52 protein-coding genes (2 of these 52 running past the window's edge) are annotated in these 57,671 nt (G+C 33.6%); 26 read left to right on the top strand and 26 right to left on the bottom strand.

Features of this window, described 5'->3' with window-relative positions; genetic code table 11:
* Nucleotides 1-2,605, bottom strand: partial view of an aminomethyl-transferring glycine dehydrogenase gene (gcvP, locus tag AC3ITQ_RS02445; RefSeq protein WP_489236671.1) — the 5' portion only. 245 nt of this gene lie to the left of the window's left edge; only the first 2,605 of its 2,850 coding nucleotides appear in the window; it begins with the start codon at nucleotides 2,603-2,605; its stop codon lies beyond the left edge, outside the window.
* Between the two features lie 217 nt (nucleotides 2,606-2,822).
* Between gcvP and AC3ITQ_RS02440 the strand changes: the two genes are divergently transcribed.
* From AC3ITQ_RS02440 to AC3ITQ_RS02430, 3 genes are all read left to right on the top strand, one after another.
* A complete protein-coding gene (locus AC3ITQ_RS02440; RefSeq protein ID WP_489236670.1) occupies nucleotides 2,823-3,629 on the top strand; it encodes a UbiA prenyltransferase family protein in 807 nt (268 codons plus the stop codon).
* Between the two features lie 182 nt (nucleotides 3,630-3,811).
* Nucleotides 3,812-4,477, top strand: a complete 666-nt coding sequence (locus AC3ITQ_RS02435; protein WP_489236669.1) for a PEGA domain-containing protein — start codon at nucleotides 3,812-3,814, stop codon at nucleotides 4,475-4,477.
* A gap of 212 nt (nucleotides 4,478-4,689) precedes the next feature.
* Nucleotides 4,690-5,112: a hypothetical protein gene (locus tag AC3ITQ_RS02430; RefSeq protein WP_489236668.1), complete on the top strand. Its 423-nt coding sequence runs from the start codon at nucleotides 4,690-4,692 to the stop codon at nucleotides 5,110-5,112.
* A gap of 10 nt (nucleotides 5,113-5,122) precedes the next feature.
* Here the strand turns inward: AC3ITQ_RS02430 and AC3ITQ_RS02425 are convergent, their stop codons facing one another.
* From AC3ITQ_RS02425 to AC3ITQ_RS02385, 9 genes are all read right to left on the bottom strand, one after another.
* Nucleotides 5,123-5,581: an SRPBCC family protein gene (locus AC3ITQ_RS02425; RefSeq protein WP_489236667.1), complete on the bottom strand. Its 459-nt coding sequence runs from the start codon at nucleotides 5,579-5,581 to the stop codon at nucleotides 5,123-5,125.
* Nucleotides 5,582-5,781: 200 nt separating this feature from the next.
* Entirely contained in the window at nucleotides 5,782-6,192 is a 411-nt protein-coding gene (locus AC3ITQ_RS02420) for a hypothetical protein (protein ID WP_489236666.1), read from the bottom strand.
* A complete protein-coding gene (locus AC3ITQ_RS02415) occupies nucleotides 6,189-7,100 on the bottom strand; it encodes a TIGR01777 family oxidoreductase (protein ID WP_489236665.1) in 912 nt (303 codons plus the stop codon). The genes AC3ITQ_RS02420 and AC3ITQ_RS02415 overlap by 4 nt, the downstream gene beginning before the upstream one ends.
* A gap of 72 nt (nucleotides 7,101-7,172) precedes the next feature.
* On the bottom strand, nucleotides 7,173-7,559 hold the full coding sequence (locus AC3ITQ_RS02410) for a hypothetical protein (protein ID WP_489236664.1): 387 nt from the start codon (nucleotides 7,557-7,559) through the stop codon (nucleotides 7,173-7,175).
* 19 nt (nucleotides 7,560-7,578) lie between these two features.
* Nucleotides 7,579-7,926 (bottom strand): hypothetical protein, encoded by a 348-nt coding sequence (locus tag AC3ITQ_RS02405; RefSeq protein WP_489236663.1) that lies wholly within the window; start codon nucleotides 7,924-7,926, stop codon nucleotides 7,579-7,581.
* A gap of 34 nt (nucleotides 7,927-7,960) precedes the next feature.
* On the bottom strand, nucleotides 7,961-8,698 hold the full coding sequence (locus AC3ITQ_RS02400) for a YqjF family protein (RefSeq protein ID WP_489236662.1): 738 nt from the start codon (nucleotides 8,696-8,698) through the stop codon (nucleotides 7,961-7,963).
* Between the two features lie 390 nt (nucleotides 8,699-9,088).
* On the bottom strand, nucleotides 9,089-9,592 hold the full coding sequence (locus tag AC3ITQ_RS02395; RefSeq protein WP_072974859.1) for a GbsR/MarR family transcriptional regulator: 504 nt from the start codon (nucleotides 9,590-9,592) through the stop codon (nucleotides 9,089-9,091).
* Nucleotides 9,593-9,686: 94 nt separating this feature from the next.
* Nucleotides 9,687-10,346 (bottom strand): SanA/YdcF family protein, encoded by a 660-nt coding sequence (locus tag AC3ITQ_RS02390; RefSeq protein WP_489236661.1) that lies wholly within the window; start codon nucleotides 10,344-10,346, stop codon nucleotides 9,687-9,689.
* Nucleotides 10,347-10,479: 133 nt separating this feature from the next.
* Nucleotides 10,480-12,507, bottom strand: a complete 2,028-nt coding sequence (locus AC3ITQ_RS02385; protein ID WP_489236660.1) for a M3 family metallopeptidase — start codon at nucleotides 12,505-12,507, stop codon at nucleotides 10,480-10,482.
* A 221-nt stretch (nucleotides 12,508-12,728) separates the two neighbouring features.
* On the opposite strand from AC3ITQ_RS02385, the gene AC3ITQ_RS02380 reads away from it, so the two are divergent.
* Nucleotides 12,729-13,397, top strand: a complete 669-nt coding sequence (locus AC3ITQ_RS02380; protein ID WP_489236659.1) for a hypothetical protein — start codon at nucleotides 12,729-12,731, stop codon at nucleotides 13,395-13,397.
* Between the two features lie 136 nt (nucleotides 13,398-13,533).
* Here AC3ITQ_RS02380 and purE read toward each other — a convergent pair whose 3' ends face one another.
* From purE to AC3ITQ_RS02355, 5 genes are all read right to left on the bottom strand, one after another.
* Nucleotides 13,534-14,019: a 5-(carboxyamino)imidazole ribonucleotide mutase gene (purE, locus tag AC3ITQ_RS02375; protein ID WP_039117314.1), complete on the bottom strand. Its 486-nt coding sequence runs from the start codon at nucleotides 14,017-14,019 to the stop codon at nucleotides 13,534-13,536.
* Nucleotides 14,020-14,170: 151 nt separating this feature from the next.
* On the bottom strand, nucleotides 14,171-15,322 hold the full coding sequence (locus tag AC3ITQ_RS02370) for a 5-(carboxyamino)imidazole ribonucleotide synthase (protein ID WP_489236658.1): 1,152 nt from the start codon (nucleotides 15,320-15,322) through the stop codon (nucleotides 14,171-14,173).
* Between the two features lie 186 nt (nucleotides 15,323-15,508).
* Nucleotides 15,509-16,060 (bottom strand): hypothetical protein, encoded by a 552-nt coding sequence (locus AC3ITQ_RS02365; protein ID WP_489236657.1) that lies wholly within the window; start codon nucleotides 16,058-16,060, stop codon nucleotides 15,509-15,511.
* 22 nt (nucleotides 16,061-16,082) lie between these two features.
* The gene (locus tag AC3ITQ_RS02360; protein WP_489236656.1) at nucleotides 16,083-18,179 is read right to left on the bottom strand and encodes a TonB-dependent receptor; all 2,097 of its coding nucleotides are present in this window, start codon (nucleotides 18,177-18,179) and stop codon (nucleotides 16,083-16,085) included.
* Nucleotides 18,180-18,417: 238 nt separating this feature from the next.
* The gene (locus AC3ITQ_RS02355) at nucleotides 18,418-19,692 is read right to left on the bottom strand and encodes a PQQ-dependent sugar dehydrogenase (RefSeq protein ID WP_489236655.1); all 1,275 of its coding nucleotides are present in this window, start codon (nucleotides 19,690-19,692) and stop codon (nucleotides 18,418-18,420) included.
* Nucleotides 19,693-19,877: 185 nt separating this feature from the next.
* Here AC3ITQ_RS02355 and hpt point away from each other — a divergent pair, with 185 nt between their 5' ends.
* From hpt to AC3ITQ_RS02330, 5 genes are all read left to right on the top strand, one after another.
* The gene (hpt, locus tag AC3ITQ_RS02350; RefSeq protein WP_489236654.1) at nucleotides 19,878-20,408 is read left to right on the top strand and encodes a hypoxanthine phosphoribosyltransferase; all 531 of its coding nucleotides are present in this window, start codon (nucleotides 19,878-19,880) and stop codon (nucleotides 20,406-20,408) included.
* A 75-nt stretch (nucleotides 20,409-20,483) separates the two neighbouring features.
* Nucleotides 20,484-21,056: an adenylate kinase gene (locus AC3ITQ_RS02345; RefSeq protein ID WP_026982979.1), complete on the top strand. Its 573-nt coding sequence runs from the start codon at nucleotides 20,484-20,486 to the stop codon at nucleotides 21,054-21,056.
* 199 nt (nucleotides 21,057-21,255) lie between these two features.
* Entirely contained in the window at nucleotides 21,256-22,530 is a 1,275-nt protein-coding gene (locus AC3ITQ_RS02340) for a hemolysin family protein (protein ID WP_489236653.1), read from the top strand.
* 107 nt (nucleotides 22,531-22,637) lie between these two features.
* Nucleotides 22,638-23,639, top strand: a complete 1,002-nt coding sequence (gene obgE / locus AC3ITQ_RS02335) for a GTPase ObgE (RefSeq protein WP_489236652.1) — start codon at nucleotides 22,638-22,640, stop codon at nucleotides 23,637-23,639.
* 174 nt (nucleotides 23,640-23,813) lie between these two features.
* Nucleotides 23,814-25,958: a S46 family peptidase gene (locus tag AC3ITQ_RS02330; RefSeq protein WP_489236651.1), complete on the top strand. Its 2,145-nt coding sequence runs from the start codon at nucleotides 23,814-23,816 to the stop codon at nucleotides 25,956-25,958.
* A 116-nt stretch (nucleotides 25,959-26,074) separates the two neighbouring features.
* Here AC3ITQ_RS02330 and AC3ITQ_RS02325 read toward each other — a convergent pair whose 3' ends face one another.
* From AC3ITQ_RS02325 to AC3ITQ_RS02310, 4 genes are all read right to left on the bottom strand, one after another.
* Nucleotides 26,075-26,620, bottom strand: coding sequence for a PIN domain-containing protein (locus AC3ITQ_RS02325; protein ID WP_072974841.1), 546 nt, complete (start codon nucleotides 26,618-26,620; stop codon nucleotides 26,075-26,077).
* On the bottom strand, nucleotides 26,607-26,954 hold the full coding sequence (locus tag AC3ITQ_RS02320; RefSeq protein ID WP_159433479.1) for an STAS-like domain-containing protein: 348 nt from the start codon (nucleotides 26,952-26,954) through the stop codon (nucleotides 26,607-26,609). Before AC3ITQ_RS02320 ends, AC3ITQ_RS02325 begins: the two co-directional genes overlap by 14 nt.
* Before the next feature lie 29 nt (nucleotides 26,955-26,983).
* A complete protein-coding gene (locus AC3ITQ_RS02315) occupies nucleotides 26,984-27,862 on the bottom strand; it encodes an ATP-binding protein (protein WP_072974838.1) in 879 nt (292 codons plus the stop codon).
* A gap of 117 nt (nucleotides 27,863-27,979) precedes the next feature.
* Nucleotides 27,980-34,363, bottom strand: a complete 6,384-nt coding sequence (locus AC3ITQ_RS02310; RefSeq protein ID WP_489236650.1) for an alpha-2-macroglobulin family protein — start codon at nucleotides 34,361-34,363, stop codon at nucleotides 27,980-27,982.
* Nucleotides 34,364-34,492: 129 nt separating this feature from the next.
* Here AC3ITQ_RS02310 and AC3ITQ_RS02305 point away from each other — a divergent pair, with 129 nt between their 5' ends.
* Nucleotides 34,493-35,179, top strand: coding sequence for a tetratricopeptide repeat protein (locus AC3ITQ_RS02305; RefSeq protein WP_489236649.1), 687 nt, complete (start codon nucleotides 34,493-34,495; stop codon nucleotides 35,177-35,179).
* 24 nt (nucleotides 35,180-35,203) lie between these two features.
* Complete coding sequence (locus AC3ITQ_RS02300; RefSeq protein WP_489236648.1) at nucleotides 35,204-36,559, top strand: UDP-N-acetylmuramate--L-alanine ligase; 1,356 nt, start codon at nucleotides 35,204-35,206, stop codon at nucleotides 36,557-36,559.
* 90 nt (nucleotides 36,560-36,649) lie between these two features.
* Here AC3ITQ_RS02300 and AC3ITQ_RS02295 read toward each other — a convergent pair whose 3' ends face one another.
* A complete protein-coding gene (locus AC3ITQ_RS02295; RefSeq protein WP_489236647.1) occupies nucleotides 36,650-37,276 on the bottom strand; it encodes a DUF1287 domain-containing protein in 627 nt (208 codons plus the stop codon).
* Between the two features lie 117 nt (nucleotides 37,277-37,393).
* Here AC3ITQ_RS02295 and AC3ITQ_RS02290 point away from each other — a divergent pair, with 117 nt between their 5' ends.
* From AC3ITQ_RS02290 to AC3ITQ_RS02275, 4 genes are read left to right on the top strand one after another with little or no spacing between them, the layout of a single operon-like run.
* Complete coding sequence (locus AC3ITQ_RS02290) at nucleotides 37,394-37,855, top strand: GNAT family N-acetyltransferase (RefSeq protein ID WP_489236646.1); 462 nt, start codon at nucleotides 37,394-37,396, stop codon at nucleotides 37,853-37,855.
* A 10-nt stretch (nucleotides 37,856-37,865) separates the two neighbouring features.
* Nucleotides 37,866-38,555 (top strand): RadC family protein, encoded by a 690-nt coding sequence (radC, locus tag AC3ITQ_RS02285; protein ID WP_489236645.1) that lies wholly within the window; start codon nucleotides 37,866-37,868, stop codon nucleotides 38,553-38,555.
* Between the two features lie 3 nt (nucleotides 38,556-38,558).
* On the top strand, nucleotides 38,559-39,245 hold the full coding sequence (locus AC3ITQ_RS02280; protein ID WP_489236644.1) for a YjjG family noncanonical pyrimidine nucleotidase: 687 nt from the start codon (nucleotides 38,559-38,561) through the stop codon (nucleotides 39,243-39,245).
* 1 nt (nucleotide 39,246) lies between these two features.
* On the top strand, nucleotides 39,247-40,017 hold the full coding sequence (locus AC3ITQ_RS02275; RefSeq protein ID WP_489236643.1) for a hypothetical protein: 771 nt from the start codon (nucleotides 39,247-39,249) through the stop codon (nucleotides 40,015-40,017).
* Nucleotides 40,018-40,030: 13 nt separating this feature from the next.
* On the opposite strand, the gene AC3ITQ_RS02270 is transcribed toward AC3ITQ_RS02275, so the two are convergent.
* A complete protein-coding gene (locus AC3ITQ_RS02270) occupies nucleotides 40,031-41,308 on the bottom strand; it encodes a replication-associated recombination protein A (RefSeq protein WP_489236642.1) in 1,278 nt (425 codons plus the stop codon).
* A 156-nt stretch (nucleotides 41,309-41,464) separates the two neighbouring features.
* Here AC3ITQ_RS02270 and AC3ITQ_RS02265 point away from each other — a divergent pair, with 156 nt between their 5' ends.
* Both AC3ITQ_RS02265 and AC3ITQ_RS02260 read left to right on the top strand, forming a co-directional pair.
* Entirely contained in the window at nucleotides 41,465-42,229 is a 765-nt protein-coding gene (locus AC3ITQ_RS02265) for a rhomboid family intramembrane serine protease (RefSeq protein ID WP_489236641.1), read from the top strand.
* Between the two features lie 70 nt (nucleotides 42,230-42,299).
* Entirely contained in the window at nucleotides 42,300-42,809 is a 510-nt protein-coding gene (locus AC3ITQ_RS02260; RefSeq protein WP_489236640.1) for a hypothetical protein, read from the top strand.
* 4 nt (nucleotides 42,810-42,813) lie between these two features.
* Here AC3ITQ_RS02260 and AC3ITQ_RS02255 read toward each other — a convergent pair whose 3' ends face one another.
* The 5 genes from AC3ITQ_RS02255 to AC3ITQ_RS02235 all read right to left on the bottom strand — a co-directional run bounded on the left by AC3ITQ_RS02255 (nucleotide 42,814) and on the right by AC3ITQ_RS02235 (nucleotide 50,587).
* Nucleotides 42,814-43,617, bottom strand: a complete 804-nt coding sequence (locus AC3ITQ_RS02255; protein ID WP_489236639.1) for a DUF2490 domain-containing protein — start codon at nucleotides 43,615-43,617, stop codon at nucleotides 42,814-42,816.
* A 51-nt stretch (nucleotides 43,618-43,668) separates the two neighbouring features.
* Nucleotides 43,669-44,403: a 23S rRNA (guanosine(2251)-2'-O)-methyltransferase RlmB gene (rlmB, locus tag AC3ITQ_RS02250; RefSeq protein WP_489236638.1), complete on the bottom strand. Its 735-nt coding sequence runs from the start codon at nucleotides 44,401-44,403 to the stop codon at nucleotides 43,669-43,671.
* Nucleotides 44,404-44,489: 86 nt separating this feature from the next.
* On the bottom strand, nucleotides 44,490-46,061 hold the full coding sequence (locus tag AC3ITQ_RS02245; RefSeq protein ID WP_489236637.1) for a SusD/RagB family nutrient-binding outer membrane lipoprotein: 1,572 nt from the start codon (nucleotides 46,059-46,061) through the stop codon (nucleotides 44,490-44,492).
* A 13-nt stretch (nucleotides 46,062-46,074) separates the two neighbouring features.
* Nucleotides 46,075-49,200 (bottom strand): SusC/RagA family TonB-linked outer membrane protein, encoded by a 3,126-nt coding sequence (locus AC3ITQ_RS02240; RefSeq protein WP_489236636.1) that lies wholly within the window; start codon nucleotides 49,198-49,200, stop codon nucleotides 46,075-46,077.
* 79 nt (nucleotides 49,201-49,279) lie between these two features.
* Nucleotides 49,280-50,587: a BamA/TamA family outer membrane protein gene (locus tag AC3ITQ_RS02235; protein WP_489236635.1), complete on the bottom strand. Its 1,308-nt coding sequence runs from the start codon at nucleotides 50,585-50,587 to the stop codon at nucleotides 49,280-49,282.
* Between the two features lie 576 nt (nucleotides 50,588-51,163).
* On the opposite strand from AC3ITQ_RS02235, the gene rpsL reads away from it, so the two are divergent.
* The 9 genes from rpsL to rpsS form a co-directional block, all read left to right on the top strand.
* On the top strand, nucleotides 51,164-51,547 hold the full coding sequence (rpsL, locus tag AC3ITQ_RS02230; protein WP_007136570.1) for a 30S ribosomal protein S12: 384 nt from the start codon (nucleotides 51,164-51,166) through the stop codon (nucleotides 51,545-51,547).
* A 114-nt stretch (nucleotides 51,548-51,661) separates the two neighbouring features.
* Nucleotides 51,662-52,138: a 30S ribosomal protein S7 gene (rpsG, locus tag AC3ITQ_RS02225; RefSeq protein WP_007803600.1), complete on the top strand. Its 477-nt coding sequence runs from the start codon at nucleotides 51,662-51,664 to the stop codon at nucleotides 52,136-52,138.
* Between the two features lie 10 nt (nucleotides 52,139-52,148).
* Entirely contained in the window at nucleotides 52,149-54,305 is a 2,157-nt protein-coding gene (gene fusA, locus AC3ITQ_RS02220) for an elongation factor G (protein WP_026982959.1), read from the top strand.
* 11 nt (nucleotides 54,306-54,316) lie between these two features.
* Nucleotides 54,317-54,622, top strand: coding sequence for a 30S ribosomal protein S10 (gene rpsJ, locus AC3ITQ_RS02215; RefSeq protein WP_007803605.1), 306 nt, complete (start codon nucleotides 54,317-54,319; stop codon nucleotides 54,620-54,622).
* A gap of 403 nt (nucleotides 54,623-55,025) precedes the next feature.
* Entirely contained in the window at nucleotides 55,026-55,643 is a 618-nt protein-coding gene (gene rplC, locus AC3ITQ_RS02210) for a 50S ribosomal protein L3 (protein ID WP_007803612.1), read from the top strand.
* Nucleotides 55,643-56,272 carry a 50S ribosomal protein L4 gene (gene rplD / locus AC3ITQ_RS02205; RefSeq protein WP_026982957.1) on the top strand — a complete coding sequence of 210 codons (630 nt, stop codon included), beginning with the start codon at nucleotides 55,643-55,645 and terminating at the stop codon, nucleotides 56,270-56,272. Before rplC ends, rplD begins: the two co-directional genes overlap by 1 nt.
* A 7-nt stretch (nucleotides 56,273-56,279) precedes the next feature.
* Nucleotides 56,280-56,570, top strand: coding sequence for a 50S ribosomal protein L23 (gene rplW, locus AC3ITQ_RS02200; protein ID WP_017495018.1), 291 nt, complete (start codon nucleotides 56,280-56,282; stop codon nucleotides 56,568-56,570).
* 9 nt (nucleotides 56,571-56,579) lie between these two features.
* A complete protein-coding gene (rplB, locus tag AC3ITQ_RS02195; RefSeq protein ID WP_007803623.1) occupies nucleotides 56,580-57,404 on the top strand; it encodes a 50S ribosomal protein L2 in 825 nt (274 codons plus the stop codon).
* A 6-nt stretch (nucleotides 57,405-57,410) separates the two neighbouring features.
* Nucleotides 57,411-57,671 carry the 5' portion of a 30S ribosomal protein S19 gene (gene rpsS, locus AC3ITQ_RS02190; RefSeq protein WP_012022488.1) on the top strand. The gene runs 18 nt beyond the window's last position, so the window shows 261 of its 279 coding nt (coding positions 1-261); its start codon is at nucleotides 57,411-57,413; its stop codon lies beyond the right edge, outside the window.

Here is a 57,671-nt window from a genome sequence, read left to right as displayed (position 1 = left end):
TGATTGAGATAAGAGCATCACAAAAACGATCTAATTCTGCTAAATCTTCAGATTCTGTAGGTTCAATCATTAAAGTTCCTGCTACCGGGAAAGAAACCGTAGGAGCGTGAAAACCGTAATCCATTAAACGTTTTGCGATATCACCAACTTCAATTCCGTTTTCTTTAAACGAACGACAATCTAAAATCATTTCGTGAGCAGCTCTTCCGCATTCTCCTGTATAAAGAATTGGGTAGTGTCCTTCGAAACGGGCTTTCATGTAGTTAGCATTTAAGATAGCATGCTCTGTAGCACTTTTTAATCCTTCGGCTCCCATCATTGTGATGTAACCATAAGAGATTAAACAAACTAAAGCTGATCCGTAAGGTGCAGATGAAATAGCAGTAATCGCTTGCTCACCACCAACTTTTAAGATTGGGTTTGTTGGTAAAAATGGAACCAGTTTTTCGTTCACACAAATTGGTCCAACTCCAGGCCCACCACCACCGTGAGGAATAGCGAATGTTTTGTGTAAGTTTAAGTGACAAACGTCAGCACCAATTGTAGCAGGATTTGTTAATCCAACTTGCGCGTTCATATTAGCACCGTCCATATATACTAATCCGCCATTGTCGTGGATTAATTTTGTGATTTCAATAATTGAAGATTCGAAAACTCCGTGAGTAGAAGGATAGGTTACCATTAAGCAAGATAAGTCATCTTTATGTTCAATCGCTTTTTCTCTTAAATCTTCTACATCAATGTTTCCTTCAGGAGTCGTTTTAGTAACGATGATTTTCATTCCGGCCATCGCTGCAGAAGCAGGATTTGTTCCGTGAGCTGAAGAAGGAATTAAACATACATTACGGTGACTATCGCCTCTTGATAAGTGGTAAGCACGAATCGCCATTAAACCAGCATATTCTCCCTGAGCTCCAGAGTTAGGCTGTAATGTTGTTCCGGCAAAACCAGTAATTACATTTAATTGCTCCTCTAACTTTTTAAGCATCGTGATATAACCTTCCGCTTGTTCTACTGGTGCAAACGGGTGAATGCTGTTCCAGTTTGGCATTGATAAAGGCAACATTTCTGAAGCTGCATTTAATTTCATCGTACAAGAACCTAATGAAATCATTGAATGATTCAATGATAAATCTTTACGTTCTAATTTTTTGATGTAACGCATTAACTGACTTTCTGAATGATGATTGTTGAATACATCATGTGTTAAGAAAGAAGACGTTCTTTCTAATGAAGCTGGTAATTGACTTGCAGTAGTTAATTCAGAAACGGTAAAAGTTTCTTTTCCTAAAGCTTCAGCAAAAATTGATATAATTTGGTTGATGTCAGCGATTGAAGTTGTTTCGTTGAATGAGATCGAAATGGTATCAGCATCAACATAGAAGAAGTTTACTTCGTTTTTCTCCGCTACAGCTTTTACTTTTTGAGCATCTGCTTTTACTAAAATAGTATCAAAGTAAGCTGTGTTGGTTTGGTAAACGCCTAATTTATTTAAAGCTTCAGCAGTAGTAACCGCCGATGCGTGAACTTTACCAGCAATGTATTGCAATCCTTTTGGTCCGTGGTAAACGGCATACATTCCGGCCATAACCGCAAGTAAAACCTGAGCTGTACAAATGTTTGAAGTTGCTTTTTCACGTTTGATGTGCTGCTCACGAGTTCCTAAAGCCATACGTAAAGCGCGGTTTCCATTTACATCAATAGAAACTCCGATAATACGACCTGGCATGGATCTTTTGTATTCCTCTTTAGTTGCGAAAAAAGCAGCGTGAGGACCACCATAACCCATTGGAACACCAAAACGCTGAGTAGTTCCAACCACTACAGCTGCACCCATTTCTCCCGGAGAAGTTAAAGTCGCTAATGATAAAATATCAGCAGCAAAGGCAACTTTGATTTCATTTTCTTTTGCTTTAGCAACAAAAGCAGTATAATCATTTACCTGACCATATTTTCCCGGATATTGTACAATGGCTCCGAAGAACTCATTAGAAAAATCAAAGGTTTCGTGATTACCAACAACTAATTCAATTCCAACTGGAGTTGAACGTGTTTGTAATATTGATAAAGTTTGTGGTAAAATTTCTTCAGAAACGAAGAATTTGTTTGTATTGTTTTTCTTTTGATCACGAGTACGAACATCAAAAAGCAAAGCCATAGCTTCTGCTGCAGCTGTACCTTCGTCTAATAAAGATGCATTTGCGATTTCCATTCCTGATAATTCAATAACAGTAGTCTGGAAATTTAAAATAGCTTCAAGACGACCTTGAGCAATTTCTGCCTGATAAGGTGTGTAAGCGGTATACCATCCTGGATTTTCGAAGATGTTTCTTTGAATTGGGGCCGGAACGATAGTTGGGTGATAACCCAAACCAATGTATGATTTGAATACTTTATTTTTCTTTCCTAGTTCCTGAATATGATTTGCGAATTCGTATTCTGTCATTGCAGGATCTAAATTCAAAGGCGCTTTTAAACGAATATCGTCTGGAAGGGTTTCATAAACAAGTTGTTCAATCGATTCCACTCCAATGGTTTTTAACATGTGTGGAAGATCTGTTTCTCTTGGGCCAATGTGTCTTAAAGCAAAAGCATCTGTTCTCATTTGTAGCTATCTAGTTTTTTAAAGGCAATGTAATTAGCAAAGTAAAATTCCAATTAAGCAAGATTTACAAGGGTTTATTACATTTTATAGTAAATGTGTTGTTTTTTGTGGCGCAAAATTAAGTATTATTAATAATTTAATGGGTATTTTTAACTTCAATTTTTATGAAATTTATAACCAAAGAGTTGATTTGTTACCAATTGATTAGATTTAAGACATGAAATTTTTAAAACAGATATTAGATTTTTACCTGAATAGCAGTATTCATGTGGCTTTATCGTGTTATGCTCTGGTCAGGGTCACGTTTCATGTGTTTCATATTCAGTATGATGAAGCGATGGCCTTGTTTGTTTTTTTTGGAACAATCGTAGGATATAATTTTGTTAAATATGATGCATTAGTCCGGGTTAAAAAAAATCCGATCGGAATTCAGCTGAAAATTATCGCCGTTTTGAGTTTCATTTCACTCGTTTTAGTGGGCTATTATTTTTTCCATTTAAAGCGAATTACGCAAATTGTTTCGGTTGGAATATTTTTAATAACCGCACTTTATACCTTGCCGTTTTTTCCAAACAGAAAAAATGCGAGAAACTGGGCAGGCGTAAAAATTTATATTGTAGCACTTTGCTGGGTAGGAGCGACGCTGGTTTTACCTTTGATAAATGCAGAAATTCCGTTTACAGCAAACTTCTTCATCAAATGCATTCAGCGTTTTGTATTGGTTTTTGTATTGATTTTGGTTTTTGAAATTTTAGATCTGGCGAATGATGATCCGCATTTACAAACCGTTCCGCAAACTATTGGCGTGAAAAAAACTAAGATTTTGGGGTTTTCGCTTTTAGTTCCGTTTTGGGTTGTGGGGATATTATCGTTTGATTTTCATGATTTGATTATCAATCTGATAATGGTCGTAATGTTGATGTTGTTTATTCTGTTTGCAAACCCAAATCGATCTAAATATTATACTTCTTTCTGGGTTGAAAGTGTTCCGATTTTTTGGTGGATAATGATTGCATGTTTTTAAAAACGCTCTAAATTCCTGATTTAATTTTAACTTTTTTTTAAGAAAACAATTGTTTTACTAGTGATTTCGTAAAAATGTAACTAATCATTTGGTTTTTAGTGTTTTATTTGGTTTAATATTTAACTTTGGTTTAAACAAATGTTAAAACTAATATTTAAACCAAAAACCAAAAACAATTGCTTATGAAATCAAAATTATTTACTCTAATTATTTTATTTTTAGGAAGTTTGCTTAATGCGCAAACTGTCAAAATTAGTGCTTCTGAACCAGATGCTAATATTATCGTTAATGGACAAAATGTCGGAACTGGAACTTACAAACTTAGTTTAGACAAAAAAGACTGTTATAAGATTAAAGTGGAAAAGGCTGGTTTTTTAAAGTACGAATCTACAGTTTGTGGGAAAAAAGCAGGACCTGAACCACCATCAAGTTTGTATTTTGAAATGAAAAAAGATGATGCTGAAGAAGCGTCAATTAAGACAGATCAGGCAAATGTTGATTTTCAGGTTGAAGTAAATCCAGATTTGAATATTACAGAAGCCTGGAAACTTACTACGCAAATTGTTACTGATTATTTTGATGCTATCGAAGTAAGTGACAAAGAAACATCGTATTTAAGAACAGCCTGGAGCGTTCAGTCTTTCCAACAAAATACGATCAGAACTCGTTTAATTATTAAATTATCTAAATCTGATCCTCTTACATTTAAAGTAAAATTAAACAGTGAGTATTCGGGTGTTTCAGGTACTAGCGTTAAAGCTGATGAACAATTTAGAGATTGGGATAGAATTCTTAGAAAATACAAAAATGTGATTTCAGATTTTTCTAACCGATTAATGAAGAAATAATAACAAAGAAAAGCCGATGTATTTACATCGGTTTTTTTTTATATAAAATATTATTTTGTTTTTTGTTCATCGAGGGTCCTACTCAAATCGGCTTTAACTACGGTAAATATCTTTCTTTTCTAGACCTTGATTTTGATTATTCTTGAATTGTGCTAAAATTTGAATTCATAATAATTCTATATTTGAAAACAAATACCACTATATGCAAAAGGATGTCTCTTTTTTTTGGAATGAAGTTTACACAACTGCAATTTATTTTGTTTTTCTTCGGATGGATGTTTTTCCTGGCTTTTATCTGGCCATTTATTATCGGCTCTTATCTTGGGATGTCAGTTTTGGTATGCGGACTTTCTATTCTTTTTGTTGGTTTACTCAATCGTTTATTTGGGTTATTGCTTCTTGTGTTTTATTTTTTGAGTCATTCACTTATTCGATTCTATCAGAATTTTATGATGGTACTTACGTCTATTTTTGCGACTTTGCTTTACAGTCTTTTTGTTCCGATGAATTTCTATACCTATATGGCGCATCTTTTGGTCAATACTTTTTCAATCTTTTTAATTTATGAGGTTGGCTTCAGAAAAGGCAGTAATAATATCGATGATGAGATTATTAGTTTAGATGATGATAATTAAGGGTAAAAATTTATGATATAGATTTTTCAGAAACTTCTTTTAAGGTTTTGTTTCGTTCTGTAAGAAATTGAGTTAGGTGTTTTTCCAAAAATAAAACATCAAATAATTCTCCGAAAATTCCAAACGGCGTTTCATATTGTAATTTATCTTTCATAATTGTGATGCCATTTTCTTCTTCAAAAAAATGCTCGTGTTTGAAGGTTTTGAATTTTCCGCGTTCCATTTCATCTACAAAATAATCATGAAAAGCCATTTTTGTAATTCGGCTTTTATGGGTGAGATAAAAACCGAAATGTTTCCCGCGCCAGGTTACGGTTTCATTTAAATTGATTAGTCCGGATGTTACGCCTGCAATTGCTTTTTCATTTGATTTGCTTGCAGATTGTTGATGAATATCTATGTTTCTTGAAGCGTCAAAGACTATTTGTTTAGATGCTTTTATTTTGGTTGTTAGGTTTATGGTTGTCATGATTGATCAGCGTATTTCAAGTCCCAGCGGGACGTCATATTTATAGATTTATAGTTGCTATTGGAATAAAGCCCCATTAGGGGCGAAATGTTTCAGAAGTAATCAGAAAGCAAAGATGTCGCTCCGCTGGAGCTTAAATGAACGACGCATTTTTTATCTTTTCTATAAACATTATACTCCGCTGGAGCTTTAATAGAATCTTATTTTACATTTTCTTCCTCACTTTTAAAATTTAATTTAAAAAATAATCCGGTAAGAATCGATGAAATGGAATAAGATAAAGCAATGTCAAACCACATGAATCCTCTCATGAGTGAGGAAGTTATAAAAATGCCGGTTACTGCTATTAAGATCAAAATGCATTTCGTGAATAAAAGTGGCAAGTCTTTTTTAGAGAAATAATAATAAACGAAAGCATAAATTACATATGTTGGGATTGAAAAAAACAAACTAAAAATTAATGCTATAGGAAATACTTCTACTAAGCCTACAATTTTATTTGGATGTAAAACGGTAATATACATTAATAGTTGAGAAATAATTGGCCCTAATAGCAAAGTGAAAAACCAATGTTTAAACAAAAAAATCCAATCTGTATTTTGTGTTTTCATTTGTTTACTAAATTTTTAAATGCATTATCAATATCTCCAAACTTAAATTGAAACCCATTCTCTAAAAGTCGTTTAGGTATCACATTTCTACTTTTAAAAACCAATTCGGTTTCGGTGCGTATGAAGAAAGATCCAATTTCTAATAAGAATGCGCTCATTGGAATTCCAAAAGGAAATCCAACTGCTTTTCTAAGTTTCTGCATAAAATCAGCATTGCGAATCGGTTCCGGAGAAACAACATTTATCACTCCGGTCATTTCTTTTTGAAGAATAAAATCAACTGCATTTGCAAAATCTTCTTCGTGAATCCAGCTTATAAACTGATTTCCTTTTCCTTGTCTTCCTCCAAAACCAATTTTTGCCAAAGTCTTTAACGGAATAAAAGCGCCTCCTTCTTTTCCTAGAACAATTGAAGTTCGCAATGCGGTTTTTAAAGTAGTGGGAGTTTCAGTTTTAAAGAATGCTTTTTCCCAGGAAAGTGCGACATTGATAGAAAAGTCATTTCCGATTTCTCCGTCAATTTCATCCATTTGTTTGTCCAGAGAAAAACGATAAATAGTTGAAGTTGATGAATTCAGCCACTGTTTTGGTGGATTTTGACAGTTTAAAACCGCCTTGTTCAAAATCTTTGTGCTTTCAATTCGAGATAACAGAATCTCTTTTTTATTTTCTTTGGTATAACGGCAATCCACAGATTTTCCGGCAAGATTAATTAAAACAGTTGCGTTTTCTAATTCTTTTTCCCAACCAGAAAAAGTTCTGGCATTCCAATTTACATATTTGATTCCGTCAATTGTCTGCGATTTTCCACGGGTTAGAATTACAATCTCCTCAAATTTATCTTTGAAATGATGGATTAAAACTTGTCCTAAAAATCCTGTTCCGGCTGCTATGATGAGTTTTTTCATTTGATTTTTTATGTCGCTTTAATATTTAAACCAGACAGGTTTTTTAAAATCTGTCTGGTTTCTGAATGAAAATTATGCTTTAAAAACTAATCTTTCTTCTTGTTGTGCTTCTTTGGCTTTTCTTTTTCCTCTAAAGAAGAAATATAAATTGAAGAATAACATTACGCCAAGATAGATAGAAAATCCTCCAATTTTGTAGCTCAATCTTTCGATTAATTCCTGATAACTGTCTTGATATAAATTAAGTTCTAAAATCATTAAAGCAAAGCCAATATTTAAGAGATAAAATCCAGTTTCAAAAAGTTTGTTTGTTGCCTGCGCTATGTCTTCTCTTCCTTTGAAAATATCCAGCATAAATATTTTTCCGTTTTTGAAAAGCGTTTTAGAAACGTAATAAGTAAGGAACAAAGCAATTGGTAAATAAATGGCGTAACCGATTAAGATTTTTGTAGTTTCCATGATATTTGACTTTAAAGTGTTATTTAATTAATTTATGAATGTACTTGGTTAGAATAATGATGTTGAGATAATGCAAAATTGAAATGATGAAAATGATGATTGCGGTTTTTATCCCTATTGTTTCTATAAGATTGGGGAGAGTTGAGATTTTTTCCCAGGAAATCAATGTCATGGCACAATAGCCAATGTTTAAAAGATAATAGGCCAAAAGCAAAACCTGATTTATTTTTTGACAGATATCTGCGTGATTGGGAATCAGTTCAGCGACGTAAACATTTCCGTTTTTGTAGCATATTTTTCCAACTTTCAAAATGATGAAAATCGTAATGCTGAGATAAATAAAGTATCCAATGATGTTGAGGTTCATAGCTATTATTGTTGGATTAATCAATTGTAATTTTTTAGTACATTTCTTCCAGAACTTGAACTATCTGTAATTTCCTTTTGTTTTTAACTTTAATGTCAGATCCTTTTGCCAGGAAAACTGAAGTTGGATTTGCATTTTGTAAAAACTCGAAATCCCTTCCGTAAGTTTTTCTAAAATCGATAGCAACATTATAATTTAAAACCTCAAATTGTTCCCATCTGGGATGTTGCACTTCATATTCAAAAGTGGTTTCGGGATCAATTTTGGTGTAACCGAAATAATGTTCTGTAATAAATTCAGCTTCAGAATCGATTTCAATTTCTGTTGGATTCTTTTCAGTCTCTAATTGAATTGTATTCCATTCGTTATTGTTCTTCCATTGATAAACAAAAGTATTAGTGTTTAAGTTTTCAATAATTTCATGTCTCATTTTTTGAGTTTCATAATGTTCCTGATATAAATTATTCGCAATAAAAGTGATCGCTTTTTTAGGAACAATTTCTTTGATGAAAACAACCCCGCGTTTCCATTCACCATTTTCAAAACGTTTTACATAAAATCTCAAATTGACTTCTTCAAAATCAACATAAAACGGAACTTTTAAACCTAATACTTTGGTGTTTTTAAACATAAAACCTACCAAACTCACATAACATTTGTTATTCCATAAATCTATTTCGGTATCACTTGGAATATATTTTTCTAAGATTTCAGCATCAACTTCATAATTGAAAAGTGCTAAGTTTTTCCATTCTGCTTTTAAGAAGTTCATTGATACGCTTTTTTATAAGTTATGATAGAAAAATAGATGGCCAGAATTATCGGTATTATAAATAACAGAAAGTAAATAAATTCAAAATGCATTATAAAAGCATTAACAGGCCACAACAGGAAAAAGAAAATAACTCCGTAAACATAAGCCTGAAGATTTTTGTCATCAGGTTCATCGATTAGCATTTTTATTCCAAAAATTAATTGAAATAAACCTGTAAGTATTGTGAATAAAAGACCAAAACATGCTAGTTCAGAACTAGTAAACAGCCCTATTGTAATTAGTATGATGGGTGCAGTAATAAAAAAGTAGTTGAGATAGTTTATAGCTTTCATAGTTATTGATTGTTTTAAACTTTCAGAAAAAAATGAAAGTTTTAATTAAATTTTTTTACTTCATGATTTTTAGAACCAAACGCCCTAACCAGTTTTCATTGAATTCTGTCATTTTATCTAACATATTATCCGCTTTTAAAACAAAGTCATATAATTTAGAAGTCTGATCCACAAAGTGCTTTTCTTCTGCCGAATTGCTGGCGTCAATTGTCGAAACTTCTTTTAAGATTTTAAGCGCAGGTTTGATTTCTCTTTTGCTTCTTTCTCTTGCGATTTTTACCGCTAATTCATCTAAATCTTTTTCGGCTGTAAAAAACTCTCTTCTTTCTCCGGCTTTGTATTCTTTATAGACAATTCCCCAATCCATTAACGCTCTTAGATTCATACTGGCATTTCCACGCGAAATCTGCAATTCGTCCATAATGTCTTCCATCGAAACGGCTTCGTTCGAGACCATTAATAAAGCATGGATTTGCGCCATAGTTTTATTAATTCCCCATTGAGAACCTAATGCTCCCCAGGTTTGTACGAACTTATTTTTTGCTTCTTTGAATTCCATAGATCAAATGTAAGTAAAAGTTTTTAAACTTTCAAAAATAAATGAAAGTTAATTTTAAAGAAAAAGCCGAAAGTGTCGTTTCGGCCTTATTTTATCAACGTTTATCCTCTTTAGAATAATTAGAAGCTCCATTTATATCAATAGGATTTCCTAAAAAATGAGGTTCCCGATTTCTAAAAACATCCCAAAAAGATTTAAAAATCGAACCATATTCTCTGAAACAAACATATTTGTATCCTGAATATTCTCCTTTATTAGCCGTATATCCTACCGATTTTATGCCGAGTTTTTGACCGATATAAATTGCTCGGTTCAAATGATATTCCTGAGAGATTAAAGTCGCTTTTTTGATATTGAAAATATGTTTTGCACGATACATAGTAGAGTAAGTATCGAAACCGGCATAATCAATAAAGATTTTAGTTGTATCAACTCCATAAGTGTAACAGTACTTTTTCATTACCGTTAATTCATCATATTCTTCGCGGCCATTATCTCCGGAAAGTAAAATTTTATTGATGCGTTTCGATTTGTACAATAAGATTCCCGCATCGAGCCTATCTTTTAAATATTTACTCGGCTGATCTCCTCTAATTCCCGCACCAAAAATAATTCCGACATCATTTTTTGGAAATCTTTTTAAGGAGTGATGAATATTCTTTTTAGTCGAAGATTTTACATAGTAATTTACAGAAACAATAGTAATCAATCCAATGATTGCAAGGTAAAGGGCGATTTTAAAATATTTTTTCAATTTATTTTTTGTAAGATTAAGTTTAAAAATAAGGCGAAGATAATTAATTTTATTGTCAGACAAAATCAAATTAAAAATCCGAAGTATTTCTACTCCGGATATAATCTAAAATCTGATATCTAAAATTTGAAATTTACAATAGTCCTGCACGTTTCAACAAAGCTTCCGGTTTTGGTTCCTGACCTCTGAAACGTTTGTACAAAGTCATTGGGTGTTCTGTTCCTCCTTTTGAAAGTACATTGTCTTTGAATTTTGTTGCTACTTCTTTATTGAAAATGCCTGTTTCCTGGAAATATTCAAAAGCATCTGCATCCAGAACTTCCGCCCATTTGTAACTGTAATATCCGGAAGAATATCCGCCTTGAAAAATATGTGAAAAAGCGGTACTCATAGCGTTTTCTTTTACATCAGGATATAATTGTGTGTTGGCAAATTGTTCGGTTTCGAAAGCTTTTAGATCCGTAATGTTTGTTGGATCTTGTCCGTGCCATGCCATATCTAAAAGTCCAAAACTCAATTGACGCAAAGTCGCCAATCCTTCCTGGAAACTCGCACTTTCTTTAATTTTCTGAACGTATTCAATCGGAATAATTTCTCCGGTTTCGTAATGATTTGCAAACAAAGCCAAAGCTTCTGGTTCGTAACACCAGTTTTCCATAATCTGACTTGGTAATTCTACAAAATCCCAAAAAACAGAAGTTCCGGATAAACTTGGGTAAGTTGTGTTGGCTAACATTCCGTGTAAGCCGTGTCCAAATTCATGGAATAAGGTCGTAACTTCATTAAAAGTCAGTAATGAAGGTTTTGTTTCTGTTGGTTTTGTAAAGTTGCAAACGTTTGAAATATGTGGTCTTTCGTTTACACCGTCTTTTATAGATTGTGATTTGAATGAAGTCATCCAGGCACCATTTCGTTTTCCTTTTCTTGGGAAGAAATCAGCATAGAAAATCGACACTAAATTGTTTTCAGTATCTCTCACTTCATAAGTAGTAACTTCTTCATGGTATTTATCGATGTCAAAAACTTCGGTAAAGGTCAATCCGTATAATTTTTGGGCAACCGTAAAGGCTCCGTCTAAAACTTTTTCTAATTGAAAATAAGGTTTCAGTTTTTCATCATCTAAATTAAAAAGCTGTTGTTTTAATTTTTCAGAATAATAAGCACCGTCCCATTTTTCCAATTGGTCGATTCCGTCTAGGGCTGTAGCGAAAGCAGTCAATTCTGCAAATTCTTTTTGAGCTGCAGGTTTAGCTTTTGCCAATAAATCATTTAAGAAAGAGAAAACTTTCTCCGGACTTTCGGCCATCCTTTCTTCCAATACAAAGTGAGCGTGTGTCTTATAACCTAATAAATTGGCTCTTTCAAAACGTAGTTTAGCAATTTTTAAAACATTTTGCTGATTGTCGAACTCGTTATTCTGAAACGCTTTTGCACCAAAAGCAATTGCCATTTTTTTACGCAATTCACGATTATCTGCATAAGTCAAAAACGGAACGTAACTTGGATGATCTAAAGTGAAAATCCAGCCTTCTTTTTCTCTTTCTTTTGCTAATAATCCTGCAGCTTCGATTGTTCCTTCCGGTAATCCTGCCAAATCATTTTCATCTGTTAAATGCAATTCGAAAGCATTGGTTTCTGCTAAAACATTTTCTCCAAACTGTAAACTCAACATCGATAATTCTTTGTCGATTTCGCGTAATTGATCTTTTTTATCTTCTGGCAGATTAGCTCCGTTTCTGGAAAAACTTTTATATTTTTTATCTAAAAGCGTAGTTTGTTCCGGACTTAAATTCAGCTTTTCTTTTTGCTCGTAAACCGCTTTTATTTTGGCAAATAAAGCAGCGTTCAACGTAATATCATTTCCGAATTCTGAAAGTAAAGGCGAAACTTCCTGAGCGATTTTTTGCATTTCATCGTTGGTTTCAGCCGAATTCAGATTAAAGAAAATGCTGGAGAGACGATCTAAAATATCTCCGGCAAAATCCATGGCAACAACGGTGTTTTCAAATGTTGGTGGTTCGGGATTGTTTACAATGGTATCAATTTCGGCTTTAGCTAAAGCAATTCCTTCCTGAAAAGCAGGAACGTAATCTTCGATTTTAATTTGCGAAAAAGGCGCTGTATTATGTTTGGTATTGAATTTTGAAAGTAAAACACTCATTATGATATACTATTTTTTATTAATTGAAGTCAAATTTTTTGAATTCCAAAGATAACACTTTATAAAAATTTATTGGGCTATTTGAAGTTGATTCCAGGCATAAAATCCTCTTAAATTGTGTTATAGATTTGTTATTTATTGCTGTAGCAGATATTAAAAGCGTAAATTGAAAAAATAGATTAGAATTATAAAATACTAATTGTAATTATAAAAATTAAAAGATGAATTATCAAGTTGTAATCAAGAATATAGATACCGTAAATGAAGTTGAAGGATATTGGTCAGATGAGGATTTGGTTGTGTTATTGCAAAAATTCAATTATCCGGACGGAGCTACAGCCGAGAAAAGCAGTTTGCCGGAATTATTAGAAATGGCCATTTCGGATTATGAACCTAACGAAGCTGCACAGATTGTGTTAGAATATAAATTGGGAGATGAATTAAGTGCTGGACAAATTGAGCAGATATCAAACAATATGTTGATAGATAAGGTATGTGAGGAATATCCGGAGATACACATGCAAGGCAGATTATTTCATGTTAATCAATTGCTTTTTAAAGCGTATAATGGGAAATTTCCAAATGCAAAAGCGTCTGTTGTTCATTTTTCTATGACACCAACTAATGGAGAAGTACAAAAACTGACGGCGGAAAATATATTGAAGTTATTGAATAATGGTTTATCTGACAGAAATCTTATCAAAAGATTATTTGAAAATCAAATGTCTCAAAATATTCCATTTCCTGAAGCAGAAAGTATTATCTGGGAATTGACAACAGAAGATAATGTCAATTATAATTTGGTTACTTCAGAGAATTGGATAAATAAGGATGATGTAACAGCGTCTGAATTTGAATCTGTTTTGGAGGAAGTTGAAGATGAAGCTTAATTTATAAATTTTTTGTTTCACAGAGACTCGCTAAAAAAAGCACAGAGATTCACAAAGTTTTTTCTTTAATAATAAAATTAAAAAAATCTTCGTGAATCTCTGCGTTTTATCTTTGTGTATCTCTGGGGAATAAATCTTATTTTTTCAAACCTTCAGCCGCTTTATTAACCGCTGCTTTCAATTCTTCTTTATAAGCAATAATAGTATCAAGAACTTTTTTATCATGGCTTCCGATAATTTGTGCAGCCAAGATTCCCGCATTTTTTGCTCCGTTCAAAGCAACCGTTGCAACAGGAACGCCGCCTGGCATTTGTAAAATTGATAAAACCGAATCCCAGCCATCAATTGAATTGCTTGACTTTACCGGAACTCCAATTACAGGAAGCGGCGACATCGAAGCAACCATTCCTGGTAAATGCGCAGCACCTCCAGCTCCGGCAATAATTACCGAAATTCCACGAGTGTGCGCATTTTTACTGAAATCAAATAATTTTTCCGGCGTTCTGTGTGCCGAAACGATATCTACTTCAACTTCAATATTAAATTGTTTTAATATATCGATGGCATCCTGCATGACTGGCATATCAGAAATACTTCCCATTATGATGGCTACTTTGCTCATAGTTTTTTTGTTTGTTTTGTTTCAGGTTTCAGGTTTCAGGTTTTTGCTGTGACTGAAAACTATGACTGAATATTGTTTATTTTGTTCCTTCCCCAATTTGGCTAAAGCCTCGTGTCAGGCTGTAAACTGATCACTAATTACTGACCACTGATTACTGACCACTGATCACTCTAATAGTATTTTTAACTTCTTCTGCAATTCTTCTCGCTTCTTGCATATCTTCATTTACAATCGTAACATGACCCATTTTTCTGAAAGGTCTTGTTTGTTTTTTACCGTAAATATGTGGCGTAACGCCATTCCATCCTAAAATGGTTTCGATATTTTCATACACTACATCTCCAGAAAAACCTTCTGCACCGACTAAATTTACCATAATACCGGCAACTTTGCTGTCTGTGTTTCCTAGCGGAAGATCGAGAATAGCGCGTAAATGATTTTCGAATTGTGAAGTATAACTTGCTTCAATAGAATAATGTCCAGAATTGTGTGGGCGAGGAGCAACTTCGTTTACCAAAATCTCATCTTCATTGGTTTGGAACATTTCAACTGCCAATAAACCAACGTGATTGAATTTCTCCGAAACATTCAAAGCAATTGCTCTGGCTTTTTCGGCAACTTTTTCGTCGATTCTTGCCGGACAAATTACGTATTCTACCTGGTTGGCTTCTGGGTGGAATTCCATTTCAACAACCGGATAGGTTTTTATTTCGCCTGATGGATTTCTGCAAACAATAACGGCCAATTCATTTTTAAACGGAATCATTGTTTCTGCGATACATTCAACATTGGGTAAACTATCTAAATCAGCAACCTGACGAATTACTTTGACGCCATTTCCGTCGTAACCAAATTCGGCGCATTTCCACACGAAAGGCAATTTTAAATCATTGATTTTAGCTTTTAGAAGATCTAAATTTTCAAATCTTTCAAAAGGTGCAGTTGGGATATTATTATCTGCGTAAAATTGTTTTTGGATTCCTTTATTCTGAATTCCTTTTAAGGTTTTTGGAGAAGGATAAATTTTTAGGCCTTCGTTTTCTAATTGTGTTAAAGCTTCAAGATTAACCAATTCAATTTCGAAAGTCAAAACATCAACTTGTTTTCCAAAATTGTAAACCGTTTCATAATCCATTAAATCACCCTGAAAGAATTTGTTGCAGGCAATTTTGCTCGGAGCTTCATCACTCGGATCTAAAACATAAGTTTGTATGTCAAATTTTCGCGTGTCAAACAAAAGCATTTTGCCTAATTGTCCACCGCCTAATATTCCTAATTTAAAATCAGAAGAAAAATAATTCATTGTGGTTGTGTTTTTGCAAAGATACCTTTTAATCTTTTTTAGCCAAAATTTAGTTTTTTAGCCACGAATTACACAAATTTCTACAAATTTTTTACGTTCCAATTTTAGAAAAAAAGTATAATTCGTGAAAATTCGTGTAATTCGTGGCAAAAAAAATCATTTTAATCTTTTAATCTGTGGCAAAAACTATTTTATCTTCTTCAAAACTTCGCGCGCAACCGCTTTGTATGCAGCCGAATGATCGCCATAATCTTTGTCGAGAATGATTTTTAGTTCAGGATGAATCCAGTCGTAATAATTTCCTAAAACATATAAAGTTCTAATCGAATAGGCTTTTGTGGCCACTTTTACATCATTTATCAGCCAGTCAAAAGACGCTTCGATGCAATCCTGAAGATTAGTTTCAGAAAGAACAATGCAGTTTTCATCTTTTTTATAATGCGATTTCACCAAAAGCTGAGTCACTTTTGCAATCGGGCGAATGGCACTTTCATCTTTTAAATTCTTCAAATTAGAGAAGAAAAAATCAAGATGAGGCTGAAGCCAAATCAACTCTTCGTAGGATACAAATTCTAAAATCCAACAGGCTTTATGATTGTTTTTATCAGATGGAGAAAAACAAATCGAAACTAATTCATCAAATAAACGCGGATTTTCTAAAATTTCCTGCGCTACTTTCAGACGATTTTCTCTGTAAGCACTAACGTAATCCAATTTCTTTTGTAATTCAGATATCATCTTAATCGATTTAATTCTGCGACTAAAATAAGTAATTTAATGAGATATTTCCGTAGTAATTTACAGGAAGGCCTGGATAATAATATCTTGGGGAGGAAGTTCCGGCAGGAAGTGCATTTGGGAGAATTAAAGAAGCGTACTTTTCGTTGGTCACATTATTAATTCCAAAAGCTAAATTGCTGTTTAGATTATGTAGAATTTCAAAACGATAACCGGTTTTTAAATTGATAATAGTATAGGAATCGGAGAAAGCTGAATTAGCATCGTTCATCGGAATTTCATCTACAAATTGGTAATCGGCATTCAAATAAATTCCAAAACGGGTATTCAAAATTAATCCCGCATTGACTTTATTGGCCGGAACTCCGGTTAATTTATTTCCTGAATAATCATTTCCGCTATCCACAAATTCCTGAAACTCATATTTTCCGATGGAAGTTCCAACATAAGAGTTCAGATTGAAAAGTCGATTAATTTGCCAATTGTGTTTCAATGTAATTTCAATTCCTTCATGCAATGTTTTGCCGGCATTTACGCCTTCATACTGATCATCGCCGATTCTTTTGGCAACTAATAAATCTTTAATTTCCATTCGATAAACCGCAATTTCGGAATAAAGATTTTTGTTGAACAAGTAGAATTTTCCACCCAATTCAAAATTATAACCGTTTTCAGGTTTGATGTCCGGATTGATAGTTCCATTGCTGGTCAAAGTTTCTTCCGTTGCTGGTAATGAAAAGCCACGGCTTGCTGAAAAGTAGATTGTTTGTTGTTGATTTGGTTTGAATAATAAAGAAAGTTGAGGCGAAAAAATGCCGTCGTAACTGTATTTTTCAGTTGTCGTTTTTTGCGGAAGAAAGTTTGTCAGTTCAAAATGTGTTTCATTATAATTCAGACCAAATTGAAGTTCAAGTTTTTCAGAAAGCAACGATCTGATTTGCGAAAAAATATTGTAAAAATGTCTTTTCTGATCGCTTTCCGTTAATTGGTTTCCTTGCAAACTGCCTTGTCCGTTGTTTTGTTTGTATAGATTTTCGAATGTATTTCCGTTGTAATTGTCGGTAAAATATTCCATTCCGAAAATGAATTGATTTTTCAGTTTTCCAATTTCGAAATTCCCTGAAAATTGAGTTCTTGCTCCGGTTGCAAAAGTATATTGACGCAAAATATCAAAAGGTCGCGGTTCGTTGCTGTCTTTGTAATTGATAAAAACAGAAGTTGAATTATTGAAATTATCACTAATCTTAAAATCATAAGCCAAACCTGCCAAAGTCGATTTGTATTCTTTAAACCCTTTTGATGCTACCCAAGTCGCCGCACCCAATTGCGGATTCGAATCGTAAACTTCCTTACTAATCGAACTCGGAATAAAAGCTTTTAAATAAGTGTAATTGGTGAAGTAAGTCAGTTTGCTGTTTTGTCTTCTGAATAATTCTCCAGCAAGCGTAATTCCTTCTCGTTTATAAGAACTGTTTTCGCGCCAGCCATCTGATTTTAAATTGTGATAACTTAAATTTAAACTTGAACTTTTCTCATTTAAACTATAACTCAAAGTGTTTTTCAATAATCCAAAAGAGCCAAAAGTGGAATTTATTCCGGCAGTCTGTCCTTTAGTTTTAGAAAGTTGAGGTGAAATCAAAATCGCTCCGCCCAAACCAGCACCGTAAATACTCGAAAGCGGACCTTTAATAATTTCAATTTGGTTGAGGTTTTCCAGATCAATATCATCAATAACCGTTTCGCTATTTCCGGAAGTAAGGGGAATACTGCCGTAAAAAGCTCTTATTTTATTGGTTCCATAAGGCGTTCGCGCGCCAATACCGCGAATCGAAATTCGGGTTGTGGTAAAATTGGAGGATTGCATAAAAACGCCAGGAATTGTATTTACAACATTCGTGATATCTGTAGCATTATTTTGCGTCAGTTCTTTTTTGGATAAAATTCCAATCGAAGCCGGCGCATTCTGCAAACTGTCATTAATATGAAAGGAACTGATAATAACTTCTTCCAGTTTTTCTGTTTTCACAGTATCAATAGATTTGCTTTTTTCTTCCTGCGCAAAAGTGTTTTGGAAAACAATTGTGAGAAGAAGGAGAAAACAATATTTTTTTAAAAGCATAAAAAGACAGTTTAGTTTTTGAGCTTAATTTTTAAACACATAGAAACATAGCTTTTGTTTGTGTGTAAAAGGCGTTTCACTTGTTTTAAAACACATAGCTATGTGTCTTTTTGCAAGTGAAACGCCTTTTTTTAAGTTCCCATGAATACTATGTTTCTATGTGTTTAAATTATTGCCAAAGAGTTGGAATTTGGACTCGAGCGATAGCGAACTGGCGAAGCAATTCAAAAATTGGAATTTATTTATTAGCCGTAACTTTCCAAATTGTATTCGCACTATCATCATTGACCAAAAGCGATCCATCATTCATAACCGTAACAGCAACCGGACGTCCATAAACTTCAGCTTTGTCATTATCAGAAATAAAACCAGTCAAAAAATCTTCTGGTTTTCCTGAAGGTTTTCCGTCTTTAAATGGAACGAATAAAACTTTATAACCTGAGATTTTAGAACGGTTCCACGAACCATGCTGACCTACGAAAGCGCCATTTTTATATTTTGCCGGAAATTTGTCTTTAGTATAAAAAGCCAATCCCAGCGAAGCCGTGTGAGCACCAACGGGAACATCAGGAACAATTGCTTTTTCGACCAAATCTTTGCGTTCGCCTTTCATTCTTGGGTCAGGAATATTTCCGAAATAAGAATACGGCCATCCATAAAAACCATCTCTTTTTACACTCGTAATATAATCCGGAACTAGATCGTCGCCCAATTCATCACGCTCGTTAACGGCGGTCCAAAGTTCTTTATTTATGGGATTCCAATCCATTCCAACCGGATTTCTAAGTCCGGACGCGTATATTTTTTCGCCCGTTCCATCGGGATTTATTTCTAGAATATCTGCACGGCGAACTTCTTTATCGATTCCATGTTCAGCCACATTACTTCCAGAACCTACAGAAACATAAATTTTTGATCCATCAGGGTTCGAAATTATATTTCTTGTCCAGTGATTGTTGTAACCTCCTGCCGGCAGTTCAAGGATTTTTACACCTTTCGTTTCTAATTTTAACGGATTATTTTTATATGGATATTTGTATAAACCATCAGTGTTGGCAATGTAAAAAAAGTCTTTTAGGACAAGCATTCCAAAAGGTTTGTTTAGGTTTTTTATAAAAATTTCACGAGTTTCAAATTTTCCATCTTTGTCTTTATCTCGAAGTATGGTAATTTGATTTTTACTGGTTCTCGTTCCACTTTCTACAACAAAAATATCATTGTTTGGTGCGATATAGGTCCAACGCGGGTTTTCAAATCCATCGGCAAATTTTGTAACCGTGAAACCTTCCGGAGCTGTTGGTGTTTTGCCTTCGGGCCAGCCTATCACTTTGCTGTTGTTTGATTTAGATTCGGTTGCAAAAGGCGGAGGTAAAGTAATGTCGCCAATTGCAGTTTTTACAACATTGGGCGGTTGTTTTGCAAGGGCTTCTTTTTCCTCTTTTTTTACTTGTCCTTGACAGGCTGTGATAATGGTTAATAGTGATAGTGATAATAATTGTATCTTAGTTTTCATTGTGTTCGCCAGTTAAAAATTTAATAGCCAACAATTTAGTGAAATTGGAAATAAACTTAACAAAAGATTTGTAAATATTAAGTGATATTTAACATTCATAAAAAAGTCGGTTTCACAATACGATTTGATACCAACAATTTGGTTCTAATTCTGTATCTTTGCGCATTATTTTAAAATCAAAAATAATGATACAACTTCACGATAAACAATTTGTTCCGTTTATTTCGGCTAAGGAAATTGATTTTGCTTTAACCAAAATAGTTGCACAGGTAGAAGATGATTTTGGAGATGATACTCCAATTTTTATTGGCGTTTTGAATGGTGCATTTATGGTTGTTAGCGATTTCCTGAAAAAATACAAAAAACCATGCGAGGTTTCATTTATCAAAATGGCATCTTATGAAGGAACAGAAAGTACAAATACTGTTAAAGAATTAATCGGAATCAATCAGGATCTTTCGGGTAGAAGCGTGGTTATAATTGAAGATATTATTGACACCGGCAATACAATCGAAGAATTAAAACATTTGTTTAAACAACGAAACGTAAAGCATTTTAAAATTGCGACTTTGTTTTTTAAACCTGAAGCGTATAAAAAAGACATTAAAATTGATTACATCGGAATCAGGATTCCAAATAAATTCATTGTTGGTTATGGTTTAGACTATGATGGTTTAGGAAGAAATTTGAACGAAGTCTATAAATTGGCTGAATAATATTAAACAAAACACAACTATATATTCATTTTAAACTTCTTACATGAAAATAAGAAGTCAAGTAACACTCACATTATGATTAACATCGTTTTATTTGGAAAGCCAGGAGCAGGAAAAGGAACTCAGGCAGAATTTTTAAAAGAGAAATACAAATTAACACATCTTTCTACAGGAGATATTTTTCGTTTTAATTTAAAAAATGATACAGATTTAGGTAAAAGAGCAAGAGTTTTTATGGACAATGGAGAATTGGTTCCTTGCGAAGTTACAACAGCAATGTTAATTGATGAAGTGAACAAACATTTAGATTCAAACGGATTTTTGTTCGACGGTTACCCGAGAACTTTAGATCAGGCTGAGGCTTTAGATAAATTTTTACCAACAATTGGATCAAGTGTTACGGCAACTATTGCATTAGAAGCTGATGATGAAATTTTGGTAGCGCGTTTGCTTGAGAGAGGAAAAACAAGCGGAAGAGTGGATGATCAGGACGAAGAAAAAATCCGTGTTAGATACCAGGAGTACAACGAAAAAACAGCTCCATTAATTGGATATTATAAAGCACAAAATAAGTTTCATGCCGTAAATGGTATTGGAACTATCGAAGAAATTACAGAGAGATTAACGTCAGTTATAGATAATTTGTAGAAGCTATTCCAGCTGTACGTTTCAAGTCCTCGCTAAAAAAACTATTTTTCTAACCATAAAACGAGCTTCCTCCGGTCGCTGTTTTCTGGCAAGAAAAATTAGTTTTTTTAGCTCCGGGCTTTACTCTTCCATCTGGGCTAAAAGGCATCATGATTACAATTATTTTTAACGACCAAATAAATAACGAACAAGCCACAAATTGGAAATACTAATAATATTTTTTCTAATACTATTAAACGGAGTTTTCTCGATGTCAGAAATCGCATTGATTTCGGCTAGAAAAAACAGACTCGAAACCGCCGCGAAAAAAGGAAATAAAAGTGCCAAAACAGCACTCGATTTAGCCAATTCTCCGAACAAGTTTTTATCTACAGTACAAATCGGAATAACCTTAATCGGAATTTTGACCGGTATTTACAGCGGGGATAAAATCACAATGGACGTTGAGGTTTTTGTTGCCGGTTTTACCGTTTTAAAACCTTATGCACATTCGGTTGCAGTTGGAATTGTGGTTGTTGTTCTAACCTTTTTCTCTTTAGTTTTAGGAGAATTATTGCCAAAAAGAATTGGTTTAAATTATCCGGAATCGATTGCTAAAATGGTAGCAATGCCAATGAAGGTAGTTTCGATTATTACAGCGCCATTTATTTGGTTGCTTACATCGTCGACTGAATTTTTGTTGAAAGTTTTGCAGATAAAACCAACAGCTGACGGAAAAGTTACCGAAGAAGAAATAAAAGCAATCATCAAAGAAGGAACCGAAGTTGGAGAAGTTCAGGAAATTGAACAGGATATTGTGGAGCGCGTGTTTCATATTGGCGATCGAAAAGTAAATTCGTTAATGACACACCGTAAATCGGTTGACATGTTGCCATTAAATGCTCCTAAAGACAAAATCAAAACATTGGTTTTAGAAGATTTGCATACGGTTTATCCGGTATACAATGACAACTACGATGATATTGTCGGAATTGTAACGCTTAAAAATATATTCGCCAACATCGAAAGCGAGCATTTTGATTTGTCAGCAATTATGACAGATCCTCCGTATTTAATGGAGCAGACAACAGCTTACAAAGCGTTGGAAAATTTCAAAAAAACAGGAGTACACTATGCTTTAGTTTCTGATGAATACGGCGTTTTTCAGGGTATAATTACCTTGAATGATATTTTAGAAGCCTTAGTTGGAGATGCATCTGATTTTTATAAAGATGAATTCCAATTAATAGAAAGAGAAGATGGTTCATGGCTGGTTGACGGACATTATTCATTACACGATTTTCTAACTTATTTTGAGTTAGACGAATTGACAAACGATTACGAAGTAAACACTGTAAGCGGAATGATTATGACGGAGCTTTCGCATATTCCAAAAGAAGGCGAAAAATTATATTGGCAAAAATTTGTGCTTGAAGTGCTGGACATGGATGGTGTAAAAATTGATAAAGTATTAGTAAAAGCTCTAAAAGAGTAGAGGAAAATTTGTTTCAGGTTTTTTATGTTTCAGGTTTCAAGTTAAGTGCATTGCGCTAACCTGAAACCTGAAACTTGAAACCTGAAACTATATATAAACAAGGAAAAATGACAGAAGGAAATTTTGTAGATTACGTTAAGATATATGTTTCATCCGGAAAAGGAGGAAAGGGATCTACGCATTTACATAGAGAGAAATTTATTGAAAAAGGAGGCCCGGACGGTGGTGATGGTGGTCGCGGTGGACACGTATATTTAGTGGGGAATAAAGGTTTGTGGACATTATTTCACTTAAAATTTGCGCGTCACATTAAAGCCGGTCACGGTGGAGATGGAGGAGGAGACCGTAGCACTGGTGCTGATGGAGATGATAAATTTATTGAAGTACCTTTAGGAACTGTCGTAAAAGATAAAGAAACCGGAGAAACTTTATTCGAAATCACCGAAGACGGAGAAAAAAGAATCCTTTCTAAAGGTGGAAAAGGTGGTTTAGGAAACTGGCACTTTAGAAGTTCAACGAATCAAACGCCACGTTATGCACAGCCAGGTTTACCGGGTGTAGAAATGGACGTAATTCTGGAACTTAAAGTTTTGGCTGATGTTGGATTGGTAGGTTTTCCAAATGCTGGAAAATCAACTTTATTGTCTGTATTGACTTCTGCAAAACCAAAAATTGCCGATTATCCGTTTACAACTTTAAAACCAAACTTAGGAATTGTAGCTTACAGAGATTATCAATCTTTTGTAATTGCTGATATTCCCGGAATTATTGAAGGTGCGGCTGAAGGAAAAGGTTTAGGCCATTATTTCCTTCGTCATATTGAACGTAACTCCACTTTACTATTTTTAGTTCCGGTTGATACTCCAGATATTAAAGCAGAATATGATATTTTGGTTAATGAATTGACGAAGTACAATCCTGAAATGTTAGACAAAGAACGTCTTTTAGTGATTTCAAAATGTGACATGCTGGATGATGAATTGAAAGCTGAATTGAAAACAGAATTAGATGTCGCTTTCAAAGATATTCCATACATGTTTATTTCATCAGTTGCTCAACAAGGTTTGACAGATTTGAAAGACAAGCTTTGGAAAATGCTTAACGAATAAAAGTCTTAAAATATTTTTAAAAGGCGTCCGCTGCTGCGGACGCCTTTTTTATTTTGGGTAATGTTAAATTCGTAAAAAAAAGATAAAAACGTACCGGTATATTTTATTTTAAGAGTTCAGGGGATGTAATAATTGCGAAAATGAATTATATTCGCATCACTTAAACAAAATAACATGAAAAAAATAGTTTTATTCCTGACCATGTGCCTTATGGCTTTTCCTGCAAGAGCTGATGAGGGAATGTGGTTTTTGATGTTTATCGAAAGATTGAACCATAGAGATATGGAAAAAATGGGCTTGCAATTAACAGCCGAAGAAATTTACAGTATCAATCATCATAGTTTAAAAGATGCGATTGTGCAGTTTAATGGAGGTTGTACAGCTGAAATCGTTTCTAAAGACGGATTAGTTTTAACGAATCACCACTGTGGTTACAATGCAATTGCAGAACTGTCTACTGCAGAACAAAATTATTTGAAAGATGGTTTTTGGGCAAAAGAAAGAAGTGCCGAAATGAAACCAAAATCTTTATACGTTCGTTTCTTTGTTCGTATGGATGACGTTTCTAAAAGAATTTTGTCAAAAGTAAATAATACAATGACAGAGACTGAAAGAAACAAAATCATTCAGCAAGAAATTGCTTTGATCGAAAAGGAAAATAACGAAGGCGGAAAATATACCGTTTCTGTTCGCCCTTTCTTTCAAGGGAATGAATATTACTATTTCGTTTACCAGGATTACACAGACGTTCGTTTAGTAGGAACACCACCGGAAAGTGTTGGTAAATTTGGTGGAGATACTGACAACTGGGAGTGGCCTCGTCAAACAGGAGATTTCTCTATGTTTAGAGTGTATGCTGATAAAGCAGGAAACCCTGCTGCGTACTCAAAAGAAAATGTGCCTTTACAGCCAAAGCACTATTTGCCTGTAAGTATTAAAGGTGTGAAAGAAAATGATTTTGCTATGATTTTGGGTTATCCGGGAAGAACAAATCGTTGGATGCCAGCGGGCGGAATTGAGCAAAACGTAAAGTTTGCTTATCCTGCGTGGGTTGAAGGTGCAAAAACCGGAATGGACCAAATGAAAAAGTATATGGACAAAGATGCAACAGTTCGTTTGCAGTACGCGTCTAAATATGCTTCAACTGCAAATTACTGGAAAAATCGTCAGGGAATGATTGATGCTTTGACTAAAGCCGGAACTGCAGAAACAAAATCGGCTCAGGAAGATAAGTTCTACGAATGGGCTGCTAAACCAGCTAACAAAGAGAAATACGAAAATGTAATTCCGACGATTAATGATTATTATAAGGAAACGAATTTAAAAGCGCGTCATGATAATTATCTATCTCAGGTTTTACGTACTTCAGGTTATGCAACCGGACCAGCAAATTTAGGTAATGCCTTGATTGCTTATTATAACGAAAATGATGCTAAAAAAGCGGAAATGTTACCTAAGATCAACGCTATGATCGATAACATTTATGGTGATTTTTATGCACCGCTTGAAAAAGATGTGTTAACTGCACAATTGAATTTATATGCTGCTAAAGCTGCAGAATATGGTTTAGCACCACAAGTTGCTAAAATGAAAGCGGCAAATAATGGCGATTTTACAGCAGACGTTGCAAAAGCAACTGAAATAAGTTATTTTACCTCTAAGGATAAAGTAATGGCATTTATGGCTGATCCTAAACCATTAGCGATTGTACACGATCCGTTGTATATTATTTCTAATGATTTGTTGACAAAATACCGTGCTAAAACAGATGATCAGGCAAAAGCTGATGACGGTTTTGCAATTGCTTACCGTAAATTGGTTGAAGGTTTAAGAGAATCAAAATTGAATGCAATTCAGTATCCTGATGCTAACTCTACTTTGAGACTAACTTACGGAAAAGTTCGCGCTTTGCCAGCTGATCCACGTAATGATGCCAAAATCAACAACTATACAACTATGGAAAGTATGGTTAAAAAGTATAAAGCAGGAGACCAGGAATTTGATTTGCCAAAACGTTTATTAGAATTAAACAAAGCAAAAGATTTTGGTCAATATGCTGATAAAGCAGGTTACATGCCAGTAAACTTCTTGACTGATAATGATATCACAGGCGGAAATTCAGGTTCTCCGGTTCTTAACGGAAAAGGAGAGTTAATCGGAATTGCTTTTGATGGAAACATTGAAGCTATGGCTGGTGATGTTATTTTTGATCCTAAATTGCAAAGAACAATCAACGTAGATATTCGTTATGTACTTTGGATTATCGACAAATACGCAGGAGCTAAAAATATTATTGATGAAATGACGATTATTAAATAATCACAATTTATTTATAAAAGTAAACCCGATAGATTTTAATCTATCGGGTTTTTTTATGCGCTATTATTAATTTTAAATCTTTAAATAGAGTAGTTTAGATTTAATTTGCTTAAAATTTATTGTATCTGAGTAGTAATTATGTCAATTTTAGAATCTAATTTTTGAAAATCTTTATCATTGGTTACAACTTTATAATTGTTTCTTACCAATTCAGTAATATAGGAATCATTAAAATCAACAGTATCAAAATCTTTTAAAATATTTTCTATATTAATTCCATTAAAAAAATCTGAGATTAGATGAATATTTGGAAGTTCTAAAATTGATTTTAATAGACTTTTGGTGTTCTGAATACTATTTTTGTATTCTTGTGTTATTCCAAAATCCTTCTTAAAATCTTTATTCTCAGCAAAGTTGTTCTTGGTTTTCCACTGTTTGAAATCTAATCTTAATAGAACATTAGCAAATTCAGATAAAATCATTGAGGAAATGTAAATTGGAATTTCTCGCTGCAAAGATTCTTTAAATAATTTTGAATATTCTTTTTGATCTTTTGGTTTATAGTTAGCTAGATTTCCAAATAATAATAACCAAACATTTGTGTCAAAAAAAAATTGGTCAGTATAAACAATTTTGTAAGTTTCTATATTAATCGTTGCCATTTATCGCATCATTAGAGTTTTTTTCAAAACTTTCTTTGTTTGCAAAATATTCTTTGGCTCTTTCAGTTACTTTTTTAAATAAAATTTTATCCTCATCAGCAACATTTGTCAATTTCAAATAAGGTGCAATCTCTTCACTTTTGTATTTGCTATATAGTTGACCTATTGCTGCATTTAAAAAAGCAGTAGTTAAGACGATAATTTCAGAAAAATCTAATTTAGTTTTTTTCTGTTCTTCAAGATTTTTGTCTAAAAGGTTAAAAACTAAGTTTCCATCATCAGTCGTAACAGCAAAGTTTCCACCAATAACTTCGTTAATTTTTATATTTCCCATTGTAATTACCATAAATAAAGTGTGCAAAGTTAAAAAATATTATCCAAATCTATCTCTTCTTTAAGAATATATTCATTTGTATCTGATAAATTAAATTCTAAATTAGCAATTGTGCCATGAAAGGTGAAATTTAGATTTTGTTTAAATACAGTTCCTTTTCTCAATTCCCAATATCCATCAGAAGAAATTATTTGAATTTTACCATTGTTTAATTTTATAAAATCAAAAATTATAGCTAACCCTAATCCACCGGAAATTGTACCTGTTTTTGTTGTGTTTTTGTCTTGTGTCGCCCATTCTATACAATCGCTACCTGACCAGTTTGTTTTGTTATAATTATTTACATTGTGTTTAATGGTTTGTCCCATATCCACAATTGTTATATCAAGCATTTTTTTACTTGGAAAGTATTGCCCGCAAGTATGTATGTTTTTACATTCACCGTGAGTTCTTGCATTTTCATATAGTTCGAAAATGCTTTCATTAATTTTTTTGCTTAATAGTTTTGAAAGTTTAGGAAAGCCCTGCTTTTTTAATATTTCATTATCAATATATGATGAAAATGATTTTCCTTGTTTATGACTAAATGTTTTATAATCAAGTTCTGTATTATAAGTTTCAAATGGTTTGTGAACTCCAAATTTTGTTAAAAAACCATTTCTTGATAAGATATCTTTTGGGTTTTTAATATTTATTAGAGAAATTTCATTTCCTTTATTTTCTAACTCTTCAATCATCGCGCCAAAAATAGCACACAAGTTTGCTTCAAACCAATTGTTATACCTAAAGTCTATTTCTATTTTACTATCACGAATAGTTGACATTTTTTCATAAAAATGTATTAATGTTTCGTAACCAATGACTTCCGAAGTTATTTTTTTAGGAAAATCTATTTTCATTTCAAACATAATAACTGGCTTTATATTTTTATTTTCTTCGACAAAGCATGAATCTTATATTTGACTAAAATAAAGGTTTATTCTTTATTATATAGAAGAATGTTACTTATTTATTTTAACGATTTTTTAATTCACCTTTACTCGAATCCCTTTAGTATGACTTGAAAATTCAGGAGCATACATACTTTCAATTGTTGTAATTCCGTTGGAGAATTCTCCGCTGTTGTTCACTCTAATGTCATATTCTAATACGCAAGTTCCTTTATTGATTCGGTCAAAAAAGAAATGCGTTGCAGCATCTTTCGTACTCATATAATAACCCAATTGATCTTTGTACTGATATTCTGAAAGTACATTTACAGGTTCAAAACAAGAAGCTCTCATATCTTTTAAATGAACATATTCTGTATCTTCTTTCGAAGTAATAATTAACCTTACTGTAACTAAGTCTCCCGTTTTTAATGGGTTTTTAGAGGTGATTCTTTCTAATTGATCACCTTTCGTAGAATTCTTTTTTAAATATAATTCTTTCGAAGCAGATAAAACAGCACCCGAATTGGTTTTAATTTTATCTAAATCTTCAAAATACTGCCAATACACGCCGCCAAAACCAGGCACTTTTGATTTGTTTTGAATGTTTATAGAAGCCATTTCTTTTTTAACTTCATCAGCTTTCCAGTTCATTTTGATGTATCCTGTTTCAGCTTCTTTTTCGTTTTCAGCTAATTTTTTGGTCAGGATTTTTTGATCTCCAATTTTAATAATGGTATTATCTTTTACCGAAAGCCAATCATTTCCTTGCATTAATAAAGCATAAATGGCTTCCGTTGTTGATTTTGTGGTTGGCCAGTTTTTGGTTTGCTTGTTTTTTAATAACCAGACTTTCATGGCATCTACTGATTTGGTATCGCGATTCACTTCGGCGAAAGCCTCAATCAACAGAGCCTGAGTTTCTATCGGTGCCTGATACCAATACCATCCTGCTTTATTGGCAATCCAATACATGCCCCAATCTTCATTGTTAGAAGATGTTTCTTTTAGACTTTCAATGATTTTCCTAGCCGATTCACTTTCGCCAAAACGATTTAAAGCTAATGCAGCCAAGCCCCTTTCGTAAATAGAATAATTTAGCCAATCTTTTTTAGCCGTTTCCAGATACAATTTAGTTGCTTTTTTTAAAGTATCTGAAAGCGGATATTTATCTAAATAAAAGCTTCTGGTGTATAAATAATGCAAATCAGAATAAGGATTGATCCAGATTAATTTAGCTGTTGTTTTTAAGTTTTTCGTCTGACCTTTATAATATTCCAGGAATTTATTATCCAGGAACGGAATTCCGGTTTTGGCAATTGCATCAATTTTTGTGTTAGTATCTTCTGTTTTATTCAGTTTGGATAGATGACCCAGGCCAGCCAAAATATGTCGGGTAATGTATTCGCTTTCGTTGCCCCCGTTAAACCATGTAAATCCTCCGGACGGATTTTGTTTTTGTTTTAATTTATCAAAAGTAGCTTCTTGTGAGGTTTTCATTTTCTCCAAATCAAATAGAAGTGCCAGATTTTTTTTCTTTTCGTCTTCACTTTGTGCATCATTAAGCCAAGGAGTTTCGGCCAAAATAATCGATTTTAATTCTTCGTTTTCTTCTAATTTCGAATTAAGTTTTCCATTTTTCCTCCAGTCTTCAAAAACAGTTGCAATCTTCGGATTACTTGAAATAATTTGGGATGCCAAAGCATTCGAATAAAAACGCGCAAAAGTCTGTTCAGCACACTCATGTTCGTATTCCATTAAATAAGGCAAAGACTGAATAGCAATCCAAGTCGGATTTGAAGTATATTCCAATGTAAACTGATGGTTTCTTAAAGTCGTAGAAGTATTGTTTTTTAAATTCTCAAACGTATATGCTTTCGTTGAATTCTCACGAACCCAAATCGGAATACTTTCCGTTACCAACATATTGTTCGTTAAAACAGGAAGTATGTTTTCTTCCCCATCAGAGAAATTACCAGACTTGGCTAAGATTTTATATTGAACCCCCTGTAAACCTTCCGGAATTGAAATCGTCCAGGTTGCAGTTGTATTTCCGAAAGCGCCAACATTGAAATTTCGAACATTTTTTGCGTTCAGCATTTTGGCATCAATTGGCTGCATGGTTGTGGCATCAAAGAATTGTAAAATGGCGATTCCGGTTTTGGCTTTATCTGTAACATTCGAAATCTTAGCCGAGATTACGATAGTATCTTTTTCTCTAAAGAAACGGGGGAAATTAGGCAAGACCATTAATTCTTTTTGTGTTACGACACTTTTCTCCAAATAACCCGAAACAGCATCTTTATTATGCGCCAATAAACGAAGTTTCCAAGCCGTTAAAGCTTCTGGGGAAGTGAAATTAAAACTTACTTTTCCGCTGGCGTCTGTTTTTAAATTAGGTAGGAAGAACGCGGTTTCAGACAGATTTTTCCTCGCTTTTACTTGTGTTAAGGCTTCTAAGGCTTTTTTGGTTGTTATGATTATGACGCCGTTTGATGCTCCGCTTCCGTATATAGCAGTTGCTTTATCTCCGGTTAAAAATTCTATGTCTAGAAGATCATCCGGATTTATCTTTTTAAAATTGTCTTCAGAAGAGATTTCTCCATCAATTATATATAAAGTTGATTCATTGACTACCATTGAGGTCAAGCCACTAACGACTTTTTTCCCAGGTATAAATTTGATTTTATTTGTTTGAAAATAGTATTCAGGATCTTCTGAAGATTCTGAAGCTTTGGCTACCACAGGTTTTACAAATCGAACACGGTCTGCTTTGAGTCCTGCTGCGGTATTATAAACCTGATTATCTTCCTGAACTACCATAGCGGCAGCGCCTAAGTGCACAACTTCTTCACCCGTTAAAACAGCATCAGGGTCTCCTTTAATAGTTTCGCTGCCTACTTTTTTATCTTTAATTTCAGCTATTGTTAAACCTAGTGAGTCTCCGTATCGACTATTGTAAAAGTCAAAACCAAACCAATTTAATTTTGTTTCTTCTTTATAGAATTTACTAATTCTTAGATCTTCATCCAGATTTTCTATTGATGCATTTATTTTTTCAAAACCTAAACCAGATTTAAGATTGGAAGAATTGTAGCGGTACTTATTAATGTTTAGAATATTCCAATCTTTTTTTGCAAACTGATCTAAAGAACTATCATACATAGATGCTAATACTTCTGCTTCGGTTTTTGCATTGATTGATTTTAGTTTAAACGACCAGGTTTCTTTACTTCCAGGTTCGATCTTATTTCTAAAACTTTCAACAATTAATTCGAATTTAGATTCTGCTGTTTTTAATGGAACCTCTATTTCTTCATCAAAAATTTCGTTCTCAAAAATGCTTTGAAATCCCAAACGTACCGATTTTTCAAATTCGTTTTTTAACGGAACTTTAATTGTTACTTCATTGTTTTGTAAATGGTATGTATTTTCAAAATAGATCTGATTCCCATAGTTTCCGTTTGTAGCGATATAAAGATCTGGAATTACAGAAGAAAGTTTGACTTCGACAAAACCGTCTTTTTTAGGGTCGCTGTTAATTTGTTCTGCAGTAAATAATTTACCGGGATTAAACTTGTCTTTACTTTGTTTGATTTCAAAAGTCGAAACAGATTCTATAGGATTATTAAAAGTGTCTTTTGCAGAAAATACAATTTTATAATTTCCGGATTTATAATTTGAAATAAAATCGAGCGCTATTTTTTTGTCTTTTTCGGTATCTATTTTCTTTGAAAACAATAAAGTTTCGCTTGCTTTTTTACTTTTAATTTCACGAATCTCATAAGGAAATAATCTTTCAAAGTCAGAGGCTGAAATAGTTTTGATTTCTGGTTCTGGCCAAATCTGTTCTTTGAATTTATTGCGAAAAGGGCTTACAAAATACAATTTAACTTCACCTTTTGCAGCTAAAAATTCTCCGTTTAAGTTGGAACTTATGAGGGTGATCTCATTTTTGTTTTTAGTTTCAATACGATTTGGAATACTCGCATTGATAATCAAATCATGATAACCTACTTTTACTATGGTTTCTGATGTGTGGGTTTCTCCATTAATATCAGTAACATCAGCCGTTATTCTGTAATTAAAGACTGGTAATTGCTCTTTTATTGCATTTTTTGAAGGTTCGGCTATAAATTCAATTACAAATTTCCCCGAGGCATCTGTTTTAGTTTCGCCCGTTGCAATAGTTTCATTTTGTTCCTGTCCGTAATAATTTCTAAAATAACTTGTAAATCGATTAACGGTATAAGTCACTTTTGCATCAGAAATATTACTTCCTGCAAATGCTTTTGCTGTTCCGTTTATTTTAATCGACTGGTTAACCTGAAAACTTTCTTTTTTAGGATCAAAATCTACTTTAAATTTGGGACGTTTGTATTCTTCAACTCTAAAATAAGTTTCAGAAAACTCAAGTATTGCAGCTTTCCAGAATGATTCATTTGGTTTGTTTTTTATGTAAATATCTCCTTTTGTATAATCTTCAGGTTTTCCTGCAAAAATATAGAAAGTGCCAGTGACGCCATTTTTTGGCAAAACGAATTCTCCTGAAAAGGAGCCAAATTCATTTGAGGTAATTTCAAATTCTTTGAGATTTTGATAATTAGCATCCTTAACTATTATTTTGAAAGAAGTATTGGCAACAATGCTTGTTTTATTTTCTTGCTTTTGAAATGCAATTCCTTTGTAATAAACAGTTTGTCCCGGGCGATATATAGCCCGATCCAAATAAAATTCGACTTTAGCGTTTAAAGTCTTTTGTTCGTTAGCAGTGTATCGCTGTGTATATCGAATATAATTTCGGTTTGGTGAAATAGTGTCATTCTTTAAAGAAAACTCAATGTGATCATTGTAAGAATGGTTGTTGCTTCCAACATAGGAGGCTACTCCGTTTGAATCTGTTTTAAGTGTGTAATAAGATGATTTTATAGATACATTTTCCAGAGGTTTTCCTGTTTTTCGATCTATAACCTGAAAGTTTTCTTTGTTGTCTCCCTGAGATGCCAGAATACTTAAGTTTGAAACGGTCATAGTTTCATATGCAAAAGCTTTTTTGTCTTTTAATCCCGAATCGCTTTCAAAGTAAACTAAATAGCTTCCTGTTTCTAATTGGGGTAGGAGAACTTCTGTGGTATATTCAAAATAATCTTTTTTGTTTTGAAGCTGATAATCTTGGGTAGCAATTTTACTTTGGGTTTTTATAATTACCTCCGTTAAACTATCCTGTTTATAGATTAATTCTGAGAATGAAAATTTTTTCAGTGTTTTTTGATCTATTTTGTAAAATGATATTTTTAAGTTATCAATGTTTTTATAGTTGATAAAGGCTCTGGTGTTTTCTTTATTATAATTGTATTTTTGAAGTCGGACATCCAATGATTTAGTAATAACGTTTTGTTTTTGCTGTAAAGCACTTTGAGCTGCGTTAGTTTTATCATTGATCTTTATAATATCGTCATATATTTTGACAGCTTCAATTTTGTAATCAGGATGTAATTCTTTTGACGCTTGAGCAAGTAGAAGTTCAGCCTTTTTTAGGAGGATTTTTTGCGTAAGAATTGTGTCATTGGTCTGTTGTTGAAGTTCATTCAAGTACTTGGTTAAATCGTCAGTAGGTTCTGTTATAAAATCACTGCAAAATATAATTCGGTTAAATTGATTTTCTAAAGTAGGGTTACTTTTTTCTAACTTCTGATATAAAGCTATAACTTTTCTAAGCCTCTCATCTTTTATAAAATTTAAGTCAAGTTTTAAAAATGCTTCTGAATTTCCTAACAGTTCGTTTTTATATACCGTTATTTCACTATTTTGAATTTGCCATCTGTGTATCTTTTGGGTAAAAAACTCGATATTTTCTTTTAGCAGATAATCATATAAGTTTTCGTTTTTTAGTTTTTCTATAGTTAAAAATTCGAATATAGATTGATAGTTTGTTAAAGGAGTTGCTGTCAGAATTGCTTCATTTTCTAATGTTTTATCGAAAACGTTAATGACTTCCTCCTCATGTGTAATTTCACTCGGCGGATTAATTTTAAAATCCTCAGACGAAGGAACTTCAACACTATCCGACGCCATATAAGCAGCTTCGTCCACAACTGCAGCTGCACTATCTACAGCCACAACTGCGTAATCATAATCATAAATAGCATAATTATTCAGGCATTTTGCATAAATCAAATTCAAAATTGCTTTTGATGGAATTGAAACTCTTTTGATATCGGTTTTAAGATTTTTTAAAATCTTTGTTTTTGCATTTTCATCAACAACTTGAAGATATTTTGATTGATAAAAAAAGCATTTTATCATTTGTACTTCGTCTTTCCTGTTTACTGCTTTCTTGTAGATTTGGTCAACGATTTTGCTTGCGGATTTTATTTTACCTTCATTTTCATAGGATGCAACTTTAATCCATTTTTTGTCATTTTGTTGCGCAAACAAAGCTGTGGTGAAGAATAAGAAAACATATAAGATATTTTTCATAAGTCAGTTTTGGTATAGAGAGTACTATTTTTTAGTAAAGGTTGGGAAACGATTAAATAATTTTCGTACAAATTACTAATTTATCTCTAAAACCAGATAATACATTCTATATTTCGCTATTTTTGAGATATGAAAAAGCTTCTATTTCTTTTTTTGCTGGCACCAATTTTAATTTGGTCACAATCGAATTTTGAGAAAGGCGAAAAGTTATTTCATGCCAAAAAATATGATGAGGCTCAGGTTATTTTGGAAGGAGTTTTAAAAACAAAGCCTTCAGATATAAAAACACTGGAATATTTGGGAGATATAGCAGCGCATCATAAAGAATGGATAAAAGGAGCGGAATACTATAAAAAACTGAAAGAGCTAAAACCAACAGAAGCGGATTATTTTTATAAATATGGAGGTTGTCTGGCCATGAGGGCGATGGAAGTGAATAAATTGAAAGCTTTAGGAATGGTGGGAGACATGAAAGAAGCATTTGAAAAAGCAATAATTCTGAATCCAAAACACATTCCAGCCAGATGGGCTTTGATTGAAATCTATCTACAATTACCTGGTTTCTTAGGAGGAAGCGAATCAAGAGCATTGGAATATTCTAATGAATTAATGCAAATTTCATCAGTAGATGGTTATTTGTCGAGAGGAAGAATAGACGAATATTTTAAACGTTATACATCGGCAGAAAAAAATTATTTGAAGGCAAATGAAATTGGCAAATCAAAAGTCACTTTTCAAAAATTATATAATTTATATTTGAACAAATTAAAAGACCCTAAAAAAGCTCAGGAATTGAAACGAAAATTTGAGGCTTAAAGGCAATTAAAAATTGGAATTTAAATGAAAACACATTTCATCGCAATAGGCGGGAGCGCTATGCACAATTTAGCATTAGCATTACATAACAAAGGATATCAGGTTACAGGAAGTGATGACGCTATTTTTGAACCTTCAAAATCAAGATTAGAGAAAAAAGGAATATTACCAGCTGAATTGGGTTGGTTTCCTGAAAAGATAACTGCCGATATTGAAGCCGTAATTCTTGGAATGCACGCTAAAGCAGATAATCCGGAATTATTAAAAGCGCAGGAATTAGGATTGAAAATATATTCCTATCCTGAATTTTTATACGAACAGTCTAAAAATAAAACACGTGTTGTTATTGGTGGTTCGCACGGAAAAACAACAATTACTTCAATGATTTTGCACGTAATGCATTATCATAATATTGAAGTTGATTATATGGTGGGAGCACAGTTGGAAGGTTTTGATACCATGGTGCATCTTACTGAAGAGAATGATTTTATGGTTTTGGAAGGTGATGAATATTTGTCTTCTCCGATCGACAGACGCCCGAAATTTCATTTGTATCAGCCGAACATTGCTTTAATTTCAGGAATTGCGTGGGATCATATTAACGTGTTTCCAACATATGATAATTATGTAGAGCAATTTGAAATTTTCATTCAAAAAATTACCAACGGAGGTATTTTAGTTTATAACGAAAATGATCCTGAAGTGAAGCGTGTTGCTGAGGCGGCGACAAATCCGATTCGTAAATTATCGTATCATACACCTGAATATACGGTAAGTGATGGTGTTACATTACTAAAAACTCCGGAAGGCGATATGCCAATTGAAGTTTTTGGAGCGCACAATTTAAATAATTTGGCTGGAGCTAAATGGATTTGCCAAAACATGGGCGTTGACGAAGCCGATTTTTATGAAGCAATTGCGAGTTTTAAAGGCGCCTCAAAACGATTGGAAAAAATTGCTGAAGGAAAAGGAAAAGTAGCTTACAAAGACTTTGCACATTCACCAAGTAAAGTGGCAGCAACGACCAAAGCAGTAAAAGAACAATATCCAAACAGAACTTTAGTAGCCTGTTTAGAATTACATACATACAGCAGTTTAAATGCTGAATTCTTGAAAGAATATGAAGGAGCTTTAGAATATGCAGATGTTGCTGTAGTTTTCTATTCTCCAGATGCTGTGAAAATTAAACAATTAGAAGAAGTAACGTACGAACAAATTGCAAATTCCTTCAATAGAAAAGATTTGATTATTTATACAAATCCAATTGAATTCAAAGAATATTTATTCAATTTAAACCTTGAAAATTTTGCCCTTTTGTTGATGAGTTCTGGAAATTACGGAGGTTTGAATTTCGATGAAGTAAAAGGTTTGATTAATTAGATAATGTGTCAATTAGTCAATTAGAAAATTAGATAATGTGTCAATTACGAAACTGTAGTTGGCACATTTTTTTTAAAATTATCTAATTTTCTAATTTGTATAGTTATAATGTCCGACTATTTTATATTCGAATAAACAATCTTCTAAAACTTGTCCTGCACCAACGTTATGCACGATTAAATTTCGTTGCCCATCTTTTGATTTTTTGCTGGTTACGATTCCGATGTGCGGTAATTTATTATTAATCATCCAGGTTACCATTTCTCCGGTTTTGTAATCTTTCGCATTTTGAGTTACTGTTAGTTTTGTTCCTTTTCTTTCAAAAAAGACTTCTAAGTTTGGAACTCTTCTGTGATCGATATTAGTATCCGTTTTTGTCATTCCCCATTTTTCCAAATTTGGATATTGAGAGAAATTTGCAACCATATCTTCATGAACTTCTTTCTGCAAATCGATGCCTAATTTTCGATAAGAACGAATGATCACATCGGTACACACACCTTTGCTTTTTGGAATATCACCATTTGGATATTTAATTGAAAAATAAGCCGGATCATAATCTATAGAAGGATCAATGATAGAAATCGCAGCATCTGATAATTGCTGTCCAAAAGTTTGTGCTGCTTCCAAATTATTCTCAGCGTGAAAGATGTTTTTCTCTTTGTGAGTACAAGACAACAAGAAAGTGCAAATTGCTAAAAAATATATTGACTTCATTCTTCTTACGATTATGTTTAGGAGTAGTTTATTTGTTTTAAATTTAATCATTTTAGGTTGTTTTTTATGAATGATTTTTCTTATTTTTTATATATTAGCCATTTAAGATTATACCAGATGAGTCCAATTACTAAAGTTGTTAAGACAACAAGCGAGAACCCTGATTTTATTGATTTAATAAAAACTTTTGATGCGTTTTTATGGGAGCGCTATCCGGAATTAAAAAACGATTATTGGGGAAATAATTTAATCGAGTTCAACCCGAATGTTTTTATTATTTATTTGAATGAAAAAGCGGTTGCCTGCGGTTGTTTTAAAAAATATAATTCAAGTACAGTTGAATTGAAGCGTATGTTTGTTTCACCAGAAGCCCGAGGCCTTGGGTTGGCTCAAAAAATAATTAAAGAATTAGAAGATGAAGCAAAGACTCAGGGTTTTGACACGATGATTTTAGAAACATTGTATAAACAAATTGAAGCAATTAATCTTTATCAAAAAGTAGGCTTTGAAATTGTAGAAAACTACGAGCCTTATGTGGGGTTGAGAAATAGTGTTTGTATGAGTAAATCTATAATTTAATTTTTAAAAGATGGAGACTACTCATTTTCCTATTACAAACTGGTCAGAAGATGATCGGCCTCGTGAAAAATTAATGATTAAGGGTAAAAGTGTGTTAAGTGATGCAGAATTGATTGCGATTTTGATTGGCTCGGGAAGCCGAAATGAGTCTGCAGTCGATTTAAGCAAAAGAATTTTAGCGAGTGCTGATAACCTAAATGTCTTAGGGAAAATGTCCATTTCGCAATTAATGAATTTTAAAGGAATAGGAGAGGCTAAGGCTATTACCATTATCGCGGCATTAGAACTAGGCCGAAGACGTAGAGCCGAGGATGTTGTTGAATTGATTAAAATTACATCAAGTAAAAGGGTCTTCGAAATTATGCAGCCTATTATTGGTGAACTGCCACATGAAGAGTTTTGGGTGCTTTTTTTGAATAATTCAAATAAAGTAATTTCTAAGTCGCAATTAAGTAAAGGAGGTATTTCCGGAACTATTGTGGATGTGCGCATAGTTTTTAAACTAGCTCTTGAAAATGGAGCTACTGGTTTGATTTTGTGCCATAATCATCCTTCAGGAAATTTGCAACCAAGCGATGCTGACAGACAAATTACTAAAAAAGTTAAACAGGCAGGTGATAGTTTAGATGTTAAAGTTTTAGATCATTTGATTATTACTGAAACAAAATATTATAGTTTTGTAGACGAAGGAATTTTTTAGATTATGAATACCACAATTACAGACGTTTTTTTCGACTTAGATCATACACTTTGGGATTTTGATAAAAATTCAGAAATGGCTTTTGATCGCATTTTCAAGAGTAAATTTCCAGAAATTAATATTAAGGATTTTATTGAAAAGTATGCTCCAATTAATCAAGCTTGTTGGAAACTGTATCAAAATGATCAAATTACACATGTCGAACTCCGTTATAACAGATTAAAATTTTCTTTTGACGCTTTAAATGTTGATATTTCAGACGAGAGTATAAATACAATTGCTAATGACTATATCGAATTCTTAACAGATAATAATCATCTTTTTGATGGTGCAATTGAAGTTTTAGAATACTTGAAACCAAAATATAAATTACACATTATCACCAACGGTTTTGCAAATGTTCAGGAAAAGAAGATAAATAATGCCTTACTTTCCGGGTATTTTAACACAATAACAAATTCAGAATTAGCAGGTGTCAAAAAGCCAAATAGTATTATCTTTGATTATGCTGTTAATTTAGCTAAGGCTTCAAAGGAAAATAGTATTATGATTGGAGACTGTCTTGATGCAGATGTTAATGGTGCATTGAATGCAGGTTTGGATGCTATTTTTTTTAATGAAAAAATGATAAAAGCTCCTGAAAATATTAAACAGATAAACCATTTATTAGAACTTAAAAAATATTTATAAGATGAGAATTAAATTTTTGTTGATTGCACTTTTTTGCACAGTTATAGGATTCGCGCAATCTATTAATGATTATAAAGCGGTTATTATACCTTTGAAATACGATTTCATGAAATCTGAGAATCAGTATAGATTGGCTACAATGACTAAATCGAACCTGAACAAAGCCGGGTTTAATGCTTTTTATGCTAATGAAGAGCTTCCTGCGGATTTAAATGATCGTTGTCAGTTTTTATATGTTGATGTGAAAAGAGATAACGGTTTTTTAGTAACTAAACTTTTTGTTGAGTTTAAAGATTGTTATGGCAAGGTAATTTACACTTCAGAAGTAGGAAAAAGCAAAGAAAAAGATTATGAAACAGCGTATAGAGAATGTCTCACTATGGCGTTCATGTCTATAAATGAGCTTCATTATAAATATAGTGGAAAAGCAATAGCTTCAACTAGCCGAACAGCTGCCACAGTTACTGCTCCGGCAGTTATTGTTGCTGCAGCTCCATCTCCAACGACGAATAATTTAGTGGTGGTTGCTCCATCTCCAGATCTTAAGGATCCTAATTTGTTGTATGCTCAACCTACTGAGTCAGGCTACCAATTGATTGATAAAACTCCAAAAGTGGTTATGAAATTACTTAAAACCTCTCAAACAAATGTATTTATTGCTATCAAAGACAATGTTCAGGGTTCTTTAATTTTGAAAGAGGATGGACAGTGGTATTTTGAATCCTATCAAAATGACAAATTAGTTTCAGAAAAAATTATTGTTAAATTCTAAATAGTAATAGGATTTAATAACCATATTTATCTTTCCAACGGTTCTTTAAAAATTCGCGGTTACTATTCTCTCTAGAATTGTTTCCCGGATTGTAAAGAACCGTTTTTTTTATAGCATCCGGCAAAAATTCCTGTTCAGCAAAATTATTGGCATAATCGTGCGAATATTTATAGTCATCTCCATAGCCTAATTCTTTCATAAGTTTAGTGGGAGCATTTCTTAAATGTATTGGTACAGGTAAATCTCCTGTTTGTTTAACTAATTGCTGTGCATTACCAATTGCCATATAAGAAGCATTGCTTTTAGGAGAGGTGGCGAGATAAATGGCACATTGACTTAGAATAATTCGGCTTTCAGGGTAACCAATAGTCGTTACCGCCTGAAAAGTGTTATTGGCCATTATAAAAGCGGTTGGATTTGCATTCCCAATATCTTCGCTCGATAATATAAGCATTCTACGGGCAATAAATTTTACATCTTCTCCGCCTTCGATCATTCGGGCTAACCAATAAACAGCTCCATTTGGATCACTTCCACGAATAGATTTGATAAAAGCCGAAACAATATCATAATGTTGTTCACCACTTTTGTCATACAAAACCGTATTTTGCTGAACCAGTTCAAAAACACGATCATTTGTAATAATGATTTCATCTCCAGCCGAAGCATTTATAACTAATTCGAATATGTTTAGAAGCTTTCGGCCGTCTCCGCCTGAAAGACGAAGTAAAGCTTCAGTTTCTTTTAAAATAATGTTTTTCGAAGCTAATTCGATGTCAGTTTTCATTGCACGATGTAATAAAGCTTCCAGATCTGCTTTTGTAAAAGCATTTAATATGTAAACCTGACAACGCGACAATAATGCGGGAATAACTTCAAAACTGGGGTTTTCGGTTGTTGCGCCAATTAAGGTAATCCAGCCTTTTTCTACAGCTGCCAAAAGTGAATCTTGCTGAGACTTGCTAAAGCGATGAATCTCATCAATAAATAAAATTGGATTTTTAGCCGTGAATAAACCGCCGCTTTGTTTGGCCTTGTCAATGACATCACGAATATCTTTTACACCAGAATTTATCGCGCTCAAAATATAAAAAGGACGTTTGGATTCCTGTGCTATAATTTGTGCCAAAGTTGTTTTACCCGTTCCCGGAGGTCCCCAGAATATTAGAGACGGAATGATTCCTTTCGAAATTTGTTGCGTCAACGATCCGTTTGGTCCAACCAAATGACTTTGACTAATATAATCTTCTAATTTCTGTGGGCGAATACGCTCGGCTAACGGTGCTTCCATTTTGTAAAATTACTATTTTCAATTTTAATTATAAATTTTTAAAAGTTAATTACTCATGAAAGTGAGGTGATGGTAAAATTATTTAGCTGACAAATTATCAGTAGATTGCATTTGGATAGTTTTTTGATGTTCATACATTTTATTAATTCCTAAAACATGAACGACAACCAATTTAAATTTTCAAATGCTGTTATTGGTCTTCCCGTATTATTTGTCCTTTTTTTATGGATAGTGTATTGGTTCCAAATTAGATTTGATTTTGATTTTTATCAAAATGGAATTTATCCTCGTGATTTTTCTGGTTTACAAGGTGTTTTGTTTAGTCCTTTTATTCATGAAAATTTAGGACATCTGTATAATAATTCCATACCGCTTTTGGTTTTGCTGGCTGCATTACAATATTTTTATCCAAAGCAAACAATTGTAGTTATTATATTTGGAATTATTTTTTCAGGTTTGATAACCTGGATAATCGGTCGTGAAAATTATCATATTGGTGCGAGTGGTTTGATTTACGTTTTAGTCAGCTTTATCTTCTTTAAAGGAATTCAAACGGGTTATTACAGATTGGTAGCTCTTTCGTTATCTGTAATATTACTTTACGGGGGAATGATTTGGTACGTTTTTCCTGATGTTGATGCGACAATTTCCTGGGAAGGTCATTTGGCAGGTTTTATTACCGGATTTCTATTGACATTGTTTTATAAAACTCCGGAATATAAAAAAACCATCGTTTATGATTGGCAGAAGCCAGATTTTAATCCTGAAGAGGATCCTTTTATGAAGCATTTTGATGAAAACGGAAATTTTGTTGCGGTTGAGAAACATGGGGAAGAGCTTAATTTTATTTCGCTTTATTTTAGTTCGGATAAATTAGTTAATTACTCTGTAACCAAATCAGAATCAGATGATAAAAATTAAAGTTGAATATTTGATTTGAGTTTAAAAGACTATTTTTGTTATAAACATTTTAATTTCATCTTAATTTGCCATGAAAAAGATAAGCTTTTTGTTTGTTGTAGTCTTAATAGTAATTAGTTCTAAAGTGTTTGCTCAATGTAATGTGAAGAACAGATTATTGGCTGACGGAACAATGGTGTATTATTTTGATTCAGCTGTTTTTTATACCACCAAATCTAAATCTCTAAAAATCAATATAGTAACAGATAAAGAGCATTATTTTATCGCCTTGCAGCCTACACCATTTCCTCTAAAAAAAGAAGGAAAGAAAATTAAGGATGATTTAATTGTTCATTTAGCTGATCAGAAGTCATATAAATTGACGCATTATGACACGCAATACATGCATAATGATTCGATCATGCAAGTATTGTATTTAATGAATGATAAAGATGTAGAGGCCTTCTCAAAGTTTGAAGCTGTTGTGGCTGAAATCAACATGAAAGGAACAGAATTTATTCGCGATTATAATTTCAAATTGCATAAAGATGCTATAATAGAACAGTTGAATTGCTTTTTAAAGAAAGAAGAAGAGAAGTGAATTTTTAATCATCAACTGTTGTTGTTTGTTGTTTGTGGACTATTTTTTTTCTAATGTCTTCAAAAAGATTATTAAAAGTGACAATTAGTGATGCAGCATTGATGATTTTATTTCCGCTGTTTCTGGGCATGTATTCATTGGCATAAGTCAATTCAACCTGAAAGTTATCTGTAATTAAATAACCGCCGCCCACATTTAGTCTATTGCGGTCAAAAAAACTTTGGCCGGTTACTTTTGTTCCCGATTTGAAAAATAATTCATCGGACGCAATCGCATAAACTACTCCTTTTCTTAAAACTTTACTATTTATGGGCTGTTGATATTTTATTTGCTGGCGATATCGTAGAACATCTTCATAGTCTTCATCGCTGTTTTTCATGTGTCTAAGTTCCATTCTCATTCTGGTACTTAAAGTGTAGCCTGTTTTATGAAAATAATATATTCCCTGCAACGCAAATCGCCATTCTGGTGACTTAAATTGCCCGATTTCAGGTACATCTTTATTGTCAAAATAAGCTACAAAGGTTGAAAGTTTCCAACGTGGTGTCAGGTAATAATGTGCCCACCCTGCTACCGATCTTTGAATATTTGACTGAAATATATTTGATGAAGATTCTGTACTGCTAAAGCTGCTTCCAATATTTAATTCAGCTGACCATTTCTTATTTATTGTTCTGTTAAACTTTAATTCATTCCAGGATTGTCCATATGTTTTAGTTTGGGCATTTGTTATTCCAACAACAAAAAATGCCGTAATTATACAGCATATTTTTATAGATGATATTTTTTGAGCAGATTTGGAAGACATCAATTAATAATTAGAATATTATTTTGTCACCTTATATTTCTCTCAAAGATTTTAACTTCTTTGACGTACAGCTTCGTATAAAAATGCTCCACACGCGACGGAAACATTTAAGGAACCGATTGTTCCAAACATTGGTAATTTTGCTTTTTCATCTACAATTTTAAGAACAGATGGGTTAATTCCTCTGTCTTCAGATCCCATGATAATTGCGACAGGCTCGTTTAAAGCTAAATCATAAATGTTGTGTTCTGTTTTTTCTGTAGCAGCAACAGTTTTTATTCCTGATCCTTGTAAATAAAAGATAGCATCTTTAATATGCTCAACTTTACAGATAGGCACATTAAATACGGCTCCGGCTGAAGTTTTTACGGTGTCACCATTTACAGGAGCAGAACCTGCTTTTTGCACAATAATTCCGTTTACGCCAGTACATTCTGCTGTTCTGATAATAGCTCCAAAGTTTCTGGCATCAGAAATTTGATCTAGTATTAAAAATAATGGTTTAGATCCAGATGCAATAGTAGATTCAACCAAATGTTCTAAGTCAATAAAACCAATGGGTGAGATTGTTGCCACTGCACCTTGGTGGTTATTCGGTGTTAGACGATTTAATTTTTCGACAGGCACGTATGAAAAGTTTATGTTGGCGCGTTTCATCACCTTCATTAAATCTTTCATTAATTCACCAGAAATCTCTTTTTGTATAAATACTTTGTCTACTTCTTTTCCTGCCTGTATTGCTTCAATAATGGCTCTAATTCCAAATATTTGATGTTCTTTTTCCATACGGCAAATATAGGTATAATGTTGATATAAAAAAAAACCACTCTGAATGAACAGAGTGGTTTTTGGTATTATATGGTTTATTGGAATTATTTAGCCCAAATAAGTTTTGTGTCTAATTTATCTCCACCAATTGCAGCAGCAGCAGCAGCTACGTTAGCACCATTTAACTGTTGTAAGTTAACTGGATAAGTAAATCTGGCTGGCATTGCAGTTAAGTTGTTTAACGCTATAAACTTGTAAGTTGCAACACCTTCTTGCGGTACATTGAAAGCGTATTCTTGACCTGGTTGAAGAAGTGTGTCAGGATATCCTGTTCTTCTGTACTCAGCATATGCTTCATATGGCTGCATGAAAAGAGCAATGTATTTTTGAGTAATTACATTTTCTTCATTCGGAGCAGGTAGAGCAGTAATGTAAGCATCAATCTTAGCAGGTGCTACACCCCAACGTAACATAGAAGCTCTAACACCAGCTTGGTATTCAGCAGTAGACCAATTTTTGCTTTCAGATACTAAAAATGCAACTTCAGCATATTCCATTAAGATTTCTGTATAGTCTTGCTTTAATACATTTGAACTCCAAAAAGAAGTATTTGGTCTTTGTCCTGCAGCTTGTGCACTTGTAATACCGTAAGGCATACCAACATATTGCGTTAAGTCATCTGTTTCAGTATATGCGTTATCTCTCACGTTTGCTTTAGTAGCTGTTTTAGGAGCAGCATATTTTTGTAACCTTGGGTCAACTGCAAAATCTCCTAAATTTCCTTTCAATAAATCAACAAATGTGTTTGAAATAGCGAAATCAGTTCTGTTGCTAATGTAGAAATCATTGTAAAATGGACTTGGAAGTACATTGTCTTTTTGGTATTTCAATCCAACAGTATCGTCATTAGAAGTCATAACTCCACCAGCAATAGCTTCAGTGATATGTGCTTCAGCTCCAGGAACTACACCTTTAACTCTTGTTGCAATTCTCAATCTTAAAGAGTTTGCAAATTTGATAAGTTTTGCAGGGCTTTTGAAAAGTTGATCACCACTAGTAAGAATAGGTTCAGATGGAACAACCATCGCAGCTGCTTCTTTTAATTCTTTCATAAGATCCGTGTAAATCTTTACTTGAGAAGCAAATTTAGGTTTAATGTATTTGTCTAACTGTAAAGCTTGAAAATCTGGGTCAGCATTTCCATAAGAATAGTAAGGAACATCACCATAAGCATCGACAAGTTGTAAGAAAGTATAAGCTAACATTACTCTCGCTGCAGCGATTTGGTTATTGTTGTTTCCATAGACAGCAGCCTGAACTTTAAGATTTGGATCTGTATTCATTTGGATCATCGTCTTGAAATCATTCGCAGTTAAATAGTAATCACCGTATAAACTTTGGTTGGTAACTTCTCTAAATTGGAAACGATCTTCTTCTGTATAATTTCTTTGTGCAGAATACTGAACCCATGGTAATGCCATTCTTCCTGAAGAAAAACTTCCTCTAGAGTTTGTCATTAAATTATATACAGCTCCGTTAAAAACTCCAGCAGGAGTCGTTGCTAAAATGTCTGGCTGGTTTGGACTTACATTTAACTCAGCTAAATTATCATCACAACTTACAGTAGTAGTAAGAAGTGTGGCAATCGATAATATTGATATGAATATTTTTTTCATCGTGATTTTTTTTTTAGAATTTTAATTCTAGATTCATTCCGTATGTTCTAGTTGAAGGTAAAGAACCTCCCTCTAAACCTTGTGTGTTACCACTGCCATATGAAGCCATCTCTGGATCCATTCCTTTCCAATCTAATCCCCATGTAAATAAGTTTCTGGCAAATAAAGAGAATCTGATATCAGCAAAAGGTCCGATTATTTTTTTAGGTAATGAATATCCAAAAGTAACTTCTCTTAGTTTTACATAACTTGCATCAAAAACGTTCATTGCATCAAGACCATAGTGCTGTTGAGCCCAAGCTTGTCCCGCTAATACAGTTGTGTTTTTGGTTCCGTCTTCGTAAACTGCATCAACAACTACACCATTTTCTCTAAGACCAGGTGTTGCAGTGTGCTCTAACATACCAGAGTAAGAACCCCACATGTGAGATGTAGAGAAATAACTTCCACCTTCTTGCATGTCAATTAAGAAACCAAAATTTAAATTTTTGTATTTAAAGTTGTTTCTTAAACCCATATTATAATCAGGAGTAATAGTTCCTAAAGATTTTTGTGCAGTAGGAATATAAGCTCCGTCAGCATCAACTACTTTATTACCATTATCATCGTAAGTAAAATCAGTTCCGTAGATTTGTCCATACTGTTGTCCAACAACCGCTAATAATCTCGCTTGGAATGGAGCATTTGCAATCGTTAATTCGTTAACATCTTGAATTAGCTCAACTAATCTATTGTCGTTTTTAGCAAAGTTCCAAGTAATGTCCCATCTGAAGTCTGCTGTTCTTACAGGGTTAACTGTTACAGTAGCCTCAATACCTTTATTTTGTAATTTTCCTGCGTTTTGTAATGCAAAATTGTAACCAGTAGATGGATCAACTTGGATTGGTGTAATCAAATCTGTTGTTACAACATCATAGTAAGTTAAATCAACTCCTAATCTTCTGTCTAATAAACTTAATTCTAAACCTATCTCTTTAGTAGTTTTTAACTCTGGTTTCAATAAAGGATTCCCAGCAGTTCCAGGCTGGCTGTATCTTGGTGCTCCTTGGAAGTTAATTGAGGTATCAGCTAAGTTTTGTTGTCTATAAGCAAAAGTTGCGTTACCAGCTTGTGCCCATCCACCTCTAAGTTTACCATAATTTAACCAAGAAATATCAGTTAACTCTGAGAAAATAAAACTTCCTGTAACAGAAGCGTAGTTTACAGATTTGTATACTGTACTAAACCAATCTTGTCTGTCTGTAGCTTCTAAGAATAAAAAGTCATCATATCCTAATGAAACGAAACCATAAACACTATTAATTCTTTCTTTGTTATCATTATTAGTAGATTGTGCAGGACTTGCACTGTTTGATAAGTTGTATTGATTTGGAAGAACTAAGCCCCCAACAGTATTTCCAGAAACTCTTGTTAAGTATGAATTTCTTCTGTTAACCCCTGCAAATGAATTAAGACTGAATTTGTCAAATTTTTTGTCATAATGCAAACGACCTTCGTAGTTGAAATCAGTTAAAGTTCTTGAGCTAGTTGTAAAGCTTGAAAGTGCTTGTGAGCCAATAGCAACTCTTTCCTGAATAGCCAAGTTATAGATATCAGCATAAACGTTACCTACAGCATATAATTCTGGTGTGAAGTTATACGTAATTTTTCCGTTACCATAGATTCTGTTTCTTGTGTCATTTGATGTATTCTCATTGATAATCCAGTATGGGTTATCTGAGTAGTTAGGTGTTGCATCATCCCATGCAATTCTATTCCAAGATCTTTGAGCACCGTTTGCTAGTTTATAATCTTTCAATTCATCATAATCCAACTGTCTTTGACCCCATTGGAAGAATTTTTGCCCTAAACCATTATCACCATATCCAACCTCAGGTCTGTTAAAACCTCTTGTTTGAACATAAGTTACCATACTTTCAACTTTTAGCTTGTCGCTCATTTTTGTATTAGCGTTAAGCGAGAAAGTGTTTTTTGTTAAACTAGAGTTTGGAACAATACCTTCTGTTTTTTGGTTAGTAAATGCAAATCTTACTCCAGAATCCTGAGTGTTTTTAGCGAAAGAGATCGAGTTAGTTCTTGTAATACCAGTATTAAAGAATGATCTAACATCGTTTTGTGGGTTTACCCATGATTTTTCTTTTAAATAATCATTAGAAAATTCCGGATCAAATGCGTTCCAAGGTAGATATTTTAAATTTGGATCGTATTTTGGACCCCAGCTTTCGTCTGTAGCATAATCAGCAATCTTGTAAGTCTGACCGTTAATAACTTGTTCTTGAAAAGTTGAAGAACTACCTCCTCCATATTCATGTTGTAGGTTAGGCATGATGTATACGTTTTCAAACGTAATACCAGTGTTGAAAGCAATTTCCGCTTTACCACCTGATTTTTTTGCTGATTTAGTTGTGTACAAAATAGCACCGTTACCAGCTCTACTTCCGTAAAGAGCAGCAGCAGGTCCTCCTTTAAGTACAGTTACAGATTCGATATCATCTGGATTAATATCTGCAGAAGCATCACCGTAATCTCTACCTCCAGCGCCTCTTTGAGTAGCTGTTGTATTGTAGTTACCATTGTCTAATGGAATACCGTCAATTACGATTAAAGGTCTGTTTTCTCCTGTAACAGATCCAACACCTCTAAGAACAACTCTTGTAGAACCTCCCATTGTAGATGGAGAAGTAACTTGCAAACCTGCAACGTTACCAGATAATGCTGAAACCGCATTATTAGTACCTCCTTCATTAATGATGCTACCTTTTAAATCTTGAGCAGCATAACTGATAGATTTTTTCTCTCTTTTAATCCCTAAAGCAGCTGTAATAACAACGCTTTCAAGCTCTACTGAATCGTCAGTCAATTTTACGTTGATAGTTGATGAGCTTGCCGCTATTTCTTGGCTTTTCATACCAATGTAGCTAAATACCAAAACTTGGCTTGTTGACGCTTTGATAGAAAATTTACCATCAAAATCGGTTTGCGTTCCAGATTTTGTTCCTTTAACTAATACACTTACACCTGGAAGAGGCATGCCTGCATTATCAGAAACAGTTCCTGAAACAGCTCTTTCTTGCGCAAAAGTTAGTTGCGCCACTAGTACTAATAATAGCACTAAGAATCCATTGAACTTTAGTTTCATTTTTAAATATTTTGAATTAGTCTCGCAAAACTCTTAATAATTTGTTAACTTTCCTAATGATTTTTTTTTTAATTAAACCCTAAAATTTAACATTATAACATAAGTTTACGATAGTGTTATATAATTGTAATTCGCTTGTATTGGAACCACCGTTTGTCAGAGTTATCTTTAGTAATCCGTTTGCTGTTTGAATAGTTGTGCCAATTCCTAATCCTATTAATTTTTTTATTTTTTTAGGATCGGAAATCGTTGTTAAGTCTTGATATAAGCCGTAATCTGTAATTGTGTTTGCGTATATATTTTTTGAAAATTTATATCTGTACTCTGTAAGAATTAGTGAATTAAAGTTGGATTGCAGGCTATTTTCTAAAAAACCTCTAATGGAATTTATTCCCCCAAATCGAAAGAGTTCATTTGAAATGTAGTTTTTGCTCTTCAGGTAAAAATTTTGTGAATTTATGTTAATGAAATTTTTTTCATTAAGCTTGAAGTTATAAGACGCATTTAGATTGATGTAAAATTGTTGGCTTGGTTCAGCTGTATTTACGTTGTTATTTGTGTCTCTTTTTCCAAACCCGGTTATGAAGTTTAAAGTGGCTTTTTGCGCCATTAAATTATTGAGGTAATTTATTTTTTTGAACTCGTATGTTGAAGTGATGTATGAGTTTTTGAAATCGCTAATTGTTTTGCTGTTTGTGTTCTGAATGTCGCTAGATTCTGTTGATTGGTATCCTAGATAGATTTTGGAATGGTAAGTAATGTAGTAAGCTAAATCGATTGCTGTTTTTGTGTTCTGAAAAGTGCTGTCTTGTTTGAAAATATTTAATTGGGCTTTTAGCCCCAATGAAGATTTAAATATATACGGGATTTCCAGTTTGGTGTTAAAAGTTGTTTGCTGGTTTCCGTCGCTTTTCCAGTATAATGAAAATTGTTCTCCAGCATGAAGGGTATTGAGTAGTGAAATATCTAAGTATCCGTTTATGTTTGTTTTTTGATCATTGTCGTTTGAAAAACCAATGTATCCATCAAATGTATTTGCTTTTCTTTTTTCAAGATAAACGTAGATTTTGGTTGAGTCATTTGTGAATAGTATTTCTGGATATTTTGTTTGATTTGCAAAATCATAGCTATTGATTTCGTTGTAAAGTTGTTTTGTGATTTCTTGATTGAAAATTTTGCGCAGGTATTTTTTATTGAGTTGTTTTAGATGTCCTTTCGGGAAAGTAGTCTTGTCTTTGCTATTTGTGTAATTTAGAATAATGGAATTTACCTGTCTTTTTTTTTCGGATTTAAAATTTAGGCTTGCAAAAATTATTGAATTCTTTTTTTGAATATTTTCGAGTTTTATTTTGCTTAATGCAAATCCTTGTTTTTCTGCTTCGATCATTTTTTGATTTAGGTAATTTTCTGCTTCTTCGTAAGGTAAAATCAGGGTGTCGCTTTTAGTTTCGTTTGAGTGGAAAAATGGATTATTTATACCTATATATATATGGATGTATTTTATTCTTTGTTTTAAGGTAAAAATTGATATATATGAGCTGTCGTTTATCTTATTTGTTTTCAGTATTTTATTGTCTAGATAGCCTTTTTGGGAAAGCTTTTTTGAGATGCTGTTTATTTCGTTGTATAAGGATTTTATATTAGTGTGTTTAATTGTGTAATTTAAGGAGTCAATCGTTCTGTTGTCATTGTCGTTTATTCCTTTAATTGTTAGATGGAAATTTTGAGCATAAGAGCTAAGAGATATGCTTAAAAAAAATATGTATAATGACTGTTTCAAAGGCTGTAATTTGATTTGTTAAAAGTATTGAAAATATATGTCGCTTGTTTCTAAAAAGATAAGCTTAAATAATGTTATTGAAAATTAATGGATTAACGTTTGTATAGTGAAAAATATTTTATACATTTGCAACCCCGTAAAAAGCGGGAATTTAATATACATAATAAATTTTTAGTATTAATTATGCCAACAATTCAACAATTAGTAAGAACAGGAAGAACTCAGATAACTAAGAAGAGTAAATCGGTTGCTTTAGATTCTTGTCCTCAAAGAAGAGGGGTTTGTACGCGTGTTTACACTACTACACCAAAAAAACCAAACTCTGCAATGCGTAAAGTTGCGCGTGTACGTTTGACAAATGGTAATGAGGTGAATGCTTACATCCCTGGAGAAGGACACAATTTACAAGAGCACTCGATAGTATTAGTTAGAGGCGGAAGGGTAAAAGATTTACCAGGTGTTAGATATCATATCGTTCGTGGAGCGCTTGACACGTCAGGGGTTGCAGGAAGAACGCAAAGAAGATCTAAGTACGGTGCTAAACGCCCAAAAGAAGCAAAAAAGTAATTTAAAACGTTAAGAGTTGGAGGTTAGGAGTTGAGGGTTAGATTGAGGTGAAAGTTTTAATTCTATAACAAAACATTTAACGGATAACCTATAACTTTTTATTAAAAAAAAGACATGAGAAAAAGAGCGGCAAAGAAAAGACCACTTTTACCAGATCCAAGGTTTAACGACCAATTGGTAACGCGTTTTGTGAACAACTTAATGTGGGATGGTAAGAAATCTACAGCTTTCAAAGTATTTTATGATGCAATTGACATCATTGAGTCTAAGAAGCAAGATTCAGAAAAATCTTCATTAGAAATTTGGAAAGATGCTTTAACAAACGTTATGCCTCACGTAGAAGTACGTAGTCGTAGAGTAGGTGGAGCTACATTTCAAATTCCAATGCAAATTAGACCAGACAGAAAAATTTCTATGGCAATGAAGTGGTTAATACTTTATTCTAGAAGAAGAAATGAAAAATCTATGGCACAACGTTTAGCGTCAGAATGTTTAGCTGCTGCTAAAGAAGAAGGTGCTGCGGTTAAGAAAAGAATGGATACTCACAAGATGGCAGAAGCTAATAAAGCTTTCTCTCACTTTAGATTTTAATTCGTAAGAAATGGCTAGAGATTTAAAATATACAAGAAATATCGGAATTGCTGCTCACATTGATGCTGGTAAAACAACAACCACTGAGCGTATCCTTTTTTATACTGGAAAATCACATAAAATTGGTGAAGTACACGATGGTGCTGCAACAATGGACTGGATGGCGCAAGAGCAAGAAAGAGGTATTACAATTACTTCTGCTGCTACAACTTGTGAGTGGAATTTCCCAACTGAGCAAGGTAAGCTTTTGCCAAACTCATTGCCGTACCACTTTAATATTATTGATACTCCTGGGCACGTTGACTTTACTGTAGAGGTAAATCGTTCTTTACGTGTACTTGATGGATTAGTTTTCTTGTTTAGTGCTGTTGATGGTGTTGAGCCGCAATCAGAAACTAACTGGAGACTTGCAGATCAATATAGAGTTCCGCGTATGGGATTCGTTAACAAGATGGACCGTCAAGGATCTAACTTTTTGGCAGTTTGTCAACAAGTTCGTGATATGTTGAAATCAAATGCTGTTGCGATCACTTTGCCAATTGGTGAAGAAAATGATTTCAAAGGTGTTGTGGATTTAGTGAAAAACCAAGCTATCATTTGGCATGATGCAACTCAAGGGGCAACTTTTGATATCGTTGAGATTCCTGCTGATATGGTTGCTGAAGTTAAAGAATATAGAGATATTCTTATTGAAGCAGTTGCTGATTACGATGAGAACTTGCTTGATAAGTATATGGAAGATCCAGATTCTATCACAGAGGAAGAAATTAACAATGCGCTTAGAGCTGCAACTATGGATATGGCTATCATCCCGATGATTGCAGGATCTTCTTTTAAAAACAAAGGGGTTCAATTCATGTTAGATGCAGTTTGTAAATATTTGCCTTCTCCAATGGATAAAGAAGGTATCGAAGGAATTCATCCTGATGATGCTGAATTGTTAGAAGAAGATCAAACTAAAATCTTACGTCGTCCAGATGTAAAAGAGCCGTTCGCTGCTTTAGCATTTAAAATTGCTACTGACCCATTCGTAGGTCGTTTAGCTTTCTTCCGTGCTTATTCAGGACGTTTAGATGCTGGTTCTTATGTTTTGAACACTCGTTCAGGAAGTAAAGAAAGAATTTCTCGTATCTACCAAATGCACGCTAACAAACAAAATCCAATCGAATATATTGAGGCTGGAGATATTGGAGCTGCTGTTGGATTTAAAGATATCAAAACTGGAGATACATTGTGTGATGAAAAACACCCAATCATTCTTGAGTCGATGAAATTCCCTGCACCGGTAATTGGTATTGCTATTGAGCCTAAAACTAAAGCTGACGTTGATAAAATGGGTATGGCTTTGGCTAAATTAGCTGAAGAAGATCCGACATTTACTGTTAGAACAGATGAAGCTTCAGGGCAAACAATTATCTCAGGTATGGGTGAGCTTCACTTAGATATCTTGGTAGATCGTATGAAACGTGAATTTAAAGTTGAAGTGAACCAAGGTGAGCCTCAAGTTGAATATAAAGAAGCGTTTACAAGAACTGCAACACACAGAGAAACTTACAAGAAACAATCAGGAGGTCGTGGTAAATTCGGTGATATCGTATTTACACTTGAGCCAGCTGACGAAGTTGATGGTAAAGTTCCTGTAGGATTACAGTTTATTAATGCAGTAAAAGGAGGTAACGTTCCTAAGGAATATATTCCTTCTGTAGAAAAAGGTTTCCGTGAAGCTATGAAAACTGGTCCTTTGGCTGGTTATCAAGTGGATAGTTTGAAAGTAACTTTGACAGACGGATCTTTCCACCCTGTCGATTCTGATGCACTTTCTTTTGAATTAGCAGCAAGAATGGGTTATAGAGAAGTGGCTAAGGCTGCTGGAGCTATTATTCTTGAGCCTATCATGAAAATGGAAGTTATTACTCCTGAAGAAAACATGGGAGATATCGTAGGTGATATCAATCGTCGTAGAGGTCAGGTTAATGACATGGGTGACAGAAATGGTGCTAAAACTATTAAGGCTGATGTGCCTTTGTCAGAGATGTTTGGATATGTAACAACATTAAGAACATTATCTTCTGGTAGAGCTACTTCAACAATGGAGTTTTCACATTATGCAGAGACACCTTCTAATATTTCAGAAGCTGTAATTAAAAAAGCAAAAGGTAACGCTTAATTCTTAAGAAAATGAGTCAAAAAATCAGAATAAAACTAAAATCTTACGATCACATGTTGGTAGATAAATCTGCTGAAAAGATCGTAAAAACAGTAAAAACTACTGGAGCAGTTGTAACAGGTCCAATTCCGTTACCAACTCACAAAAAACTTTTCACTGTGTTACGTTCTCCGCACGTTAACAAAAAAGCGAGAGAGCAATTTGAAGTAATGTCATACAAGAGATTGATTGATATTTATTCATCTTCATCTAAAACTATTGATGCATTAATGAAACTTGAATTGCCAAGTGGAGTTGAAGTAGAGATAAAAGTATAATTTTTTATTATATTTTATATAGAAAAGCGAGACAGTAATGTCTCGCTTTTTTTTGTTGTAATAGTTTCTTTTTTATGGTTTTTTAAATTATAAGTTTTTGGAATGCTGTATATTGTTTTTTGTGAAAGGCCTTTTATTTAGGGTGTTGCGGAAGATTTTTTAAGTTGGGATTATATAATTGTTAAGAAAAATGTTTCTTGGGGTTAAAATGATTATGGCGGATTTTTATAATAAAACTAGTAGAATTGAAAGAAGCTTTGAAGCTTGAATTTTGATAATGAGCGATTTAATTTTTGTAACTGTTTGGTATATTCAATTTTAATGTCTACTTTTGCACTCCCTGTTTGGAAATTTCTGTTATTTTCAAATTGAAGGGAATTTTAGTAATTAATAATTAATATTTATGTCTGGGTTAATTGGTAAAAAAATCGGCATGACTAGTATTTTCGACGAAAACGGGAAAAACATTCCTTGTACAGTAATCGAAGCTGGGCCGTGTGTTGTTACCCAAGTCAGAACCAAAGGTGTTGACGGGTACGAAGCGTTGCAACTAGGTTTCGATGACAAAAACGAGAAACATTCTACTAAAGCGGCTTTAGGTCACTTTAAAAAAGCTGGAACTGTTGCTAAGAAAAAAGTCGTTGAATTCCAAGATTTCGCAACTGAACAAAAATTAGGAGATCTTATTGATGTTTCTATTTTTGCTGAAGGAGAATTTGTAGATGTACAAGGTGTATCTAAGGGTAAAGGTTTTCAAGGTGTTGTAAAACGTCACGGATTTGGTGGTGTTGGTCAAGCAACTCATGGTCAACATAACCGTTTAAGAGCACCAGGTTCTGTGGGAGCTTCTTCTTATCCATCTAGAGTATTCAAAGGAATGCGTATGGCTGGAAGAATGGGAGGAGATAATGTAAAAGTACAAAACCTTAGAGTTTTAAAAGTAGTTGCTGAAAAGAACTTGCTTGTTATTAAAGGATGTGTTCCTGGACATAAAAACTCTTATGTAATCATTCAGAAGTAATGGAAGTAAAAGTATTAGATTTCAACGGAAAAGATACTGGAAGAAAAGTTCAACTTTCTGATTCAGTATTCGCAATTGAACCAAACAATCACGCTGTATACCTTGATGTTAAGCAATATCTTGCTAATCAAAGACAAGGTACTCACAAAGCTAAAGAAAGAGCTGAAGTGACGGGAAGTACACGTAAGATTAAAAAACAAAAAGGAACTGGTACGGCTCGTGCGGGAAGTATTAAAAATCCATTGTTTAAAGGTGGTGGAACAGTTTTTGGACCAAGACCAAGAAGTTATTCATTCAAATTGAATAAATCTTTGAAAAGATTGGCTAGAAAATCAGCTTTCTCAATCAAAGCAAAAGAGGCGAATATCATCGTTCTTGAAGACTTTAATTTTGAAGCGCCAAACACTAAAAATTTCATTAACGTTTTGAAAGCTTTAGGGTTAGAAAATAAAAAATCTCTATTTGTGTTGGGAGAGTCGAATAAAAATGTATATTTGTCCTCACGCAATTTAAAGGCTTCTAATGTCGTAACTAGCTCAGAATTAAGCACTTACGCTATTTTGAACACTAATAATTTAGTGCTTTTAGAAGGTTCTTTGGAGTTAATTGAAGAAAATTTAAGCAAATAATAGGAATATGAGTATCATAATTAGACCTATAGTAACAGAAAAAGTAACCAAAGAAAGTGAAGTTTTAAACCGCTTCGGATTCGTTGTTGACAAAAAAGCAAACAAAGTTCAAATTAAGAAAGCTGTTGAAGCTGCTTATGGAGTAACTATCGTTTCAGTTAACACGATGAACGTAAGACCGGATAGAACTACAAAATACACTAAAAGTGGTTTGATCAGTGGAAAGACAAATGCAATTAAGAAAGCGATTGTTCAAGTACAAGAAGGAGAAACAATTGATTTTTACAACAATATCTAAGATAGAAAAATGTCAGTAAGAAAATTAAAACCTATTACCCCAGGTCAGCGATTTAGAGTTGTGAATGGTTATGACGCCATTACAACTGATAAGCCGGAACGCTCTTTGATAGCGCCGATAAAAAACTCTGGAGGTAGAAATAGTCAAGGAAAGATGACCATGCGTTATACGGGTGGTGGTCACAAGCAGAGATATCGTATTATTGATTTCAAAAGAACTAAAGACGGAATTCCGGCTACTGTGAAATCAATCGAATACGATCCAAATCGTACTGCATTTATCGCTTTATTAGCTTATGCTGATGGAGAGAAAACTTATGTAATTGCTCAAAACGGATTGAAAGTTGGTCAGAAATTAGTTTCTGGTCCAGAATCTCAACCGGAAATTGGTAATACATTGCCTTTAAGTAGAATTCCTTTAGGAACTGTAATCTCTTGTATTGAGTTGCGTCCAGGTCAAGGTGCGGTAATCGCTCGTTCAGCTGGTACATTTGCTCAATTAATGGCAAGAGATGGAAAATATGCTACAATTAAAATGCCATCTGGTGAAACAAGATTGATCTTGTTAACTTGTTCGGCTACAATTGGAGCTGTTTCTAATTCAGACCACCAATTAGTTGTATCAGGAAAAGCTGGTAGAACAAGATGGTTAGGAAGAAGACCTAGAACAAGACCTGTTGCAATGAACCCTGTTGATCACCCAATGGGTGGTGGAGAAGGACGTTCTTCTGGTGGACATCCACGTTCAAGAAATGGAATACCAGCAAAAGGTTATAGAACTCGTTCTAAGAAAAACCCGAGTAACAAGTATATCGTAGAACGTAGAAAGAAATAATAAGATATGGCACGTTCATTAAAAAAAGGACCTTTCGTTCATTATAAGTTAGACAAGAAAGTTCAGGAAAACGTAGAAAGTGGTAAAAATAGTGTAGTAAAGACTTGGTCTAGAGCTTCTATGATTACTCCAGATTTCGTTGGACAAACTATCGCAGTTCATAACGGTCGTCAATTTGTACCAGTTTACGTAACAGAAAACATGGTAGGTCACAAATTAGGAGAGTTTTCACCAACTAGATCTTTTAGAGGTCATGCTGGAGCAAAA

This window comes from Flavobacterium sp. KH_001 (assembly GCF_057840745.1).
This window is presented reverse-complemented; position numbering and strand designations above follow the sequence as displayed.

Excerpts from the sequence above, each read along its gene's own strand:
- AC3ITQ_RS02440 (WP_489236670.1), top strand. The coding sequence starts at position 2,823 with ATGAAATTTTTAAAACAGATATTAGATTTTTACCTGAATAGCAGTATT.
- AC3ITQ_RS02435 (WP_489236669.1), top strand. The coding sequence starts at position 3,812 with ATGAAATCAAAATTATTTACTCTAATTATTTTATTTTTAGGAAGTTTG.
- AC3ITQ_RS02430 (WP_489236668.1), top strand. The coding sequence starts at position 4,690 with ATGTCTCTTTTTTTTGGAATGAAGTTTACACAACTGCAATTTATTTTG.
- AC3ITQ_RS02425 (WP_489236667.1), bottom strand. The coding sequence starts at position 5,581 with ATGACAACCATAAACCTAACAACCAAAATAAAAGCATCTAAACAAATA.
- AC3ITQ_RS02420 (WP_489236666.1), bottom strand. The coding sequence starts at position 6,192 with ATGAAAACACAAAATACAGATTGGATTTTTTTGTTTAAACATTGGTTT.
- AC3ITQ_RS02415 (WP_489236665.1), bottom strand. The coding sequence starts at position 7,100 with ATGAAAAAACTCATCATAGCAGCCGGAACAGGATTTTTAGGACAAGTT.
- AC3ITQ_RS02410 (WP_489236664.1), bottom strand. The coding sequence starts at position 7,559 with ATGGAAACTACAAAAATCTTAATCGGTTACGCCATTTATTTACCAATT.
- AC3ITQ_RS02405 (WP_489236663.1), bottom strand. The coding sequence starts at position 7,926 with ATGAACCTCAACATCATTGGATACTTTATTTATCTCAGCATTACGATT.
- AC3ITQ_RS02400 (WP_489236662.1), bottom strand. The coding sequence starts at position 8,698 with ATGAACTTCTTAAAAGCAGAATGGAAAAACTTAGCACTTTTCAATTAT.
- AC3ITQ_RS02395 (WP_072974859.1), bottom strand. The coding sequence starts at position 9,592 with ATGGAATTCAAAGAAGCAAAAAATAAGTTCGTACAAACCTGGGGAGCA.
- AC3ITQ_RS02385 (WP_489236660.1), bottom strand. The coding sequence starts at position 12,507 with ATGAGTGTTTTACTTTCAAAATTCAATACCAAACATAATACAGCGCCT.
- AC3ITQ_RS02380 (WP_489236659.1), top strand. The coding sequence starts at position 12,729 with ATGAATTATCAAGTTGTAATCAAGAATATAGATACCGTAAATGAAGTT.
- purE (WP_039117314.1), bottom strand. The coding sequence starts at position 14,019 with ATGAGCAAAGTAGCCATCATAATGGGAAGTATTTCTGATATGCCAGTC.
- AC3ITQ_RS02370 (WP_489236658.1), bottom strand. The coding sequence starts at position 15,322 with ATGAATTATTTTTCTTCTGATTTTAAATTAGGAATATTAGGCGGTGGA.
- AC3ITQ_RS02365 (WP_489236657.1), bottom strand. The coding sequence starts at position 16,060 with ATGATATCTGAATTACAAAAGAAATTGGATTACGTTAGTGCTTACAGA.
- AC3ITQ_RS02360 (WP_489236656.1), bottom strand. The coding sequence starts at position 18,179 with ATGCTTTTAAAAAAATATTGTTTTCTCCTTCTTCTCACAATTGTTTTC.
- AC3ITQ_RS02355 (WP_489236655.1), bottom strand. The coding sequence starts at position 19,692 with ATGAAAACTAAGATACAATTATTATCACTATCACTATTAACCATTATC.
- hpt (WP_489236654.1), top strand. The coding sequence starts at position 19,878 with ATGATACAACTTCACGATAAACAATTTGTTCCGTTTATTTCGGCTAAG.
- AC3ITQ_RS02345 (WP_026982979.1), top strand. The coding sequence starts at position 20,484 with ATGATTAACATCGTTTTATTTGGAAAGCCAGGAGCAGGAAAAGGAACT.
- obgE (WP_489236652.1), top strand. The coding sequence starts at position 22,638 with ATGACAGAAGGAAATTTTGTAGATTACGTTAAGATATATGTTTCATCC.
- AC3ITQ_RS02330 (WP_489236651.1), top strand. The coding sequence starts at position 23,814 with ATGAAAAAAATAGTTTTATTCCTGACCATGTGCCTTATGGCTTTTCCT.
- AC3ITQ_RS02325 (WP_072974841.1), bottom strand. The coding sequence starts at position 26,620 with ATGGCAACGATTAATATAGAAACTTACAAAATTGTTTATACTGACCAA.
- AC3ITQ_RS02320 (WP_159433479.1), bottom strand. The coding sequence starts at position 26,954 with ATGGGAAATATAAAAATTAACGAAGTTATTGGTGGAAACTTTGCTGTT.
- AC3ITQ_RS02315 (WP_072974838.1), bottom strand. The coding sequence starts at position 27,862 with ATGTTTGAAATGAAAATAGATTTTCCTAAAAAAATAACTTCGGAAGTC.
- AC3ITQ_RS02310 (WP_489236650.1), bottom strand. The coding sequence starts at position 34,363 with ATGAAAAATATCTTATATGTTTTCTTATTCTTCACCACAGCTTTGTTT.
- AC3ITQ_RS02305 (WP_489236649.1), top strand. The coding sequence starts at position 34,493 with ATGAAAAAGCTTCTATTTCTTTTTTTGCTGGCACCAATTTTAATTTGG.
- AC3ITQ_RS02300 (WP_489236648.1), top strand. The coding sequence starts at position 35,204 with ATGAAAACACATTTCATCGCAATAGGCGGGAGCGCTATGCACAATTTA.
- AC3ITQ_RS02295 (WP_489236647.1), bottom strand. The coding sequence starts at position 37,276 with ATGAAGTCAATATATTTTTTAGCAATTTGCACTTTCTTGTTGTCTTGT.
- AC3ITQ_RS02290 (WP_489236646.1), top strand. The coding sequence starts at position 37,394 with ATGAGTCCAATTACTAAAGTTGTTAAGACAACAAGCGAGAACCCTGAT.
- radC (WP_489236645.1), top strand. The coding sequence starts at position 37,866 with ATGGAGACTACTCATTTTCCTATTACAAACTGGTCAGAAGATGATCGG.
- AC3ITQ_RS02280 (WP_489236644.1), top strand. The coding sequence starts at position 38,559 with ATGAATACCACAATTACAGACGTTTTTTTCGACTTAGATCATACACTT.
- AC3ITQ_RS02275 (WP_489236643.1), top strand. The coding sequence starts at position 39,247 with ATGAGAATTAAATTTTTGTTGATTGCACTTTTTTGCACAGTTATAGGA.
- AC3ITQ_RS02270 (WP_489236642.1), bottom strand. The coding sequence starts at position 41,308 with ATGGAAGCACCGTTAGCCGAGCGTATTCGCCCACAGAAATTAGAAGAT.
- AC3ITQ_RS02265 (WP_489236641.1), top strand. The coding sequence starts at position 41,465 with ATGAACGACAACCAATTTAAATTTTCAAATGCTGTTATTGGTCTTCCC.
- AC3ITQ_RS02260 (WP_489236640.1), top strand. The coding sequence starts at position 42,300 with ATGAAAAAGATAAGCTTTTTGTTTGTTGTAGTCTTAATAGTAATTAGT.
- AC3ITQ_RS02255 (WP_489236639.1), bottom strand. The coding sequence starts at position 43,617 with ATGTCTTCCAAATCTGCTCAAAAAATATCATCTATAAAAATATGCTGT.
- rlmB (WP_489236638.1), bottom strand. The coding sequence starts at position 44,403 with ATGGAAAAAGAACATCAAATATTTGGAATTAGAGCCATTATTGAAGCA.
- AC3ITQ_RS02245 (WP_489236637.1), bottom strand. The coding sequence starts at position 46,061 with ATGAAAAAAATATTCATATCAATATTATCGATTGCCACACTTCTTACT.
- AC3ITQ_RS02240 (WP_489236636.1), bottom strand. The coding sequence starts at position 49,200 with ATGAAACTAAAGTTCAATGGATTCTTAGTGCTATTATTAGTACTAGTG.
- AC3ITQ_RS02235 (WP_489236635.1), bottom strand. The coding sequence starts at position 50,587 with ATGATCGAAGCAGAAAAACAAGGATTTGCATTAAGCAAAATAAAACTC.
- rpsL (WP_007136570.1), top strand. The coding sequence starts at position 51,164 with ATGCCAACAATTCAACAATTAGTAAGAACAGGAAGAACTCAGATAACT.
- rpsG (WP_007803600.1), top strand. The coding sequence starts at position 51,662 with ATGAGAAAAAGAGCGGCAAAGAAAAGACCACTTTTACCAGATCCAAGG.
- fusA (WP_026982959.1), top strand. The coding sequence starts at position 52,149 with ATGGCTAGAGATTTAAAATATACAAGAAATATCGGAATTGCTGCTCAC.
- rpsJ (WP_007803605.1), top strand. The coding sequence starts at position 54,317 with ATGAGTCAAAAAATCAGAATAAAACTAAAATCTTACGATCACATGTTG.
- rplC (WP_007803612.1), top strand. The coding sequence starts at position 55,026 with ATGTCTGGGTTAATTGGTAAAAAAATCGGCATGACTAGTATTTTCGAC.
- rplD (WP_026982957.1), top strand. The coding sequence starts at position 55,643 with ATGGAAGTAAAAGTATTAGATTTCAACGGAAAAGATACTGGAAGAAAA.
- rplW (WP_017495018.1), top strand. The coding sequence starts at position 56,280 with ATGAGTATCATAATTAGACCTATAGTAACAGAAAAAGTAACCAAAGAA.
- rplB (WP_007803623.1), top strand. The coding sequence starts at position 56,580 with ATGTCAGTAAGAAAATTAAAACCTATTACCCCAGGTCAGCGATTTAGA.